This is a genomic window from Candidatus Thioglobus sp., from assembly GCA_028228555.1.
Taxonomy (GTDB): domain Bacteria; phylum Pseudomonadota; class Gammaproteobacteria; order PS1; family Pseudothioglobaceae; genus Thioglobus_A.
Map to the genome: position 1 here is coordinate 1 of JAOJBP010000002.1, position 57,047 is coordinate 57,047.

64 protein-coding genes and 3 tRNA genes (1 of these 67 running past the window's edge) are annotated in these 57,047 nt (G+C 36.1%); 42 read left to right on the plus strand and 25 right to left on the minus strand.

What is annotated here, in order from left to right:
* The 8 genes from N9Y32_01625 to N9Y32_01660 form a co-directional block, all read left to right on the plus strand.
* On the plus strand, nt 1-494 hold a 494-nt coding region (locus tag N9Y32_01625), incomplete at its 5' end, for a hypothetical protein (protein ID MDB2589710.1).
* A 70-nt stretch (nt 495-564) separates the two neighbouring features.
* Nucleotides 565-640 (plus strand) — tRNA-Asn (locus N9Y32_01630).
* 233 nt (nt 641-873) lie between these two features.
* Nucleotides 874-1,539 carry a DUF2796 domain-containing protein gene (locus N9Y32_01635; GenBank protein ID MDB2589711.1) on the plus strand — a complete coding sequence of 222 codons (666 nt, stop codon included), beginning with the start codon at nt 874-876 and terminating at the stop codon, nt 1,537-1,539.
* Nucleotides 1,536-2,198 carry an ATP-binding cassette domain-containing protein gene (locus tag N9Y32_01640; protein MDB2589712.1) on the plus strand — a complete coding sequence of 221 codons (663 nt, stop codon included), beginning with the start codon at nt 1,536-1,538 and terminating at the stop codon, nt 2,196-2,198. Before N9Y32_01635 ends, N9Y32_01640 begins: the two co-directional genes overlap by 4 nt.
* Nucleotides 2,191-3,438, plus strand: a complete 1,248-nt coding sequence (locus N9Y32_01645; GenBank protein ID MDB2589713.1) for an ABC transporter permease — start codon at nt 2,191-2,193, stop codon at nt 3,436-3,438. Before N9Y32_01640 ends, N9Y32_01645 begins: the two co-directional genes overlap by 8 nt.
* Nucleotides 3,439-3,446: 8 nt before the next feature.
* A complete protein-coding gene (locus N9Y32_01650) occupies nt 3,447-3,977 on the plus strand; it encodes a DUF3299 domain-containing protein (GenBank protein MDB2589714.1) in 531 nt (176 codons plus the stop codon).
* A complete protein-coding gene (locus N9Y32_01655) occupies nt 3,977-4,399 on the plus strand; it encodes a transcriptional repressor (GenBank protein ID MDB2589715.1) in 423 nt (140 codons plus the stop codon). Before N9Y32_01650 ends, N9Y32_01655 begins: the two co-directional genes overlap by 1 nt.
* A 76-nt stretch (nt 4,400-4,475) precedes the next feature.
* Nucleotides 4,476-5,552, plus strand: coding sequence for a PQQ-dependent sugar dehydrogenase (locus N9Y32_01660; protein ID MDB2589716.1), 1,077 nt, complete (start codon nt 4,476-4,478; stop codon nt 5,550-5,552).
* A gap of 82 nt (nt 5,553-5,634) precedes the next feature.
* On the opposite strand, the gene N9Y32_01665 is transcribed toward N9Y32_01660, so the two are convergent.
* Nucleotides 5,635-6,144 (minus strand): heme-binding protein, encoded by a 510-nt coding sequence (locus tag N9Y32_01665; protein ID MDB2589717.1) that lies wholly within the window; start codon nt 6,142-6,144, stop codon nt 5,635-5,637.
* 368 nt (nt 6,145-6,512) lie between these two features.
* Between N9Y32_01665 and N9Y32_01670 the strand changes: the two genes are divergently transcribed.
* A complete protein-coding gene (locus tag N9Y32_01670; protein ID MDB2589718.1) occupies nt 6,513-6,842 on the plus strand; it encodes a hypothetical protein in 330 nt (109 codons plus the stop codon).
* Nucleotides 6,820-7,605: an alpha-ketoglutarate-dependent dioxygenase AlkB gene (locus N9Y32_01675; GenBank protein ID MDB2589719.1), complete on the plus strand. Its 786-nt coding sequence runs from the start codon at nt 6,820-6,822 to the stop codon at nt 7,603-7,605. The genes N9Y32_01670 and N9Y32_01675 overlap by 23 nt, the downstream gene beginning before the upstream one ends.
* 231 nt (nt 7,606-7,836) lie before the next feature.
* Here N9Y32_01675 and N9Y32_01680 read toward each other — a convergent pair whose 3' ends face one another.
* The 9 genes from N9Y32_01680 to N9Y32_01720 all read right to left on the minus strand — a co-directional run bounded on the left by N9Y32_01680 (nt 7,837) and on the right by N9Y32_01720 (nt 11,292).
* Nucleotides 7,837-8,034: a hypothetical protein gene (locus N9Y32_01680; GenBank protein ID MDB2589720.1), complete on the minus strand. Its 198-nt coding sequence runs from the start codon at nt 8,032-8,034 to the stop codon at nt 7,837-7,839.
* Between the two features lie 18 nt (nt 8,035-8,052).
* Nucleotides 8,053-8,337, minus strand: a complete 285-nt coding sequence (locus tag N9Y32_01685; protein MDB2589721.1) for a hypothetical protein — start codon at nt 8,335-8,337, stop codon at nt 8,053-8,055.
* Nucleotides 8,334-8,624: a hypothetical protein gene (locus N9Y32_01690; protein ID MDB2589722.1), complete on the minus strand. Its 291-nt coding sequence runs from the start codon at nt 8,622-8,624 to the stop codon at nt 8,334-8,336. The genes N9Y32_01685 and N9Y32_01690 overlap by 4 nt, the downstream gene beginning before the upstream one ends.
* 11 nt (nt 8,625-8,635) lie before the next feature.
* Nucleotides 8,636-9,280 (minus strand): hypothetical protein, encoded by a 645-nt coding sequence (locus N9Y32_01695; GenBank protein ID MDB2589723.1) that lies wholly within the window; start codon nt 9,278-9,280, stop codon nt 8,636-8,638.
* A gap of 3 nt (nt 9,281-9,283) precedes the next feature.
* A complete protein-coding gene (locus tag N9Y32_01700; protein MDB2589724.1) occupies nt 9,284-9,568 on the minus strand; it encodes a hypothetical protein in 285 nt (94 codons plus the stop codon).
* A 90-nt stretch (nt 9,569-9,658) separates the two neighbouring features.
* Nucleotides 9,659-9,793, minus strand: a complete 135-nt coding sequence (locus N9Y32_01705) for a hypothetical protein (GenBank protein ID MDB2589725.1) — start codon at nt 9,791-9,793, stop codon at nt 9,659-9,661.
* A gap of 87 nt (nt 9,794-9,880) precedes the next feature.
* Nucleotides 9,881-10,195, minus strand: coding sequence for a sulfurtransferase TusA family protein (locus N9Y32_01710; GenBank protein MDB2589726.1), 315 nt, complete (start codon nt 10,193-10,195; stop codon nt 9,881-9,883).
* Nucleotides 10,195-10,788: a YeeE/YedE thiosulfate transporter family protein gene (locus tag N9Y32_01715; protein ID MDB2589727.1), complete on the minus strand. Its 594-nt coding sequence runs from the start codon at nt 10,786-10,788 to the stop codon at nt 10,195-10,197. The genes N9Y32_01710 and N9Y32_01715 overlap by 1 nt, the downstream gene beginning before the upstream one ends.
* 12 nt (nt 10,789-10,800) lie before the next feature.
* Nucleotides 10,801-11,292 carry a YeeE/YedE family protein gene (locus tag N9Y32_01720; GenBank protein MDB2589728.1) on the minus strand — a complete coding sequence of 164 codons (492 nt, stop codon included), beginning with the start codon at nt 11,290-11,292 and terminating at the stop codon, nt 10,801-10,803.
* A gap of 555 nt (nt 11,293-11,847) precedes the next feature.
* Between N9Y32_01720 and N9Y32_01725 the strand changes: the two genes are divergently transcribed.
* From N9Y32_01725 to N9Y32_01755, 7 genes are all read left to right on the plus strand, one after another.
* Nucleotides 11,848-12,786: a sulfurtransferase gene (locus N9Y32_01725; protein MDB2589729.1), complete on the plus strand. Its 939-nt coding sequence runs from the start codon at nt 11,848-11,850 to the stop codon at nt 12,784-12,786.
* Nucleotides 12,787-13,075: 289 nt separating this feature from the next.
* The gene (locus N9Y32_01730) at nt 13,076-13,453 is read left to right on the plus strand and encodes a hypothetical protein (protein MDB2589730.1); all 378 of its coding nucleotides are present in this window, start codon (nt 13,076-13,078) and stop codon (nt 13,451-13,453) included.
* 36 nt (nt 13,454-13,489) lie between these two features.
* A complete protein-coding gene (locus tag N9Y32_01735; GenBank protein MDB2589731.1) occupies nt 13,490-13,783 on the plus strand; it encodes a ribbon-helix-helix domain-containing protein in 294 nt (97 codons plus the stop codon).
* 92 nt (nt 13,784-13,875) lie between these two features.
* Nucleotides 13,876-14,064, plus strand: coding sequence for a hypothetical protein (locus N9Y32_01740; protein MDB2589732.1), 189 nt, complete (start codon nt 13,876-13,878; stop codon nt 14,062-14,064).
* 189 nt (nt 14,065-14,253) lie between these two features.
* Nucleotides 14,254-14,418, plus strand: a complete 165-nt coding sequence (locus N9Y32_01745; GenBank protein ID MDB2589733.1) for a hypothetical protein — start codon at nt 14,254-14,256, stop codon at nt 14,416-14,418.
* A gap of 79 nt (nt 14,419-14,497) precedes the next feature.
* On the plus strand, nt 14,498-16,687 hold the full coding sequence (locus N9Y32_01750) for a YgiQ family radical SAM protein (GenBank protein ID MDB2589734.1): 2,190 nt from the start codon (nt 14,498-14,500) through the stop codon (nt 16,685-16,687).
* Nucleotides 16,688-16,748: 61 nt separating this feature from the next.
* Complete coding sequence (locus tag N9Y32_01755; GenBank protein MDB2589735.1) at nt 16,749-18,011, plus strand: hypothetical protein; 1,263 nt, start codon at nt 16,749-16,751, stop codon at nt 18,009-18,011.
* A 110-nt stretch (nt 18,012-18,121) separates the two neighbouring features.
* On the opposite strand, the gene N9Y32_01760 is transcribed toward N9Y32_01755, so the two are convergent.
* Nucleotides 18,122-19,297, minus strand: coding sequence for a pyridoxal phosphate-dependent aminotransferase (locus N9Y32_01760; GenBank protein ID MDB2589736.1), 1,176 nt, complete (start codon nt 19,295-19,297; stop codon nt 18,122-18,124).
* 59 nt (nt 19,298-19,356) lie between these two features.
* Between N9Y32_01760 and uvrB the strand changes: the two genes are divergently transcribed.
* Both uvrB and queE read left to right on the plus strand, forming a co-directional pair.
* Nucleotides 19,357-21,351, plus strand: a complete 1,995-nt coding sequence (uvrB, locus tag N9Y32_01765; protein MDB2589737.1) for an excinuclease ABC subunit UvrB — start codon at nt 19,357-19,359, stop codon at nt 21,349-21,351.
* Complete coding sequence (gene queE, locus N9Y32_01770) at nt 21,348-21,986, plus strand: 7-carboxy-7-deazaguanine synthase QueE (GenBank protein ID MDB2589738.1); 639 nt, start codon at nt 21,348-21,350, stop codon at nt 21,984-21,986. Before uvrB ends, queE begins: the two co-directional genes overlap by 4 nt.
* A gap of 5 nt (nt 21,987-21,991) precedes the next feature.
* Here queE and N9Y32_01775 read toward each other — a convergent pair whose 3' ends face one another.
* From N9Y32_01775 to N9Y32_01790, 4 genes are all read right to left on the minus strand, one after another.
* The gene (locus N9Y32_01775; GenBank protein ID MDB2589739.1) at nt 21,992-22,483 is read right to left on the minus strand and encodes an Hsp20/alpha crystallin family protein; all 492 of its coding nucleotides are present in this window, start codon (nt 22,481-22,483) and stop codon (nt 21,992-21,994) included.
* 78 nt (nt 22,484-22,561) lie between these two features.
* On the minus strand, nt 22,562-24,085 hold the full coding sequence (locus tag N9Y32_01780) for a SulP family inorganic anion transporter (protein MDB2589740.1): 1,524 nt from the start codon (nt 24,083-24,085) through the stop codon (nt 22,562-22,564).
* Between the two features lie 39 nt (nt 24,086-24,124).
* Complete coding sequence (aroC, locus tag N9Y32_01785; protein MDB2589741.1) at nt 24,125-25,225, minus strand: chorismate synthase; 1,101 nt, start codon at nt 25,223-25,225, stop codon at nt 24,125-24,127.
* Nucleotides 25,226-25,393: 168 nt separating this feature from the next.
* Nucleotides 25,394-25,909: a peroxiredoxin gene (locus tag N9Y32_01790; protein MDB2589742.1), complete on the minus strand. Its 516-nt coding sequence runs from the start codon at nt 25,907-25,909 to the stop codon at nt 25,394-25,396.
* 137 nt (nt 25,910-26,046) lie between these two features.
* Here N9Y32_01790 and N9Y32_01795 point away from each other — a divergent pair, with 137 nt between their 5' ends.
* The gene (locus tag N9Y32_01795; protein MDB2589743.1) at nt 26,047-26,253 is read left to right on the plus strand and encodes a hypothetical protein; all 207 of its coding nucleotides are present in this window, start codon (nt 26,047-26,049) and stop codon (nt 26,251-26,253) included.
* Between the two features lie 168 nt (nt 26,254-26,421).
* Here the strand turns inward: N9Y32_01795 and N9Y32_01800 are convergent, their stop codons facing one another.
* Nucleotides 26,422-27,615 (minus strand): YbfB/YjiJ family MFS transporter, encoded by a 1,194-nt coding sequence (locus tag N9Y32_01800; GenBank protein ID MDB2589744.1) that lies wholly within the window; start codon nt 27,613-27,615, stop codon nt 26,422-26,424.
* A 109-nt stretch (nt 27,616-27,724) separates the two neighbouring features.
* Between N9Y32_01800 and N9Y32_01805 the strand changes: the two genes are divergently transcribed.
* Entirely contained in the window at nt 27,725-28,762 is a 1,038-nt protein-coding gene (locus tag N9Y32_01805; protein MDB2589745.1) for an aldo/keto reductase, read from the plus strand.
* A gap of 145 nt (nt 28,763-28,907) precedes the next feature.
* On the plus strand, nt 28,908-30,308 hold the full coding sequence (rimK, locus tag N9Y32_01810; protein ID MDB2589746.1) for a 30S ribosomal protein S6--L-glutamate ligase: 1,401 nt from the start codon (nt 28,908-28,910) through the stop codon (nt 30,306-30,308).
* A 192-nt stretch (nt 30,309-30,500) separates the two neighbouring features.
* Here rimK and N9Y32_01815 read toward each other — a convergent pair whose 3' ends face one another.
* From N9Y32_01815 to N9Y32_01825, 3 genes are all read right to left on the minus strand, one after another.
* The gene (locus tag N9Y32_01815) at nt 30,501-31,412 is read right to left on the minus strand and encodes a pentapeptide repeat-containing protein (GenBank protein MDB2589747.1); all 912 of its coding nucleotides are present in this window, start codon (nt 31,410-31,412) and stop codon (nt 30,501-30,503) included.
* A gap of 32 nt (nt 31,413-31,444) precedes the next feature.
* A tRNA-Arg gene (locus N9Y32_01820) sits at nt 31,445-31,521 on the minus strand.
* Nucleotides 31,522-31,555: 34 nt separating this feature from the next.
* On the minus strand, nt 31,556-32,170 hold the full coding sequence (locus N9Y32_01825) for a DsbA family protein (protein ID MDB2589748.1): 615 nt from the start codon (nt 32,168-32,170) through the stop codon (nt 31,556-31,558).
* A gap of 66 nt (nt 32,171-32,236) precedes the next feature.
* Here N9Y32_01825 and N9Y32_01830 point away from each other — a divergent pair, with 66 nt between their 5' ends.
* The 4 genes from N9Y32_01830 (at nt 32,237) to N9Y32_01845 (ending at nt 33,912) form a co-directional block, all read left to right on the plus strand.
* Nucleotides 32,237-32,740 (plus strand): glycine zipper 2TM domain-containing protein, encoded by a 504-nt coding sequence (locus N9Y32_01830; GenBank protein ID MDB2589749.1) that lies wholly within the window; start codon nt 32,237-32,239, stop codon nt 32,738-32,740.
* A gap of 4 nt (nt 32,741-32,744) precedes the next feature.
* Nucleotides 32,745-33,035: a hypothetical protein gene (locus N9Y32_01835; GenBank protein ID MDB2589750.1), complete on the plus strand. Its 291-nt coding sequence runs from the start codon at nt 32,745-32,747 to the stop codon at nt 33,033-33,035.
* A gap of 12 nt (nt 33,036-33,047) precedes the next feature.
* Nucleotides 33,048-33,743 carry an orotidine-5'-phosphate decarboxylase gene (gene pyrF / locus N9Y32_01840; protein ID MDB2589751.1) on the plus strand — a complete coding sequence of 232 codons (696 nt, stop codon included), beginning with the start codon at nt 33,048-33,050 and terminating at the stop codon, nt 33,741-33,743.
* Nucleotides 33,744-33,835: 92 nt separating this feature from the next.
* A tRNA-Val gene (locus N9Y32_01845) sits at nt 33,836-33,912 on the plus strand.
* Between the two features lie 50 nt (nt 33,913-33,962).
* On the opposite strand, the gene N9Y32_01850 is transcribed toward N9Y32_01845, so the two are convergent.
* Both N9Y32_01850 and N9Y32_01855 read right to left on the minus strand, forming a co-directional pair.
* Nucleotides 33,963-34,892 carry an NADP-dependent oxidoreductase gene (locus tag N9Y32_01850; protein ID MDB2589752.1) on the minus strand — a complete coding sequence of 310 codons (930 nt, stop codon included), beginning with the start codon at nt 34,890-34,892 and terminating at the stop codon, nt 33,963-33,965.
* Nucleotides 34,889-35,863 (minus strand): YhdH/YhfP family quinone oxidoreductase, encoded by a 975-nt coding sequence (locus tag N9Y32_01855; protein ID MDB2589753.1) that lies wholly within the window; start codon nt 35,861-35,863, stop codon nt 34,889-34,891. Before N9Y32_01855 ends, N9Y32_01850 begins: the two co-directional genes overlap by 4 nt.
* 121 nt (nt 35,864-35,984) lie before the next feature.
* On the opposite strand from N9Y32_01855, the gene N9Y32_01860 reads away from it, so the two are divergent.
* Nucleotides 35,985-36,317: a helix-turn-helix transcriptional regulator gene (locus tag N9Y32_01860; GenBank protein ID MDB2589754.1), complete on the plus strand. Its 333-nt coding sequence runs from the start codon at nt 35,985-35,987 to the stop codon at nt 36,315-36,317.
* A 34-nt stretch (nt 36,318-36,351) separates the two neighbouring features.
* Nucleotides 36,352-37,395: a hypothetical protein gene (locus tag N9Y32_01865; protein MDB2589755.1), complete on the plus strand. Its 1,044-nt coding sequence runs from the start codon at nt 36,352-36,354 to the stop codon at nt 37,393-37,395.
* On the opposite strand, the gene N9Y32_01870 is transcribed toward N9Y32_01865, so the two are convergent.
* Entirely contained in the window at nt 37,390-37,806 is a 417-nt protein-coding gene (locus N9Y32_01870; protein ID MDB2589756.1) for an NnrU family protein, read from the minus strand. The genes N9Y32_01865 and N9Y32_01870 overlap by 6 nt on opposite strands.
* Nucleotides 37,807-37,876: 70 nt before the next feature.
* On the opposite strand from N9Y32_01870, the gene ubiM reads away from it, so the two are divergent.
* Together ubiM and pdxH are read left to right on the plus strand one after the other, a co-directional pair.
* Complete coding sequence (ubiM, locus tag N9Y32_01875) at nt 37,877-39,097, plus strand: 5-demethoxyubiquinol-8 5-hydroxylase UbiM (GenBank protein MDB2589757.1); 1,221 nt, start codon at nt 37,877-37,879, stop codon at nt 39,095-39,097.
* Nucleotides 39,098-39,102: 5 nt separating this feature from the next.
* The gene (gene pdxH / locus N9Y32_01880; GenBank protein ID MDB2589758.1) at nt 39,103-39,735 is read left to right on the plus strand and encodes a pyridoxamine 5'-phosphate oxidase; all 633 of its coding nucleotides are present in this window, start codon (nt 39,103-39,105) and stop codon (nt 39,733-39,735) included.
* Here the strand turns inward: pdxH and aroE are convergent.
* From aroE to N9Y32_01895, 3 genes are all read right to left on the minus strand, one after another.
* Complete coding sequence (aroE, locus tag N9Y32_01885) at nt 39,724-40,527, minus strand: shikimate dehydrogenase (protein ID MDB2589759.1); 804 nt, start codon at nt 40,525-40,527, stop codon at nt 39,724-39,726. The two genes, pdxH and aroE, sit on opposite strands and share 12 nt — an antisense overlap.
* 5 nt (nt 40,528-40,532) lie before the next feature.
* The gene (locus tag N9Y32_01890) at nt 40,533-42,545 is read right to left on the minus strand and encodes an Rne/Rng family ribonuclease (GenBank protein ID MDB2589760.1); all 2,013 of its coding nucleotides are present in this window, start codon (nt 42,543-42,545) and stop codon (nt 40,533-40,535) included.
* Nucleotides 42,546-42,886: 341 nt separating this feature from the next.
* A complete protein-coding gene (locus N9Y32_01895) occupies nt 42,887-43,606 on the minus strand; it encodes a pteridine reductase (GenBank protein MDB2589761.1) in 720 nt (239 codons plus the stop codon).
* Nucleotides 43,607-43,622: 16 nt separating this feature from the next.
* Between N9Y32_01895 and N9Y32_01900 the strand changes: the two genes are divergently transcribed.
* The 12 genes from N9Y32_01900 to N9Y32_01955 all read left to right on the plus strand — a co-directional run.
* Entirely contained in the window at nt 43,623-44,717 is a 1,095-nt protein-coding gene (locus tag N9Y32_01900; protein MDB2589762.1) for an SAM-dependent methyltransferase, read from the plus strand.
* Between the two features lie 13 nt (nt 44,718-44,730).
* The gene (locus N9Y32_01905; protein MDB2589763.1) at nt 44,731-45,525 is read left to right on the plus strand and encodes an undecaprenyl-diphosphate phosphatase; all 795 of its coding nucleotides are present in this window, start codon (nt 44,731-44,733) and stop codon (nt 45,523-45,525) included.
* Nucleotides 45,513-48,026: an aminopeptidase N gene (pepN, locus tag N9Y32_01910; protein ID MDB2589764.1), complete on the plus strand. Its 2,514-nt coding sequence runs from the start codon at nt 45,513-45,515 to the stop codon at nt 48,024-48,026. The genes N9Y32_01905 and pepN overlap by 13 nt, the downstream gene beginning before the upstream one ends.
* On the plus strand, nt 48,026-48,496 hold the full coding sequence (locus N9Y32_01915) for a CinA family protein (protein MDB2589765.1): 471 nt from the start codon (nt 48,026-48,028) through the stop codon (nt 48,494-48,496). Before pepN ends, N9Y32_01915 begins: the two co-directional genes overlap by 1 nt.
* A complete protein-coding gene (gene dusA, locus N9Y32_01920) occupies nt 48,480-49,448 on the plus strand; it encodes a tRNA dihydrouridine(20/20a) synthase DusA (GenBank protein MDB2589766.1) in 969 nt (322 codons plus the stop codon). Before N9Y32_01915 ends, dusA begins: the two co-directional genes overlap by 17 nt.
* Entirely contained in the window at nt 49,435-50,652 is a 1,218-nt protein-coding gene (gene ftsA, locus N9Y32_01925; protein MDB2589767.1) for a cell division protein FtsA, read from the plus strand. Before dusA ends, ftsA begins: the two co-directional genes overlap by 14 nt.
* Nucleotides 50,653-50,659: 7 nt before the next feature.
* Nucleotides 50,660-51,571: a UDP-3-O-acyl-N-acetylglucosamine deacetylase gene (gene lpxC / locus N9Y32_01930; protein MDB2589768.1), complete on the plus strand. Its 912-nt coding sequence runs from the start codon at nt 50,660-50,662 to the stop codon at nt 51,569-51,571.
* A gap of 65 nt (nt 51,572-51,636) precedes the next feature.
* The gene (gene ilvB, locus N9Y32_01935) at nt 51,637-53,370 is read left to right on the plus strand and encodes a biosynthetic-type acetolactate synthase large subunit (GenBank protein MDB2589769.1); all 1,734 of its coding nucleotides are present in this window, start codon (nt 51,637-51,639) and stop codon (nt 53,368-53,370) included.
* A gap of 2 nt (nt 53,371-53,372) precedes the next feature.
* Nucleotides 53,373-53,849, plus strand: a complete 477-nt coding sequence (gene ilvN, locus N9Y32_01940) for an acetolactate synthase small subunit (GenBank protein MDB2589770.1) — start codon at nt 53,373-53,375, stop codon at nt 53,847-53,849.
* 49 nt (nt 53,850-53,898) lie between these two features.
* On the plus strand, nt 53,899-54,903 hold the full coding sequence (gene ilvC, locus N9Y32_01945; GenBank protein MDB2589771.1) for a ketol-acid reductoisomerase: 1,005 nt from the start codon (nt 53,899-53,901) through the stop codon (nt 54,901-54,903).
* A gap of 63 nt (nt 54,904-54,966) precedes the next feature.
* A complete protein-coding gene (gene pssA, locus N9Y32_01950) occupies nt 54,967-55,725 on the plus strand; it encodes a CDP-diacylglycerol--serine O-phosphatidyltransferase (GenBank protein MDB2589772.1) in 759 nt (252 codons plus the stop codon).
* Nucleotides 55,726-55,887: 162 nt separating this feature from the next.
* Nucleotides 55,888-57,047: the 5' portion of a 2-isopropylmalate synthase gene (locus N9Y32_01955; GenBank protein MDB2589773.1), read on the plus strand. The gene runs 373 nt beyond the window's last position; the window shows 1,160 of its 1,533 coding nt (coding positions 1-1,160); the start codon lies at nt 55,888-55,890; the stop codon falls past the right edge of the window.

The following is a 57,047-nucleotide window of genomic DNA, read 5'->3' on the forward strand; positions in this document are numbered from 1 at the left end:
TGCCGTGGGACAATAACAACACGTCTTCTAATAACGGATTTATGGGTGCTTGGAATCCAATGAATGCCGGTACTAGTTTTAATCCATTTAGTGGCGGTTCAAATTTTGGTCCTTTTGATTCTGGATCAGAGTTTAATCCATTTGATGGTGCTACTAACTTGGGCCCTTTTAACGGCGCTCAAAACTGGGGTCCGTTAAGCAACATGAATGACATGACCAACGATGCAGACTGGGGCTTCTATTATAAAAATAAAAATAAGACCTCAAACAAGGGCTATGCCCGTGCTGACAGCAAGTACACTACAGAAGTAGAAGCGCGTGGCGTTGGCTATGCTGAAGGTTACACTAAAGGCAATGCAGATGCTTATTACAAAGGCCAATTAGACGGCTATGGTAAAGCTCGTGGTAACGGTCGTTTTGAAGGTTATGGTCAAAAAGGTCACTTAGGCTATTTGCCCACTACTGGCAACGACTTTCCTGCACCACCTTATTAAAAATAAATACACAAAATAACAGCCTTTTAGATTGACTCATTTTAAAAAGCCGTTATAATTTCAGTTTTATTCCTCGATAGCTCAGCTGGTAGAGCAACGGACTGTTAATCCGTTTGTCGGTGGTTCGAGCCCACCTCGAGGAGCCAATTAAATAAAGGCCTACATTGATTGTAGGCCTTTTTTTTCGCCTGCTTAAAAATGACGGGCGTCCAATGGGCGTCCATATATTAATTATTAAATTCCACCACTTCTTTTTTATCGATTATTCATGCATAACTTATATAAATTAATTTATAAGTTTGAATGTTTTGAAAATTGTTTGATATTTTATTTTATAAATGGTATATTATTGCAATTATTATTACAATAGGTAACTACTATGAAAAAATCAATCTTAGCATCATTATTAATAGCAATAAGCGTATCAGTTGATGCAAATGAAACAAGACATGCGAGTGCTCATTTGCATGGATTAAATAATGTTGAAATGCTTCTTAGTCAAAATCAATTAAATGTGATGTATCAAATGCCAATAGTGCAGATTAATGCAGAACACGATCATGATGATCATGAAGAAGGGGGACTGATTTCTTTTATAGAAGAGTTATTTGGTCATGGTTACGATGATCATGATGACCATGAGGAAGAAGAGAATCATGATAACAAGAATGAGCATAAGCAATCACATAAAGATGAGCATGGACATGAAGATCATGATGAGAACAAGGTAGTAGAACCGGAGAACCTATCAGAAAAATTAGCTGAATTTAAAGACAACACTGAATTGTTTAAATTAGCATCTGCTGCAAAATGTTCTATTGTAGATTATGATTCTGAACTTCATCAGGTTTCAAGTGAATCTAAGCATAAAGATATTGAGCTGTCTTATCAGTTTAAGTGTAGCAATCCTGAGCAGCTTAATAGTGTTGAGTTTACTGCCTTTAAACATTTTCCAGGGCTGAATGCAATTGTTTTAGATGCACTTATTAATAACAAAGCGATTTCTAAAAAAATAGACTCTGATGATGGTAAAGTTACTTGGTGATTTTAAATACCAATAATCTTCAATACACTTATCAAAATGGGAAGGTTGTTAGCTTTCCCGATATTGAGATTAAAGCTGGCCAAAAGGTTCTAATTATTGGTTTTTCTGGATCTGGAAAAACAACCTTATTAAACTTAATTTCCGGTGCTTTAAAGATTCAATCTGGAGAGGTAAATTTACTTGGAAATAGCTATTCATCCATGTCTTCTACTGAGCTAGATAGGCTTAGGGCCGATCATATTGGTTATATTTTTCAAACGCTTAATTTAATTCCATTTTTATCTGTTGCTGAAAATATTGCTTTAGGGGTTAAATTTTCGAATAGCAGGAGTGCGCTTGTTAGCAACTTGACTGTGGAAATTGAAAGACTGCTTAAATCGCTTGGACTAGATAAAGAAGTGCTAGCTAGTCCTGTTGATAATCTTAGTATTGGTCAACAACAACGAGTTGCCGTTGCTAGGGCGCTACTTGGGAGTCCTAATTTGATTCTTGCAGATGAGCCAACTTCCGCGCTTGATCAAAACTCAACCAATAACTTCTTAAATGAGGTGATGCAAACATTCAATCCAAAGAGTCAAGCAATACTTATGGTTAGCCACGACTTATCACTTGCACCACACTTTGATACAGTGATTGATTTTAATAAAGCCAATGTTTAAGTTACTATTTAAATCAATTCGCTCAAGAATGTTGCCGGTGTCTTTAGTGACAATAACATTGATGGCGTCAATGGTGTTGTTGTTAAGTATCGAGCGTATACAGCAAGCCACAAAAGAAGGCTTTAATCAAAGTATATCAGGCGTTGATGCGATTATTGGTCCGCGATCAAGCTCTCTAGAAATTGTGCTTTATACGGTGTTTCATATTGGGAGGCCTACTAATAATATCACCATGAAAACTGTTGATGATATTAAGCAAAGAAAAGATATAGATTGGCTTGTGCCTATTGCCTTGGGAGATAGTCATAAAGGTTTTAGAGTTGTAGCCACTGAAAAAAATTATTTTCAACATATTAAGTATGCAGGAGATAAGCCGCTTTTAATGTCAAGTGGCTTGGCATTTAATAAGATTTCTGAGGCAGTAATTGGTGCAGATGTTGCAAAAAAATTAAATTATAAGATAGGCTCAAGTATACAAATTAGCCATGGATCTGGCGAATCTATCGGTATGAAGCATGATGATTTTTCATTTAAAGTTTCCGGCATATTGAATAAAACAGGCACTCCAATAGATCAAGCTATTTTTATAGATTTAAAAGGCTATGAATTGATCCATATCGGCTGGCAAAGTGGAAAAAAGCTCTTCAGTCTTGATAGGTTTGACATGTCTTCAGTGACGAATGATGAGTTAGCCGCAAAAACAGTAACTGCTGCTTTTGTGGGCTTAAAGTCAAAGTTAACATTATTTAAGTTTGCTAAAAATATACAAAAGTATTCAAATGAAGCTATCTCTGCAGTAATTCCAGGAATTGCACTATCTCAGTTGTGGTCAGTTATTGGTCTTGTTGATAAAGGGTTCGAGTTGTTAAGCTGGATAATTATTGCAATTAGTTTAATTGCTATGGTTACACTGATTATCTCCAGCATTGAAAATAGAAAGCGTGAAATGACTATATATAGAGCCAATGGCGCTAGTGCGTTCTTTTTATCTAAATTAGTAGTATTTGAAGCGTTGTTAATAGGTATAACTGCAATTATTAGTGCAATTGTATTTGTTACAATTGTTAGTTATCTCGCCACTGACCAAATAAATATAGCCTTGGGTATCACTCCTAAGTTTGAATGGGTTAGTTTAGAGGAAATAAAGGTATTTGGCATTATTTTATTAGCTGGTGTATTGAGCAGTCTTGTGCCAGCGATAATGGTCTTTAGGAAAAACATACATCACGGTCTGAGTTAAATAAAAAAATGGTTAATAAATTTATTATTATTGTATTGTTGCTTTTTTCATCTATTTCTTTTGGTAAAGAAGTTTCAGATGATTATCTAAGTCAATTGGTCGACAGCTGGACTTTATTGGCGCCGCCTGAAATATATGACTTTATGCCGGAAAAGCTAGATTATAAAACCATGAACAATCCTGAGTTTCAAAAAAAAATTGACAATGCTGGTAATCAAATTAACAACTTAATGGATGGAAAGGTTATTGAAATTGCTGGATTTATGGTACCGTTAAAAACTAAAGGGTCTAACGTGAGTCAGTTCTTACTAGTGCCAGAAGCTGGGCAATGTATTCATGTTCCACCGCCACCTTTAAATCAAACGCTATTAGTTGAGATGCCTGATAATCCTACAAGTGTTAGAGATATTTACATTCCTATCATTGTTACGGGAAAGGTTTCAGTTGGTTCTCAAAGCTTTGATATTGCAGACAGCGGCTATTCATTGACTGATGTAACTGTTGAAAATCTAACTTTTAAATATGAGGATGATCTTTAATGATTGATAAGAGTGAACTATTGAACAGGTGTTCAAAGGCAGGAAAAAGTGTCACACCTCAAAGAATGGCTATTATTAAGCAATTGTCAAAATCAAGTCATGGCATTTCAGCCTATGATTTGTTAGCGCAAGTAAATGCGGCTGGCCATGAATTTAATATTAGTACTATCTATAGAGTTCTTGATTTTTGGGGTGAAATGGGCGCTGTTCATAAGATCGAGTCTAATAACACATATCTAATTTGCAACGATTCACACGATAATCACTTGCATATTTTATTTCATTGTATCAAATGTCATGAGATTGAAGAATCATGTCAATTTTCAAAACAAATATCTATCCCTGATAATAAAAAGTTTATAGCTAAAAAAAACCAAGTAGTAGAATTACAGGGGTTGTGTAGTGGCTGTAAAATTGCTTAATTGACTGAGTTTTTTTAATTACGAAGCGTGCTTTGTATTGAGCTAACAAGCGTTAAAGATTTAATCGAGGTTTTGTATGAAAAAAATATCTTTTATTTTAATAATATTGGGTTTTGTTGCTACATCGGCACAGGCTAAAGATTATCAAATAAACAAAATAGCTAGCGGTTTAGGTGTAGTTTGGGGAATGGATTTTGTTTCAGAGAATGAGATCATATTTACACAACGCTCAGGTAAGGTTGGCTTGGTTAATCTTCAATCAAAAAAAGCTAGTTATTTAGAGGGTGCCGCTAAAGTACTTAATGAAGGCCAAGGCGGCATGCTTGATGTCTTGGCGAACAAAAACTGGCTATATTTTACTTATGCAAAAGAAGTGCCGGGCGGGAGTGCAACTGTCTTGGCGAGAGCAAAAAATAAAAATAACCAAATTACAGATTGGGAAGATATCTTGATTACTAAATCTGTTAATGAAAATACGCACCATTATGGCAGCCGAGTTGTGACAGATGGTAAGTATTTATATGTGTCAATTGGTGATAGAGGTGTAAGAGAAAATGCACAAGACTTAACTAATCATTTTGGAAAAATACTGAGATTAAATCTAGATGGCTCAGTGCCAAAAAACAATCCGTTTGTTGGAGATATAAAAGCATTGGATGAGATTTGGAGTTATGGCCATAGAAATCCACAAGGATTAGCCTGGGATAAGCAAACTCAGAGATTATGGGCAATTGAGCATGGTCCACGCGGCGGTGATGAGATTAATTTAATTAAAAAAGGCGCTAATTATGGTTGGCCTGTAATCTCATATGGTAAGGAGTATTGGGGTCCTTTTAGCGTTGGGGAGGGCACACATAAGGTAGGTATGGAGCAACCTATCAAATACTATGTACCCTCGATTGCACCTAGCGATCTTGTTGTTTATCGAGGAAATGAATTTAAATCTTGGGATGGTGATTTATTAACGGGCGCATTACGCGCCAAACATATCAATAAAATTAGCCTAGACCCATCTCTAAATACATCTAGCGAAGAACGCTTGTTAACATCGCTCAAACAAAGGATACGAGCAATATTGATAGACAAAACGGGACGCATTTATTTTTCTACCGATCAAGGTGATATTTTCATGATAAAAAAAGCTAAAAAATAAAAAACCCATCTTTTGGATAGGCTTTTATTTTAATTGTACATATCAAACTAGACTTTATCTTTAAATCAAATAGCAAAAAAATTTAATCGTCTATTGCAAATTCAATTCTTTCAGATAGCTTAGATAAAGCTGTTTGAGCACATGCCGCGTCTTTGTCACCACCTGGAGCTCCGCTTACGCCAATAGCGCCAATGTTATATCCACCAGCAGTAATTTTCAAACCACCTTCCATGACAATAAGTCCTTGAATGTGATTTAATTCTTGCTGTATGTCAGATCGTGCATTTTTAAAAGTACCACTATCTGTCCAAGCCATAACTGTCATGTTGGCTTTGCGTTGGGCAATTTCTAATGTAAATCGTGAGGCTAAGTCATCACGCAAAGCCGCACGCATTAAGCCAAATCGATCAACGACAACAGCACTAATATGAAAGCCATCATCTCTACAAGCGATAATTGTTTCATTAGCGATATCGCGCGCTAGATCCATGCCAATACTTTTGTCAACAACAACATCATTTGCATAAGGCGACAGTGGCAATAATGCAAATATTGAACTGGCTATTATTTTTTTCATGATGGTTTTTTTCATAAGATAACTCCTCTTTTAGTTAAGATTGTTTAATTTTTTCAACTAATGTTAAAAAAAGTTTTATATTATCAGAAAAATTTATATTTTTTTAGTATTAAAAGTATGGGTAATTACAATTGCATTATTTTTTATGTTGATAGGCCTAGCAGTGGAAGTAACTGTGGCAAAAGAATTGCTTAGTTTAAACCTGGCAGTTATGATATTTTATTTTATGAATCTGATATTAAGTATTATTATCAATAAAGAATTTTTGCCTTAGAATATTTACTAAAGAATCACTATTTTTATACTATGTCTTAAGCAGATCGTTAAAAGTTAGACTGTCGCAATCGTCGCTCTAAGAATAAAAAGATATCTATAATGATTCTATGAAGATTTACTTTACCTTACTCCTCTTATTCTTTTTATCATCGACTTCTTATTCTAGTGTTATTGAAAATTATCTTAACGCTCAACCTGAGAAAAGTATGGTTTGCTGGGAAGAAAACAAATGGGTTAAATATGAACTTAGAGGAGATAAATTAATTTTAGGTGGATTATTTGAACTACCCATATTGGAAAGCAAAGGGGGAATTTATGCTACCAAATACTTTGGTAGTGATTTAATAATAGATTTCAGAAAAACTAGAATTACAATGAAAAATACAATCTTTGCATTCGGTGGAGATTTGGTTCTTGATTGCAAAGAGTATCAATAAAAATCGAAGTGAAATAGTGGACTTATTTGATAATAACAAAGATTACTTTGCGCCATTTGAATTGCCAAATGAAGATGGTTACTCAATGATCTGGAATGAAAATTTAAATGGTTACGATATCAAAATTCCCAATGGAGTTATGTTTTATTCAGAGCATTTTTTTGATCAAAAAGAAAGCGATAAAAGTGTGGAGTATTTTTTAGAAAATACAAATAATATTGATAAAAGTGTAGATTGGAGAACGTTTACATCAGAGGATTTTTCTTCTATTAATTTTAAAAACATTAAATGGAAGCATGATAGTATTAATTTATACGGAAAAAAAATACCATTACCAAGATACACAGCTTGGTTCGGTGATCCGGGCAAGTCTTATACTTATTCAGGTATTAATTCTACTCCTAACGAGTGGAATAAAGGTTTACTGCATATCAAACAACAAATTGAAAAGGTTTCAGATATAAGATTTAATGGCGTTTTGTTAAATTGGTATAGAGATGGGAACGATTATATGAATTGGCATGCAGATAATGAAAAAGAACTAGGCATTAATCCTGTTATTGCTTCTGTAAATTTCGGAGCTACACGCGATTTTATTATTAGAAAAAATGATAAATCTTTAAAAATAAAAATTCCTTTGAAGCATGGCTCTTTATTGATCATGCGTGGCGAGATTCAACATTATTGGCAACATTCTGTTCCTATAAGAAAGAAAATTAAAAATATACGTTTTAACTTAACCTTTAGAAAAATTATAAGTTAAATTTTGTTTTCAATAAAAATATGAATAAACAAAGTTAAGACCTAATTGGTAATATCAATAGTGCAAAAAAAGGTGTTACCCTTTAATATCATGATAGGTTTGTACTAAGAAAGGTAAATAAAAGTATAGCAACCTAAAGACTAAAATTTAAGAGGTTCGACTAAAAAGAGATGACGGCAAATTGCGCAAATCACCCCCATAACTCTAATTTATTTTAGCAAGTGGCTCGCCCTATAAAATAATATTTTTTTCAGAATTGATAATGTGCTTTAACACCTTATCCCAATCTTGATCAGCCATTTTATCGATAGAAAAATTGGCTGTCATTGAGCTTTTATTCTGTGTTTCAGTGAACTTTAGCTCATTTCTTAGATTATTAGAACCTGAAAAATAACCTATATCTAGTACAAAGTATTTTAAGTTAGTCATATTATGTATTAAGTGGGGTTAAATGGTAAGTATGTGATCAGATTTATCTAGTTCTGCACGAAATTGATTCTGGTCTATCCTCTGTATGTTTTCATCAACAAGTATTGATAAGGGCTCAATTTCACACAACTCCAGTAACTCTGCATTTTCGATATTTTCATCATTTTCTTCAATGGGCCTATCGACAAAAATACAGCTAATATGGTGACCAAATATTGTTAATCCTGCTGCTACACGCATAGCTTCTGCATGGTCACTTATTGCGAATACGAGAATATTTTTTTTAGTGTTGGATGTTGTCATATTGAGACCACCTTATCATGGTTAGCAATCATTTCACTTAAGTTAGTTTGACTACCCATAGTCGCAGCTGAAGTTGTATTAGGGTGATACCGATCCCAAGAGTGGTGGCATGCTACAGAGTTTTCTACTATGGTTAAATTTTGTTTAATTTTTTCATTTTCTAAAACCTTTACACCCGCACCTGTAAAAAAGCAGCTGTATTGTTTTTTTTGCCTTGTACATGCATCGCTTAATGGTAGCAATAGATCGGCACCATGTTCTTGGCTAATAATAAATAATAAGTTCATTCTCTAACTCCTTAATCAATAATAATCTTAACATTTGTATAATCTGAAGCTATAAGGTCAGCAAAAACTGCAAGTGACGAAGAAACATCTTTTGTTTGAATGATAATTTTTTCATGTTTTGAGCAAGATTTGGGTTTATCAGTCAACTTCCATTTTTGGTTTTTCATGTTTTGAATCTGACTTTTAAGTGCTAAAAATTTTTCTCTCATTTTTCCTAAATAAACTCTAGAACGGAATAATTGCCTCTTAGACCCACTAGCCTTGCCTAACACCTCCACCAATTGTTTAATGTTATTATTTGGCCAAATCCATATTTTTTTTTGCCCAGAAAGAAAAAATAATGCAGCTAAAGCTCGGTTCTCTTTTTGATTTTTTCCATAAATCAATATTTCATCGGTATGAGCTATGTTGGATGTGGAAAAAGCCCAAAAAATATCTCTAAAACTAGCAAGTTGCCCTTGGGACTCGAAGTCATTAAAAGGGACGCATTTAGTTTTTTTAGTACTATAAAGTTCACATTCTTGTAGTTTGTCAGAGTTAATTGGAACCAGTTTTTCTAAGAAAGCTTTATTTGAATTATTTGTATAACTAATATGGGGGTTGGCTATTGATTCACCAAGATGTAGAAAAATACTTATCCCTATAATATAGAGCATTAATTAGCAGCCTCCGAATTGTCGTTCTGGTATTTGTGAGGATGAATTGTTATTAATTACAGGGGGGTTTTCCATGTAGTATCCCATTAAATCAATAATTGGAAGCTCACCATAATCTGCACCCATATTGATGTTTAGATCAAATTCTTCAATATTTTTTGGCGTATTCATTTGTTTCATTGCTTCTGGTGATAGCTTGGCAAATGGAAAAATAAGCAGTAATACAATTAACGTAATTGTTAATGCAGATGAGCAAAAAATTAAACCTATTTTAGTTTGGTATTTCATAAGACCTTTTGGTTAAGTAATACTGATGTACATTAAATAAAAAGCAGTCGCAAAAGCAATTAACTGAGCAGTAGTTTCATAATCCATAATCTAATTACCTTTAAAATGTTTCACAAGTGTTTCTATTGATAGTATTTCACCTGATTCTGGATGAATTGCATCTGGTGTAAAGAACGGTACACCATTTTTTGAAATTTTCAAAGATTCAGGGGTTTTAGCGAACATGAAGAAAAAAGTCACGACCGTCATTATTATGAGTAGTATGGATATCACTAAAAGCTGTTTATCTTTTGCTGTATTAAAAGTCATGAGTTATTTTTTTTGCATAAGAACTTTCCAGCTCTGATTAGAAAAAACTGTACCTAAATGTTTACTACTTAACTCTGACTGCATCGATGCTAAAGATTCCATTGAAGTAGGATTATCAATAACTATCTTGATAATTTCACCACTCTTGGCATCACTCATTGCGCCTTTGGTCATTAGCTGTGGTCTAGGGCATGAGAATCCAAGGCAATCAACGGTTTTTGTGACATTTATCACATCTCCGTTATCAAGAGTTATCGTTGGATCATTGTCACTTGTATTAGCCACTTTTTCAGTCGTTTTTTTAGTAAATAAACCCATTAATTATCTCCTGTTGTTTTTAAAGATTTCTTTGCTTGAATTTTTAAATATATGAAAAGTAAAACTCCAAACTGTATTAATCCAAAGAATATTGCCGGGATTCCAGTTTTTTCTTGAAGTGTTTCCGCATTAGCAAAACCTAATTGAAGTGTTTCTAGATTAGGCTCACCAGTCATTGCAATAGGAGCAGGTGGCCAATAATCAAATGACCATAATAATGAGAATAAAAACATGCCTATGAATGTAAATATCAATGCCCAGATAGCACCAACATTCCCTTCACCAGACTTAACCCAAGTTGATACGGTGCACGCACCTGCAAGAACCATGCCTATTCCAAATATAAATAAGCCGATAACTTGATTAAGTCCAACATCAAATTTCATGGTCTGGCCTACACCAAAGGTAATAAATGTTGTAAATCCTATAGTTAAAACCATCATAGCAAGCAATAAGGCTTCAGTATTTCGATAGGTTTTAAATAATATTGCATCTCTTAGAGCTGCTGTATTACAAAATCTAGAGCGTTGAACTAGCAATCCAACTATAGATCCAAATAAAAATGCGACTAAAATTTCACCAATTACTGACATATCAATCCTTTTTTAAAATCCTAAAACTTTTTTATAAATATGAGATCCAACCCAAGCGCCTAAAATAATTCCTGTCATTGACAAATACCCTCCAAGATTTAATTGTGGTGTTAATCCAAAGAATGTGGAGACGTTACAAACGAAAGCTAGGCGTATACCAATACCCATCATAAGTCCACCTATAGTGATCATTACCCATTCAGATAAACTACCAGGAAAGCGCCAAAAGAATTCATTGCTTAACTTTGCTCCAACAAATGCACCAAAAAGCATACCAAAGGAAATGTAAATTTTCCAATAACCAAAATCAGGTGGGAATACTATCTGCCAGAAGGGTATTTCATTAATTTGATCTCCTATAATTAGCTCAGCAGCCAAACCAGTCATCATCGTTTCACCACCACCAACTGTCCATGCACCTAAAATTAAAAAAAGAAAAATATCAAAAAAAGCAATAGCTACTAATGCAATTCTTGGGTCAAGTGATTTTTTAAAAAAGTCCATATTTGTTATTTATTTTTTATAGAAGTTGAGAGTACTATATTTGTTATTTGGAATTTATGGGTAGTATTATTGTACTAGTTTTTAAAAAAGGTAGTTTTAACCTATATAAAAATATAGCAAATGCTACTACCCTTGCCTATATTACTTAGAGAATAATGTTATCTGAATAACATTAACTTTACTCCCTTAAAAGTAGTTATTCAACCGGGTGGCAGTTTCCTTATTTTCTCCTCTAGAGTAAAGTAAGAGTCACCCAACTTTATTCTTTATTTCTTAAGCACACTAAAAAAATGTCGTTATTAAGGAGTATTTTTACGTCCAAAGTTAATTAGAAAATTATTAAAATACTTTTCTTTAATCTAAAGAATATGCCACATTTTTTGCTGAAATAATAATAAAATTTTTGTAGAAAAAGTATATAGGTATATTTATAGTTATAAAAATAAGATCGACTGGGTTAAATAAATGTATAGCAAATACTACTACCTTTTAACATATCACTTAGCGCATAATAAAATTTGAAATAATAATGAAAGGGGTTAGAGTATGAGAAACATGAAAATAAAAACGCTTGCTTTTGGTATTGCGTTTTCACTCGGAGGAGTGTCATTAGCAAATACACCGTTAGTGGATGTTGATTGGGTGAAGTCAAATTCGTGTAATAGTAATGTCAGAGTTATTGATATTCGTAATGGATTAGATGGTGCATCGAAAACGGACTATCTTAAGGGTCATATCCCTTGTGCGGTATATAGTAATTATCTTAAAGATGGCTGGCGTGCAAAGGTTAAAAATGTTGTTGGTCAGTTAGCACCAAGTCCAAAACTTGAAAAATTAATTGGTAAGCTTGGCGTTGATAACAATACACATGTTGTTATTTATCATCACGGCAAAAGTGCATTAGACCTTGCAAGTGCTACTAGGGTTTATTGGACATTTAAGGTTTTAGGCCATGATAATGTGTCAATTCTAAATGGTGGCTATCTTGCTTACATTAAAGAAAAAGATAGTAAGAAGAGGGTGAAGAATAAAGTTGAAAGAGGTAATTATGCAGTGAGGGCTAAAAATTTCAAAGCTTCGCTACGTACTAATATGATGGCCGACTCAAATGATGTTCTAGCAGCTGTTAATGATTCAAGCGTGGCATTAGTTGATCTGCGCCCTCATCATCAGTTTATTGGTATCAATAGACATGGAAAAGCAAAAAGAAATGGAACCATACCAACAGCTAAAAATCTTTCTGAAAGCTGGTTAACAATGAATGGTGGTGGCACTTTACGTAGTTCAGATGAGATTAAAAAGCTTTATAAAGTTGCCGGCGTGAAACTTGGCGGTGATCAAATTAATTTTTGTAACACTGGACATTGGGCTTCTTTAGGTTGGTTTGCTGATAGTGAAATTATGGGCAATAAGTCTTCAAGACTTTATGATGGCTCAATGGTTGAATGGTCATCAAACAGCTCTTTACCAATGGAGAAGAAAGTAGATTTTTAATAAAAATTTAGTTTTTCCAATGTTAAGAACAATATTGGCCTCTATAGTACTTATTTTTTTAGGTAGTGCTATAGGGGCCAATTCTGTTGTTGGCATAAAACAAATATCTTTGATTGAATATGATAAGCAATTATGCAGCTCAGAGCTGGTTATTCTTAGGGGTGATCTTACAAAGTTAAACAAAATAACAACACCTGAGTTATATAAAAAAGGTTTAAAAAGTCGAATAGACAGCTCCTTTAAAACGCTGAATTGGATTTGCAGGGGGTTTATTGATAATGACCATAATTTGTCTAGTTTATTTACAAAATTAGAGTCATTATTTATAGCTAACAAGTTTGAAGAGCTTCACTTTAAGCTTGATTTTTTGATAAAAAAATACCCATTAAATCTTGATCAATATTTGCCAGACAAGGTGTCAAAAGAAGATATCAAGGTTGGTGTAAAAATTTATCAGCATTATTGCCTTAGCTGTCATTTGAGCCATAATGATCAATTAAAGATGCCGGCATTATCATTAGAGGTAATGGCTAAAAGCCTTTCATCCGAAGAGTTTATTGCCCGTATGATTGCTGGAGTTAAGGGTAATGGTAAAATTGCGCTCAGGAATCCTTTGAATCATAAAGATATTTCTAGTATTTATAGTTACTTACTTTACAAAGAATAAATTACAATAACACTAAAATTTTTTAGGTATTTAAATATGTCCCTTTTATTTTCTGAGCACAAACTCCAGCACTTATTCAATGTTTGTTCGACTGAACAAGTGTTGGAGTTTGTCCCACTTAAGAGAAGCATTCGCCTTCATGGGCACAGTACAACCATTAGATTGGAAAAAGCTTACTGGACAGTTTTAGAGCAAATGGCAGAGGATGAAGAGCTTTCATTGGCAAAACTACTGGAGTTAATTAGTGACACCTGTCTTGTGGCAAATGATAAAAATCTTGCCTCTTGCTTGCGAGTGCTATGCTTAAAGTATATTAATATCTATTATTAGTACACTCGCTCATTCTTGTTCTTCAATCAGAAGCTACTTGATAATAAGTTTAGTTGAGAGTACAGTGGGTTAAGAAACAGGAGATTCTTATTATGACAAAAGAAGAGCTTAAATTATTAATTCAGTCGAACCCTTGTTATGCTGTACAAGCAATAGGAATGTATTACGAAGACAAAAGAAATTTTGATCCTAGTAGAAAATGGAAAGAGAGATTTTCTAAATATAATACTTGTAGATATATTGACTACGGCGATACGCATTGGGACTGCAATAAGAAATAATAGCGCTTTAATCCTAGATTAGTGACTTTTATTGCCCGTACTTATTCAGTCAATGATTAAAGTATAAAATAAGAATGATACTGTTTGGCTAATCTATTAAGAAAAGATATGATAAAAATTAATACTAAAAAGTTTCTATTGATATGTTTAATTACACCTTTGTTGTCATCGTGCTCAGAAGGAGGGCTTATGTGGCATGTAACAGCTGACAAAGAGCAGAAAGCTAAGTACTTTTCTAAAGGCATGCAAAAGCTAAATATGCAAAATGATATGAATGAAAAATTTAATGAAACACCCCTAACAAAAAGCTGCCAAGAGGGTTGGGATGGTAAATTTAGCTGTACTAGTTATTAAAAAATAAACAATAAAAAAGGCTTAAAAATGAGTTTTACGATTATTAAACCATATGCCTGTTGCTGTATAATTTAGCGTCATGTCGTTACCCCCTAAAGACCTTCACTCTTACCCAAAATTTTGGCCTCATAAAAAAGGGCTTGTTCCTGCACCATTGCTTCCTATGTCTCGAAAAGAGATGGATGACTTGGAATGGGATTGTTGCGATATTATTATCGTTACAGGTGATGCGTATGTAGATCACCCTAGTTTTGGTATGGCGATTATTGGTCGTTTGCTAGAATCTCAGGGGTTTAGAGTGGGGATTATCTCTCAACCTGATTGGCATTCTGCAGATGCTTTTCGCCAGCTAGGAAAGCCTAATTTATTTTTCGCTGTTGCATCGGGCAATATGGATTCTATGGTGAATCATTACACCGCTGAAAAAAGACCGCGTTCTGATGATGCCTACACTGCAGGTGCCATGGCAGGCAAACGCCCTGATCGTGCAACTACTGTCTATACTCAGCGTGCCAAAGAAGCTTACAAAGGTATTCCTGTTATTATTGGTGGTATAGAGGCTAGCTTAAGGCGTATTGCTCAATATGATCATTGGTCACAAACCATTCGCCGTTCTATTCTTCCTGATTCTAAAGCTGATTTACTACTTTTTGGTAATGCTGAACGCGCCGTGGTTGAGATAGCGCATCGAGTTGCAGCAGGCGAAGATATTAAGAAAATGACTGATATTCGTGGCACAGCATTTATGCGCCAAGGAATTCCTGAGGGTTGGACGGTACTAGATTCAAGTGAAATTGATGCTGATAAGAGTTTAGTTCACCCACAAACAGACCCTTATGCAGACACATCTGCCAAAGATAAGCAGGGTTGTGGCGATAAGAATAATCAGGCTATGCCTATTAAGATTGACCCTAATCAAGGAGCAGTGCAGGTTATCGATTTTGATCACCGCACTAAAGGACTAAAGAGGGAGAATACTGTTATCCGCCTACCTTCTTTTGAGCAGGTAGCAAAAGATCGTTATCTATATGCGCATACGTCACGTGTTTTTCATTTAGAAACCAATCCAGGTAATGCACGCGCTCTTGTGCAACGCCATGGTGAGCGTGATGTTTGGTTAAATCCGCCACCAATTCCTTTATCAATGGAAGAGTTTGATAGTGTGTTTGAATTGCCTTATACGCGCAAGCCGCATCCTTCTTATGGTGATTTAAAAATTCCTGCCTATGACATGATTCGTTTTTCGATTAATATTATGCGTGGTTGTTTTGGTGGATGTACTTTTTGCTCGATTACTGAGCATGAAGGGCGCATTATTCAAAGTCGTTCAGAGGATTCAGTGATTCGTGAAATCGAGACTATTCGTGATAATATTGATGATTTTAAAGGTAATATTTCAGATCTTGGTGGCCCAACAGCAAATATGTATCGCCTTCAATGTAAGGATACAAAAATAGAAGCTGCCTGTCGTCGACTTTCTTGCGTCTATCCTGGTATTTGTCCAAACCTGGGGACAGATCATAAGCCACTTACTAAATTGTATCGACGTGCGCGAAAACTAAAAGGTATTAAGCGAATATTTATTGCTTCAGGTTTGCGCTATGATCTTGCTGTTCGTGATCCTGAATATATCAAAGAATTAGTTACTCATCACGTAGGCGGGCGTTTAAAAATTGCACCTGAGCATACTGAAGACAATACTTTGTCAAAAATGATGAAGCCAGGTATTGGTTCTTATCACCAGTTTAAAAAGCTGTTTGATCGCTATTCCAAACAAGCAGGTAAAGAGCAATACCTTATTCCTTATTTTATTTCTTCACACCCTGGAACCAGTGATGAAGACATGTTGAATCTAGCGCTTTGGCTAAAGAGTAATGATTTTAAGCCAGATCAAGTGCAAGCTTTTATTCCTACGCCGATGGCGATAGCTTCAGCTATGTATCATACTGAATTAAACCCACTTAAGAAAATTACCCGAGGATCAGAAGTGGTAAAAACTCCGCGAAGTGGTCAGCAACGAAAATTACATAAAGCTTTTTTACGCTATCATGATTCTGAAAATTGGGATGTATTGCGACAGGCTCTTAAGCAAATGGGACGCAGTGATTTAATAGGTGATGGCGATGAGCATTTAGTGCCTTACTCTAGAGCTGGAAATTCACCAAGATTAAAGTTTTTACGAAAAAATAATAATGACTTTCATCATCGCATTTCTGTAAAAAATAAAAATCAAGGTTTTAATACTAAACTTTCTAATAAAAAAAAGTGAGTGATAGTAAATAAGCTATCATCTGTCCTCTTTAATTTTAACTAAAAAAATTATGCCCCACATGCCAAAACTAGATCTATTCTTACACGTTACTTCACCTCATTTAGAGCAACTTGCGCATAGTCTGGGAAAACAAATTGACCTTCAAGATAGACACCAGAAAAAGGGCCTTAGACTGCTTTTGTGTAATCTATATGTGCAAGGCAAAAATAAGGTAGTTGTTTCTCGTAGAATTCAGTCTTTAGGTGGTGTGAAATATAATCCATTGAACATAGAGTGTGGCGCTATAAATAACTCTTTGGATAAGTTAAAGATTGCAGGATATATCCTACAAGTGATAGGCAATCCTAACGAAGGTAAAATGACTACCATGGAAGCCACTGATAAGCTTATTCAGTGGTTTAAGGATACTGGATGGTCAGATAACTCAATTGATAAAACAGTTGGCTCTCATATATCACTTAGAGAGGCTAGAAAGCAGAATGGCCGAACCGTTTATATTGATTTTAAAGACACTAAGTATTCAAAATGGTTAGGTGAGAGAGTAAGACAATATGATCAGCTTTTAAATGGTTGTAAAATTGCATTATTGAACGATGATGGTAGTGAAAACAAAGTCTTTAAGAAGTTTACTATTCAAAGAGAATTTATTGAGCAACAATCAACTCATGAAAATATGGAGTTTGCCTTTGGTGGCAAGATAACCTCCCCATGGATGGAACTTTCATCAAAATTTAAAAAAAATATTACTATTAATGGCGAGTCTTCTATTGAGATAGATAGAGATGCGACCAACCTTAATGCTATGTATCAAGTGCTTACTGGTGCGCCTTATCCTCATAATGATGATCCATATCTTATAACATTAGATGATGTGGTTGTGCCTATGCATATAGTCAAGAGTTTTATAACCTTTATGCAAGGCAGTAAAACACCTAAAGGTGCTGCCCATTCAGTTTTAAACTTTTACAAGAGAAAAGCTTTAGAAGTTAAAAATCCTAAAGAAGAAGACGTTAAAAAACATGATGAGTATATTGAATTTAAAAGAAATACGAAGCCGACAGATATAGCTCAAGCTATTTTAGATAAACACTCTTTAGTAGTTAGTCGTTTCAACAAAGGCAACGTTTATGGTGATTTTATTAGTTGTTGGGGTTCAGATATAGCGTTTGAGGTGATTATGGAGCTTACCAAGAAAGAGATTCCTTGTTTGGTTACTGATGATTCTTTTATTGTGCCACTGCAATACAAAGATTTAGTGATTGAGATGAAAAACACTACAGCTTATATGGATAGAAGAGATGCAAAGGAAGCTTTAGGATAAGAGTCTTAAATGATTGACAGTATGCTTTAATTATAAATAACTAAAAGAGCTTTTACAAAAAAACCTCCATAGATGAATGTCTATGGAGGTTTTTTTTGCTTATTAAGTGGCTAAACGCTCGCTAACTTTTCTACCGCTTGTTTAATGTTATCCATGCTAGTAGCAAATGAAAATCTCACGTAACCTGAAGCACCAAAAGCAGAACCTGGCACAAGCGCAATATTAAGCTTTTCTAGGCAATAGGTAGAAAATTCTACATCATCCTTAAGTCCTAGGCGTTTGATCAAACCCTCAACTCTTGGGAAAGAATAAAAGGCGCCCTGGGATCTTGGGCATTCGACACCATCAATAGCATTTAATGCATTAACAATATACTCATGACGCTCTTCAAATGCATTAACCATTGTATTAATGATACTTTGATCACCATTTAGTGCCTCTAGGGCTGCCGCCTGCGCAATAGAAGAAGGATTAGAGGTTGATTGGCCTTGAATCTTTTTCATGGCCTTAATGATAGCCTCTGGACCGGCACCATAACCTATACGCCAGCCCGTCATGGCGTAACCTTTGGAGACACCGTTAAGAATAATGGTTTGAGCCTTTAATTTAGGCTCTGCCATGACGATATTGATAAAGTCATCATCTCCCCAACGAATATGCTCGTAGATGTCATCGGTCAAAATAAGTACTTTAGGATGGTTAATCAGTACATCTGCCAAGGCTTGTAATTCGTCTTTTGAATAAACCGCACCAGTAGGGTTAGAAGGGCTGTTAATAATAAAAAGTTTGGTTTTATCAGTAATGCTTTGTTCTAACTGCTTGGGGGTGATTTTAAAATCTTGCTCTAAGCCAGTTTCCACCACAATTGGTGTGGCATCAGCCAAGATTACCATATCAGGGTAGCTCACCCAATATGGTGAAGGAATAATAACTTCGTCGCCTTTATCGAGTATCGCTTGACACAAATTATAAAAAACCTGTTTTCCACCTGAAGAGGCCATCACTTCAGAATTTGTATAGTTTAAATTATTCTGACGTTTAAATTTATCAATAATAGCTTGCTTTAAAGCAGGTGTACCGTCAACTGCGGTATATCGAGTCTGTCCATTATGAATAGCTTCAATAGCGGCTTGCTGGATATTAATAGGCGTATCGAAATCTGGTTCACCTGATCCCATTGGTACAATTTGAACACCTTGGGACTTTAATTCACTGGCTTTTGCAGTGACCGCAAGGGTGGCTGAAGGCTTAACTTTTTGAACTCTTTTAGAAAGGAACTCTGACATAATTTTTTATTAAAAATAGATTAAAATTGAGAGTTTATGTTAATGAAAAAATGCAAGTAGTGGGCAAGAAATTTCAACTAGAATCTAAATTTTCTCCAAGTGGAGACCAGCCCAGTGCCATCAAGGCGTTGGTTGATGGTGTAAATGCGGGTGAAAAATTTCAGACCTTACTAGGAGTTACAGGCTCAGGTAAGACTTTTACCTTAGCAAACGTCATCAAACAGACCCAGCGCCCCAGTCTTATTATGGCGCCAAACAAGACTTTGGCTGCTCAACTGTACGCAGAAATGAAAGAATTTTTCCCAAATAATGCGGTGGAATATTTTGTTTCGTATTATGATTATTATCAGCCTGAAGCTTATGTACCTGCCTCTGATACATTTATTGAAAAAGACTCATCAATCAATGAGCAAATTGAGCAGATGCGTCTATCTGCTACCAAATCTCTTTTAGAGCGTGATGATGTAATCATTATTGCTAGTGTTTCAGCTATTTATGGTTTAGGCGACCCTGAAAGTTACATGTCGATGTTGCTACATTTAAGTGTCGGTGAGATTTCTAATCAAAGAGAAATATTATCTCGACTTACGCAAATGCAATACACACGTAATGATGTGACCTTACTTAGGGGAAGTTTTAGAGTTAAAGGTGAAGTGATTGACATCTTCCCAGCGGACTCTGAAGAGCGAGCATTACGTATTGAAATGTTTGACGAAGAAATTGAAAGGCTGTATTGGTTTGATCCCTTAACAGGTGAAAGGCTTAAATCATTACAACGTATTACTGTTTATCCTCAAACGCATTATGTAACGCCAAAATCTAAGATCTTAAATATGCTAGATGATATTAAGGTTGAGCTTAAGGATCGTCGTGGAGAGTTGCTATCTTTAAATAAGCTTGTGGAAGAGCAGCGCCTTACTCAGCGTGTGCATATGGATATTGAAATGATGCGCGAGTTAGGATATTGTAATGGCATTGAAAACTATTCACGTTATTTATCTTCTCGTAAGCCGAGCGATCCACCACCTACTTTGCTAGATTATTTGCCTGAAAACTCCTTAGTAATTTTGGATGAGTCACATGTTACTGTTAGCCAAATTGGCGGCATGTATAAAGGTGATAGAGCGCGTAAAACAACTTTAGTAGAGTTTGGGTTTCGCCTACCCTCTGCGCTGGATAATCGCCCATTAAAGTATAACGAATTTGAAGAGAGAATTCATCAGTGTATTTTAGTATCGGCTACCCCTGCACAATATGAGCTTGATGTTTCTACGACAATTGCAGAGCAGTTGGTTCGCCCGACTGGGCTATTAGATCCTGAAATTGAAGTGAGGCCAGTTGGCACTCAAGTGGATGATTTACTTAGCCAAATTAACAAGCGTGTTAAAGTGGGTGATCGAGTTTTAGTGACGACATTGACCAAAAAGATGTCTGAGCAGCTTAGTGAATATTTAAATGAGCATGGGGTTAAAGTTCGATATCTGCACTCTGATATTGATACGGTTGAGCGAGTAGAAATTATTCGAGATTTACGTCTTGGTGTATTTGATGTTTTAGTAGGTATTAATTTACTCAGAGAGGGGTTAGATATACCTGAGGTGTCTTTAGTGGCGATACTAGATGCAGATAAAGAAGGGTTTTTACGCTCTGAAAGATCGTTGATTCAAACCATGGGTAGAGCGGCTAGAAACGTTAATGGTAAGGCAATCTTATATGCTGATCGAATCACCAAGTCGATGAAAAAAGCCATGGATGAGACAAATAGAAGGCGTGAAAAACAGCAACAACATAATAAGGATAATAATATCACTCCTAGAGGCATTTTAAAGCCAATTATTAACATTTTAGAGACTGACCTAACCAGCATAGAATTGGATGAGGATACAGGTGAACAAATATTAGTTCAATTGTCACCCGTGCAACTTGCTAAAGAAATAAAGTCATTGGAAAAACAAATGTATAAACTGGCAAGTGACTTAGAGTTTGAGCGTGCTGCGGATGTTCGTAATCAAATAAAAAACTTAAAAGATTCTCAATTTAAAACAGCCTTATGAATACCGATTTAAACATTACTGAAATTTTCTATTCACTACAAGGTGAGGCTAGAGAAGTAGGCCTGCCTAGTATCTTTATTCGCCTAACAGGTTGCCCACTTCGCTGTACTTATTGCGATACTGAATATGCCTTTAAGGGTAATAATATAATTAGTATCGATGCAATCATGGCTGAAGTTGGCCAATACAATACTCAATATGTCTGTGTGACCGGCGGAGAACCGTTGGCACAAATTAATTGCCATGTTTTATTAGATACGTTGATTAAAAATAACTATAAAGTTTCATTAGAAACCAGTGGTAGTATTGACATCGAAGAGATCAATCCAGGCGTTTCTATTGTGATGGATATTAAGACACCTTGCTCAAATGAAGTGAATAAAAACTTATACAGTAATGTTGCAAAACTTAAAGAAAAAGATCAGCTGAAATTTGTCATTGGATCGCGCCATGATTTTGATTGGAGTGTTGATATTCTAAGTCAATACCCAACTCATGCTGGCGTTCTATTCTCTCCTGTGTTTGATCAAATAACACCAACTCAATTAGCTGATTGGATTCTTGAAGCTCAACTTAATGTGCGAATGCAAGTACAAATGCACAAAATACTTTGGGGTGATGAAAAAGGAAAATAAACGACTTACTGAATAGTAATTTTGTTTACCAAGGGTTTAGCTTTTTCTAGTTTTGGAATAGAGACAGCTAAGATTCCATTTTTAAATTCAGCGTTAATATTATCTGTATCTGCATCATTTGGCAATGAATAAGATTGCGAGAATTTACTCGATGAAGTGCGAGAACTATTAGCTGTTTTCTTAGATATTTGCACACGTCCACTGATATAAATCATGTTATTTCTAGTGGTGATATCTAAATTTTCTTTAGCCAATCCTTTCACTTTTATCTCAATCATGTAATGATTAGATTGATCATCAAAATATCGCTTAGTTTGCGTACTAATAGCATTTTGATTATGAACAGCACGCATTTTGTTATTAAATTGCTGAAACTGTTTATTAAAGTTTGACCAAGAGTTATTATGAAGGCCATGACTAGACGAATAGTTATGAAATGGCTGGTGAGCCATGACGCTACTTGATATAAGCAATGCTATTAGTAAAGTGTTTTTCATATCTATATTTCCTTAAATAATAAATAAATTCATAGTGGATTAATATAAATTAAAAAAATGCATTAGTCAATAGTTTGATTAAGCTAGCTTATCATCGGCTACATGATATTTTGGATCTTCTAGGATGTTAACTTCAACCAGGTTTCTGGCCGTTTTTAATAGTAATCGACATTCAGAACTCAGATGCTGAAGATGAAGCGTTTTTCCGATTTTTTTATAGCGAACTGCAAGCTTATCAATTGCTTGAATGGCCGAATGATCCATCACTTTTGAATTGTTAAAATCTATATAAACATCGTTTGCATCTTCAGCTGGAGTAAACAATGCTTGAAAACTATCTATAGAGCCAAAAAACAAAGATCCGTTAAGCTTATAACTTGTAGCGCCATCTTCATTTGTTGATTTATCAGCATGAATCTTGCTTGAGGATTCCCAAGCGAAAGTCAATGCTGACATAATAACACCAACAATAACAGCTAACGCTAGGTTATCGGTAAGTACAGTAATAATAGCAACTGACATGCCGGTAATAATATCCGGCATTGGCACTTTTCCGAATAGACGGAAAGTACACCATTCAAAGGTACCAATCACTACCATGAACATCACGCCAATCAGAACTGCAATTGGAATCATCTCAATATATTCAGATAAAAATAGAATAAACATAAGCAGCACAAGTGCAGCTACAATGCCTGAAAGTCTGCCTCGTCCACCAGATTTAATATTGATTAAACTTTGCCCAACCATGGCACAACCACCCATGCCACCAAATAAGCCTGTTACTGAATTAGCAACACCTTGAGCGATAGATTCTTTATTGGGCTGCCCAACAGTTCCAGTTAAATCGTCAATTAAGTTAAGCGTTAGTAAGCTTTCAATCAGTCCAACAAGAGCCATGACAATTGCATATGGAAAGACAATTTCAATCATTTCCCAGCTTAAACCACCAACATCTGGAATATGGAAAATAGGTAGACCACCTTTAATTGAAGCGATATCACCAACTGTTCTTGTGTCTAAGCCCATCCAAATAGCTGCAACACTTCCAATAATAATGGCTGCTAATGTAGAAGGCACGATTTTAGTAAATCTAGGCAAGAAATGAATAATCGCCATGGTGCCAGCAATAATGACAAGCATGATAACGAGTGGCGTGCCCGTAATCCAGTCGTCTCCAATTTTAAATTGTTTGATTTGTGCAATAAAAATAACCATAGCCAAGCCATTAACAAAGCCTAGGAAAACTGGATGAGGAACAAGGCGAATAAATTTACCCATTTTCAAGACGCCAAACGCGATTTGAATTAAGCCAGTCATAATAACGGCTGCGAATAAATACTCAACACCATGCTGTGCAACAAGTGTCCCAATAACAACAGCGATTGCACCAGTTGCACCAGAAATCATGCCAGGTCGTCCGCCAATAATAGAGGTAACTAGACCAATAGTAAAGGCAGCATACAAGCCAACTAGTGGACCGACCCCTGCTAATAGTGCAAAAGCGACCGCTTCAGGGACTAGAGCTAGGGCAACTGTTAAGCCTGATAAAAAATCATTCTTGGCATTAATAGGGGCGTATTTATTAATCAATGAAAACAACATGTTTTTCCTTGTAAGTAAATTGAAAGTTAATGGTGGTTATAAACTAGAGCTCGGCACAACAGGTGTTAAAGATTTAACATCAGAATTTTGTGCACGATGACGCATCACATGATCCATGATTGTTATTGCCAGCATAGCTTCAGCAATAGGGGTTGCACGAATTCCAACACAAGGATCATGGCGACCCTTGGTGATAACCTCAATTGGGTTACCTTCTTTATCGATACTTTCAATAGGCAAGCGTAAGCTTGAAGTTGGCTTAAGTGCGATAGATACTAGTAAATCTTGTCCCGAGCTAATACCACCAAGCACACCACCTGCATGGTTAGATTTAAATCCATCAATACTAATAGCATCACGATGCTCAGTGCCTTTTTGAGTAATGGATGCAAACCCTGCACCAATTTCAACAGCTTTAACTGCATTAATACTCATCATGCCATGGGCGACATCTGCTTCTAATCGATCAAAGATTGGCTCACCTAGTCCAACTGGCATATTTGTAGCTACTATGTTGATGCGAGCACCAATGGAATCACCAGATTTTCTTAATGCGTCCATGTAATTTTCTAGCTCTGTAATTTTGCTAGCATCAGGGCAAAAGAATGGATTATTATGTACTTCAGACCAATCAAGAGTTTCAGCTTCAATAGGACCAAGTTGCTTTAAGTAACCTTTAATCTCAATACCTAATGTTTCTTTTAGATATTTTTTAGCGATACCGCCACAGGCAACTCGCATTGCAGTTTCTCGAGCAGATGAGCGTCCGCCACCACGATAATCTCTAAAGCCATATTTTTGATCATAAGTGTAATCTGCATGACCTGGGCGAAAGGTATTGGCAATATTGCCATAATCTTTTGAGCGTTGATCGGTGCTTTGAATAATTAGTGCGATCGGCATGCCCGTAGTTTTACCTTCGAAAGTGCCTGATAATATTTTGACTAAGTCCTCCTCTCGGCGCTGTGTAGTGTGGCGAGAAGTACCAGGCTTTCTTAAATCAAGATCCCCTTGAAGATCAGCTTCACATAAGTTCATACTTGGTGGGCAACCATCAACAATGCCTACCAATGCCTCACCATGAGATTCACCCGCAGTGGTTATTGTAAATAATTTTCCAAAAGAGTTGCCTGACATGTAGATAACCTACGTTTTTAAAATAAATTTGATTATACCTAGCTAGAGGCTTATTTCATTTGTTTGTTATACAACTATGTTAGTAAAATTTTATAAAGCTTAATGCATAAATATCTACAAGATGTATAGATGAAGCTAGAATTGAGCGAGATAAGTTAATACCTTTCTTTAATTTTTTGATTGAAGGGCCATTAAATCTTTTAAAACTTCTTGTGCATGTTTTTTAGGGTTAACACCAGTATATTTTTTAACAATTATGCCAGCTGGATTAATAATAAAAGTATTTCTAATAGCAACTTTCCAAGTTAAAAAACTTCCTAAAGAATCGTAATTTTTAGATACTTCTCCATTAATATCTGATAACAATGAGAAAGGTAAAGTATATTTTTTAGAAAACTTTTTATGTGACTCTACGCTATCAATACTAATGCCATATATTACTGCGTTCTTAGCAATAATATGATCAGTTGCATCTCTAAAGCTGCAAGCCTCTGTTGTGCATCCAGGCGTATCATCCATAGGATAAAAATAAATAATAACCCAGTTGTTGAGATGCTGTTTAAGTGATTTAAGTTCGCCATTTTGATCTGGAAGTGAAAAATTTGGAGCATAGTCTCCAATTGATAATGCAGAGCTTGAAGAGCTTAATATAAACAACAACAAAGTAATAATTTTATTTTTCATGTTTTCTTATAAGGAATATTTATATAAATAATACGCTATTTTTGTAAATTCTTAAATCCATTGTACAATAAATTATCTTTTGTACAATAAATTTGTTATATAATCAAGTTGAAGTTTTTATAAAAAGGAGAGATGTTATGGAAATAGGTAAAGAGAATCTACTAGAAGAGTTGCAGTCAATTAAACATTGTCTTGATATGACAAATACTAATATTGAACATCCGCATACTCGTGAGCATATTATTTCTGTATTGGAAAAGCGTATTACAGATCTTGAGCAGGAAGTTGATAGAACCATTTCTGCAAAGGAATTGGGCGCAGATATGAATATGGATGTTGCTTAATCTAACAAGTATGTTCTAATGAAAGCTTTACTTTTTGGTGAAGCTTTTTTTGTTCAAAAGTTGTTTAACTTAAAAAAATACAATTTTTAAAACCCATAGCGACTCTAAAGAGATTATCAGAGCTTTTTCTTTAAGTTTAGAGTTTATTATTTAATTCTTTTTGAATTGTTAATTTCTTATTGTGTGCTTAATATTGAATATTTTGGTTGCCAATAGCATAAGCACCCCGCTAAATACTATTAGGGCTGTAACGTATAGCGCTTGATTATAGTTGCCTGATTGCTCCGTCAAGGTTACTGCGTATAGCGGCGCACTAACTTGTCCTATACCGTAAGCAGTAGTAAGTGCACCCATTAGCATGACTGGATTTTTGCCAGCAATTTTGCCACCTAAATGCATAAATAACGCTACTAATCCTACAAATGTTCCACCATATAAAATGCCCGATAATAAATTAAGATAAAGGTTGTTACTAAGAGTAGGAATCAAAATTCCGATAATTTGAATACTCATGGCAATAATAATAATATTTACGTTGCCATATTTGTGCGCCAAACGCATCCATATTATCGAAGAGGGGATTCCAGCCAAACCGACTAATAACCAAGTAAATCCAGCAAAAGATTCCAGCCCTGGCAAGGACTGAATAATAGTAGGTAAAAAGGTACCTTGGACTACCATGCCAACGCCTGCAGTAAAATAAGCCATAATTAGAATGATTACAAAACTAGAAAATAAATTTTTGTCTAGAGAGTGGTTGGCGTTATTGGTTTTTATTTTTTGATCAGTCGATAAAATATACCAAGAATAGGGTGCAACCATTGCAGCACTAAAAGCCAAAGCCAGCCAAGAAACTTGCCAAGTATCAATGGCTAAAACCAATCTAGCAATAATATCTGACACCGCTAATGCAATAGCAATGCCAGAAAAATAAACCCCCATCGCTTTGGTTTTATCTTCTAAATTAAGCTTTACCATAACAATCGCCGCACCAACTACTAATGTCATGGCAGCGCCAAAGCCCGCAATGATTCTACTTATTATTAGCAATATATCTTGAGTGGCAACACCCATCATGATGGTGGAAACAACACATAAGACCAGTCCCAGCCTAAAGTATTTGATCTTAGTATTGATGTCTTTGATAAAAACCGCAAATAAGGCGCCCAATAAATAACCAACGTAATTAGTGGAGGCCAAAACGCCAGAAAAAGTAAGCGACAGAGTTTTGTCATCTAGCATAGATGGGAGTAATGATGTGTAAGCAAATCGAGCTACACCTACACCAATAAACAGCCCTATAATGCCTGCTAACAAAATATTGAAGCTTTTATTTTTATCGAGTAAATTGATGTTGGGCACAGAAGTGTCTGGATATTGAAATTCAAATGTAAGTATACATTCAACCGTATAGTTTGAATCTCGCTTATCATGTTAATATATTGCACTTTATAAACATATTCAAATAATGATCAAATATACCCAGCTTGGAAGTAGCGATTTAATGGTGTCTAACATTTGCATGGGCACCATGACTTTCGGCGAGCAAAACTCACAACAAGAAGCACATCAACAACTTGACTACGCAATGGGTCAAGGGATAAACTTTATTGATACAGCTGAAATGTACCCAGTTCCCCCGCGAGCTGATACCGCTTATTCCACTGAAACCATTGTTGGTAATTGGGTTAAAAATAAGCCTCGTGATAAAATTATTTTAGCTACTAAAGCTGCTGGAAGTTCGCGAGGAATGCCTTGGGTTCGTGATGGTGAACATGCATTTAATAGTACAAACTTAAACAATGCCATAGAAGGATCTTTAAAACGCCTACAGACAGATTATATTGATCTGTATCAGCTGCATTGGCCAGAACGCAACACACCTATGTTTGGTCAATATTTATTTGATCCAATGCATGAGAGAGAATTTACAGATTTTGTTGAGACGTTAGAAGCATTATCTGGACTAGTCAAAGAAGGTAAGATTAGACATATTGGCTTGTCTAATGAATGGCCTTGGGGTTTAATGCAGTTTTTAAACGCCTCTGAACGAGAAGGTTTACCACGCGTGGTTAGTATGCAAAATGCTTATAACCTTATTAACCGCACTTATGACTCATCACTCAGAGAAATGGGCTATCGTGAAAACGTCCCATTATTGGCTTATTCGCCAATGGCATTTGGCCATCTTAGTGCTAAATATATTAGTGATTCTAAGGCGCAAGGGCGTGTTAATATTTTTGATGGTTTTGCACAGCGTTATGAAAAGCCCAGTGTTAGTCCAGCAATTAAAGCTTATGCTGCTTTAGCCCAAGAATTAAATATTACATCGGCAACACTCGCCATGGCATTTACCTATTCACGCTGGTTCTGTGCCAGTACCATTATTGGTGCTACCAATATGGATCAGCTTAAAGAAAATATTAACGCTGTCAATTTTGAATGGAATGAAGAGATTGAACAAGCCATTGAAGCCATTCATTTAAAGTTTTTCAATCCTGCACCTTAGTGATGCAATAAAATTCTTTACTCTAATAGCGGCACTTTATTTCATATTTTTTAAAGATTAAAATACTTTAAAAAATATTATTTATATTAAAGAAATATATACTAGAATATGAATTTTTTAAAGTAGACGTTTAACGGGTGCCATGATGACAGAAATAAATTCAAAATTAATTATTGGAAGTGAAGAATGGTGCGCCTTTCCTGAGCTTGGTATTCCTGCGATTAAGGCCAGGATCGACTCAGGTGCTAAAACATCATCGATACATGCTTTTAATATTCAACCATTTAGAAGGGATAAAAAATCTTGGGTTAGCTTTGAAATTCATCCAATTAAAAACAATCGTCGTGCAGTGATTAGATGTGAGAGGATTGTTATTGATAAAAGAGTTGTTAAAAGTTCTACTGGTATATCTGAAACACGTTTTGTGGTTAGTGCACCAATAAGAATTGGTGAAAATACATGGGATATAGAGCTTACATTGGCAAATCGAGATTCAATGGGATTTAGAATGTTATTGGGCCGAGAAGCAATGGCTAGTCGTATTATTGTTGACCCTTCACTAGCTTGTACACTTGGTGAAGTGACTGATGAAATGATTAAATCCTATTATGGGCAAAAAGAATCTGAAAAAACGGGTTTAAAAATTGGATTATTAGCTAGTAATGAAAAATTATATAGCAACCAAAGATTGTTAGAAGCTGGCAATGAACGTGGACACGAAATGATCTTTTTAAACATTAAGCAAAGCTATATGAAACTTGATGCGCTTGAACCAGAAGTGCATTATCGAGGTGGAAAATTACTAAATGATCTTGATGCTGTTATTACTAGAATTAGACCAAGTCTAACCTACTATGGTACAGCGTTAGCTCGTCAATTTGAAAGTATGGCTATATATACAACAAACTCATCTTCTGCTATTTCTCAATCTAGAGATAAGTTGTTTTCATTGCAGCTTATGCTTAAAGGAGGCATTAGTATTCCAACAACTGGATTTGCAAATTCACCTATAGATACAAATGACCTTATTGAGATGGTAGATGGCGCCCCATTAATTGTAAAACTTTTAGAGGGATCACAAGGAAGGGGTGTAGTTTTGGCAGAAACTAAGAAAGCTGCAGAAAGCGTTATTAATGCCTTTAAATCTTTAAAAGCTAACTTATTGGTACAGCAATTTATAAAAGAAGCTAATGGTAAAGATTTAAGGTGTTTTGTTATTGATGGTAAGGTTGTGGCTTCCATTGAAAGAACAGCTGCACCTGGTGAGTTTCGAGCAAACATACACCAAGGTGGAACGGCGTCTATCGTCAAAATAACTCGCGAAGAAAGGGTTTTAGCAATTAAGGCAGCTAAAATATTAGGCTTACAAGTTGCTGGCGTTGACATTATTAGATCTAAGTCAGGCCCTCTGTTACTTGAAGTTAACTCATCTCCAGGTCTTGAGGGTATAGAGTCAGCAACTGGAAAGGATATCGCAGGTATGATTATTTCTTCAATTGAAAAAAAATTAAAATGGAAGAGAGATTTGGCTGATACTAAAAATTAGGAAGATTTACCAGGGGCTAGGTATTTTTTTCAATTATTCTATTAGCTCATAGGTTTGGTTACACAAATAATTTTTCCTCTAAATTTAGTTTTTAAGTAAAAGTGTAGAAATTCAAGTAAGTATTAATACTGATATTCGTAATCAAATTTGGTGATAAAACTCTCAAGCTTTGCCTATCTCTTAGACATAAAATTAAAATATAAGAAAGATAACTCCAACTATAAAAACTAAATACAGGAATGCATTTAAAGGCGAGGGTTTTGTTAAAAATGAAAGTATATTCCTAGTTAATATTTTTCGAATAAGAATATAAAAAGCATAAGCTACTAATGTAACTACTGCAATTACTACAAACAACCGGGTTGACTTCTCAAGCTTATCTAAACCAAAGCTATGATATGCTTTGCCAAAGTTTTCTTCACCGGAGTACGCTTCGCGAACGTATGCTCCACTGAGATCTGCTCCACTAAAACTTGCTTCAACTAAGTTTACTTTTCCACTAAAGCTTACTTTACTAAAGTCTTCAGATTTAAGTGTAACACCTGCAAGATATGCTTGACTTAGGTTTGCTTCATTAAGGGTTGCTCCACTAAGATTTGCCCAAATAAAGTTTGCCTTATTAAGATCTGTTTCACTAAGGTCTGCCCCAACAAGGTATGCACTACCAAGATATGCCTCACTAAGATTAGCGCCACTGAGAATGGCTTTATAAAGGGCTGTTCGACTTAGATTTGCTCCATTAAGGTTGACCCTACTAAGGTTGGCACGAAGAAGGTTGGCCTCACTCAGATCTACCTCGCCAAGGTCTGCTTCAATAAAGTTGGCTCCAATAAGATTTGCTCCCTTCAGTTCTGCTCGACTTAGGTTTGCTCCTTTGAAGTTTGCTTTATAAAGGTATGCTTCAGTAAAATTTGCTTCGCGAAGATTTGCTCCACTAAGATCTACCCCATAAAGACTGGCCTCACGAAGATCAGCTCCACGTAGATTACAATTTTGACAAGAATTTGATTCCTTTAATTTCAAAATATTGTCATCTACTTCTCCGGCAGAAGAGATACCTACAAAGCCAATAGATAAAAATAAGATTAGGAATAGTTTTTTCATAATAGAGCTAACTTTAGAAATGCCGAAGTAATTGGTGCCCTCGAGTGGATTCGAACCACTGGCCTGTCGCTTAGGAGGCGACTGCTCTATCCAGCTGAGCTACGAAGGCAAGATGAGTATTATCTACGCTGCGTGATAATTATTCAAGTAAATATTTGATTTAGAATAGTCTCTGGATTGCTGTAATCAATTTGAATGACTTGATGAATGCCATTTTTTACTAGTACCAAAGAAGGGAAGCCATTTGCGCCAAGAGATTTTGATAGGACGATGTCTTGATCTAGTTGAAGTTGAGTGGCATTAGAATTTAAATCTCGGATAAATTGCTGCCTATCTAGTCCGATTGATGTAGCGAGTTTAATAAGTGTTAAAGGCTCAGAAGGATTTTGCGCTTGTAAATAGTAAGCTTTTTGAATGGTGTTAATAATGATTTTTTCAAACTTTTCAGCTTGATTTTTTGCGGCAATAACAGCTCTACAAGCTGGATAAGTGGAGCGTATGGGCGAGCATTTTTCCCAAAAATCATAATTAAATTGCGTACCAGGAATGGTTTTTTCGATTTTTTGCCAATTTTTTTGAATGTAATGACGCATTTCATCAGGCATAATTTCATGACTATCTGGTGCCAAACCCCCTAAAACATATTGAATGGATATCTGGTCTTTGAGCCGCAACTGCAATTGTTGCCAGGTTTTTTCAAAACCCCAGCACCAAGAGCACATTGGATCGTGAATATAATAAAGTGATGTCGAATTCATGCGATAAATTTCATTAAAAAAGCGTAGAATATATACTACCGTAATTAATTTAAATGGAGTCTTGAAATGAACAAACAACTATTACTTTCTTTGCCATTATTATTGAGCGCACAACTATCATTGGCCGGTAGTTATACAGATAGTGCAACTGTAACTTCTGTAGACAAAATATACAAAACTCATACGATTAGAGAGCCTTACCAAGATTGTTATATTAAGGAATCTTACCAGGGTGATGACGATGGTTCTGCAACGAACGAAATTGTGGGCGGGATATTTGGTGGATTAATTGGCAATCAGTTCGGGGGCGGCAGTGGCCAAGATGCAATGACGGTTGCTGGTGCTTTATTGGGCGCATCAATTGCCCATGATGATGAAATTGCAAAGGCAAAAACAGGTCGTGTGGTAAGTCGTGAAGTTTGTGAAACTAGATATCGTACGGAGTCTCAAGAACGCTTAAGTCATTACCGTGTTGAATACGAATATGATGATCGTACCTTTACGTATACAACTAAAAACAAACCTTACGGTAGCAGTATCAAGGTTAATGTTGAGGTTTCCCCACAGTAACACAGTGAAATCAGACAAAACTTTTGAGCAGATTTATCAACTTGCACAACAAGGTGAGGCGCAATATCAATATTCATTGGGATTGGCCTATGATTTAGGTCTGGGTGTCGATAAGGATTTATCTAAGGCATTTGAGTGGTACCAAAAATCTGCCAACCAAGAATATGCAAAAGCACAGTATAATTTAGGCATTTTTTATGCCTTAGCGAAGTCGGTCGATAAGGATATTGAGCAATCAAAACTCTGGATTAGAAAAGCCAATGAAAATGGCTATTCTGGTGGCAGTATTTTTTAAATAGGAATCACCATGAAAGACATTAAACTTGAAGATAGACTTATTTTTGCATTAGATGTTCCGGAGGTTAATCAAGCCAAAGATTTGGTTAATCAACTAGATGACAGTGTTAATTTTTATAAAATTGGCATGGAGATGTTAATGACAGGCCAGTATTTTCAATTGATGGATTGGTTGATCGCTAAAGATAAAAAAGTATTTGTTGATCTTAAGTTTTTTGATGTGCCAGAAACGGTCGGTAGAACGATCGCACGTTTAAGCCAAACGGGCGCTACTTTTGCTACCATTCATGGCAATCAAGGATTAATGGAAAAAGCAGCTGAAAATAAAGGCGATCTTAAAGTTTTAGCGGTAACAGCGCTTACCAGTCTTGATCGCGGAGATTTAGATGACTTAGGCTTTGATTGTGATGTGCAAGATTTGGTTATTTCTCGTGCTAAACGTGCGTTTGAAGCGGGCTGTGATGGTGTGGTTTCATCAGGTCTTGAAGTACCTTTTTTGCGTGAATATGTAGATAACAAGCTGATTGCTGTAACACCAGGTATTCGTCCGGTTGCTAATGATGATGACCAAAAGCGTGTGGTTGATGTAGCAACAGCTTTCAAATCAGGCTCTGACTATATTGTTGTCGGTCGCCCGATTAAAAATGCAGATGATCCATATGCTGCAGCGAGCAATATTCAGGAAACGATTAAAACTTGTTTTTAGTAATTTAAACACCTCTTTGTGAAGTGCTTTCTGCTTTTTAAGGGGTATAATTTCCAATTCGTTATCGACATCTGTTGATAGCAATTCTTTATAGTCGCGTAACTCAGTTGGTTAGAGTGCCAGCATGACATGCTGGAAGTCGTCAGTTCAAATCTGACCGTGACTACCATATTAAAATATTTTTTATTAAATTTAAATATCTAATAATTCTGCACCAGATTAGCTTACTTTAATAATTATTTTTCCCCTTGTTCGTCCTGTCTGACTCTGCAAATGCGCATCGGCAATTTGCTCTAATGGAAAGTGATGTTCAACAAATGGCAGGAGTTGATCTTTTTCAACTAACTTATTTAATTCCCGTAATATGCGACTACTAGACTCTATAAAAACAAATACAGCTTTAGCGTTGTATTGTTTTGCTAGCTCTTCGCTTGGTTGATCGACAATAGAAACCAGCATCCCACCTGCTTTTATCAGTGCCCAAGAGTTGCTTTGCACTTCTCCACCAATTGTATCGATAACTAAATCAACAGGCTCTATCTGTTCGAGTAATACTCCTTTAGTATAATCAACGGCTTGGTCGGCACCAAATTGAGTGAGTAACTCTTGATTAGCGGTTGAAGCAGTGGCAATAACAGTTGCACCTTTTGCTTTCGCTATTTGTATAGCTAAATGTCCAACGCCACCGACGCCTGCATGAATTAATACACGTTGTCCTGCTTGCAGCTGACCCACATCGACTAAACATTGCCAAGCCGTGATCCCCGCCAAGGGTAAAGCTGCTGCCTGTTCAAAACTTAATTTAGACGATTTAAAGGCAACTTCATCGGCTTTTACTGCAATATAATCGGCATATGCACCATCACGATTAATATCAGGACGACTAAAAACTTCATCACCAACTTTAAAATCGGTGACTTCAGATCCTACTTCACTCACAACACCAGACACATCGAAACCTAATGTTATGGGCATTTGATATGGAATAAAATCTTTTAAATATCCTTCTCTTATTTTCCAATCAACTGGATTAATTGAAGATGATTTAACTTTAATTAAAATATCGTCTGTATTAATCTTAGGCGTATCAATCTGATTCAGTTGTAGCGTTTCTATACCACCATACTGGTTAATTCTAATTGCTCTCATAATTTGACTAAATATCTTCCAACTGCTTTTGCTGCTAATATTTCTTTATAAGCTTGTTGAATTTCATTGAGGGATATTTCATTAACTAATTTTTCTAAGATGTTAATTTTAAAGTCGCTGGCAATTTTCTCCCAGGCTTGGGTTTTCTTAGCTAATGAAGCCTCAACTGAATCGATTCCAATTAGCCTTACACCTCTTAAAATAAAAGGAAAGACATTAGTATTAAATACAGGTGAAGCAGTCAATCCACAACAGGTGGCGACGCCGTCATACTTAATTTGCTTTAAAGCTTCAGCCAGTATGTTTCCACCAACCGTGTCTATCACGCCTGAAAATCTTTCCCTGCCCATTGGCCTTTTGTTTTCAACATCAAAATCCTGTCTTAATATTATTTCTTTAGCGCCAATGGTTTTTAAGTAATCTACTTGATCTTCTTTACCAGAAAGGGCTACAACATCAAATCCAAGTTTGGATAAAATTGCAACAGATATACTGCCAACACCGCCAGTAGCTCCTGTTACCAGTATTTCACCGCTTGTAATTCCATTATTTAATAGTTCATTAACACTTAAGGCTGCCGTCAGCCCAGCTGTTCCATAAATCATCAGCTCTCTTAAAGAAATATTATCTGGCTTTTTGATTACCCAGGTATCTGGGGCTTTTACATATTCACTGTGACCACCATTCGTATTCATACCAAGATCATAACCGGTGATTAAAACTTCATCGCCAATATTGAACAAATCTGATTTAGATTCTGAAACAACACCACTAACATCAATTCCAGTTACATGTGGGAAAACCTTTGTTACACCTGGATTGCCAGTGGAGCTTAGGGCATCTTTGTAATTTAACGAGGAGTATGAGGTTTTAATTAAGACTTCATGCTCTGCTAAAACTGGCATTTCAATCTCTTTAATACTCGCTGTAAATTTTTTCTCTTCAATTTTTTCCACTACAAAAGCTTTCATTACTTTTACTCTTTTATTAAAATATTTGATCATTGTAACTTAAACTGTATATCATTGTAAGAACCTACTTTTTTGTAAGGTACTAACCTTTTAGATACTATTGATACTTAAAGATAAAAAAATGAACAATAAAGCAAATACAAAGCTAGAAAAATGTCCAGTTGAAACGTCAATTGATATTTTGGCAGGAAAATGGAAAATTTTAATATTGTGGTATTTATTATCAGAAACAAGAAGATTTGGTGAATTGCAAAAATTAATGCCAAGAATTACGCAAAAAATGTTAATTCAAAAGCTGAGAGAGTTGGAGAGAGATGCGATAGTACATAGAGAGGTTTACCCAGTTGTTCCTCCAAAAGTTGAATATTCTCTTACAATTTATGGGCAAAGTTTAAAGCCATTACTAAAATCACTTTATTTATGGGGCGAGATACATAAAAACAAAGCATCTTAAATATTTATCGACTATTAATCATTCAATTTAATTTATGAAATTATTATCTTTATTTTTCTTGCTGTTTAGTGGCATCTTGTTTGCCGAATCTGATCTTTATGACCGAGCTAAGGCATACTATTATGGCAACGGTGTTGAGCAAAATTATAACAAAGCTTTTAAGGCTTTTTCACATGCAGATAAAGCGGGTGATTTAGCAGCAAAAACTGCTTTAGGTCTTATGTATATTGAAGGCAAAGGTACTGATCAAAATGACAAAAAAGGCATTGATTTAATAAAGAAATCGGCCATTCAGAATCATGCTAAAGCCCAGTATTATTTAGGCAGTATGTACTATCTAGGAATTGGTGTTAAGCGTGATTTAATAATTGCTCATCAATGGATTAAAAAATCAGCCAAACAAGGCTATTCAGATGCACAATACAATTTATCTCAGATGTATGAAAAGGGCAATGGTGTTAAGAAAAATTTACTTTTAGCTAATAAATGGCGGCTAGAAGCGGCACAATCTGGCAATAGTGATGAGCAGCATCGTCTTGGCGCGGCTTATGCCCATGATAAGGATTATGAGCAAGCTTATAAGTGGCTAAAAAAATCAGCTAATCAAGGTCATGCACTTGCTCAATATCAATTGGCAGTGTTCTATCAAAATGGCTACTATATTTTAAAAGATAATGAAGAGGCGCTAAATTGGTATCAAAAATCTTTTGCCAATGGTAATAAAGCTCCAGCTTACGCTCTTGCAAATTATTACGATTCAGGTAAATACATTAACCTTGATTATAGCAAGTCACACAAGCTTTATCAGCAATCAATCGAACAAGGAAATTTACAAGCTTATTTAGATATTGCTAGACACTATGAATTAGGCCAAGGTGTTGAGGTTGATTTAACTAAAGCTTATAGCTTTGTCATTGCAGCAGCGAGAAAAGGTAATCAGGCTGCTTGGCGAAAAGTGGCCGACTTATACTTGCAAGGTAGAGGTGTTGATTTATCAGTTGAAAAAGCTAAATATTGGCTTAAAAAACTATCAAATTCTGGAGATTTGCAGGCTACCAAAAAACTAAAAGAGTTATAAAAATGGAATAAATCGGCCAGTTTTTTCTTTATATGTTTGATAGTTGTCAAAACGCCTTGTGAGTAATTTTTCTTCAAGCCTAGATTTTAAAATTAAATTCACCAATAAAATCAACATTACACCTTGCGAAATGAAGTGAGAGTTTGTAAGCATTAGCGCTAGGCATAATAACAAAACACTAGTGTACATAGGATGTCTAATAAATCGATAAATACCACTTGTTCGAAGTTGATGTAACTTCTTTAAAGTGGGTGCTATGTTCAAATTATCTACCTTCATATTAAATACAGCAGTCATTCCAATTACCATAGATGTAATGAGTAAGCTTATTACCGTTATATCAACGAATTCATACCGAAAGTTAAGGATTAAATAAATAATACAGCTAAATTGAATAACAACATAAATCATAAGAAGTTGTGAGAGTTGTGAGAGTTATAATAGGAATATTATCTCAAATATTGTGGAACTAAATATGCAAATAACATACGATATTGTAATTATTGGTGCCGGCCCTGCTGGATTAGGCTTTGCGGCCTCTATGCTCGATACAAATGTAAATGTATTGATATTGGAAAGATCTGATTTGGAAGATATTTCATCGCCAAAAGTTGATGGTAGAGAAGTCGCATTGACACACCTTTCATTAAAAATATTAAAGAAACTGGGTGTTTGGGATTTGGTAGATAAAACAAAAGTTTCTCCATTGAGGGAGGCTAAAGTGTTTGATGGCGACTCACCTTCTTTATTAAATTTTAAAAGTGATAAGGCTAACATTGAAGCATTAGGGTATTTGGTGCCTAATCACAAAATAAGGCAAGCCTTGTATAACAGGGTTAAAGATGCCAAAAATATCACCATACAAACCAATACAGTGGCTGATGATGTTATTCAGCTTGAAAATAGTGCGCAAATTGTTTTAGTAGATGGTAAATGTATCGAGACAAAACTAGTGATTGCAGCGGATAGCCGTTTTTCTAGCATTCGTCGCAAAGTAGGTATTCCTACTTTAATGAAGGATTTCTCTAAAGTCATGATTATCACCAAAATGATGCATGAAAAATCTCATGAAAATATCGCACTAGAATGTTTTGATTATGGAAGAACACTGGCCTTATTGCCGATGATTGGCGATGCTTCATCAGTGGTATTAACTGTTAAAACTGATGAGTCTAAAAAGATACTAGAAATGAACGAGGCTGAATTTAACGAAATGATTACTTCGTCTTTTAAAGCAAGTCTAGGTGAGATGACTCAATCGGGGGAAAGACACTCTTATCCATTAGTGGCAACGCATGCGCAAACTTTTATCGCTCAACGCTTTGCACTGATTGGTGATGCCGCTGTGGGCATGCATCCTGTAACTGCTCATGGATATAATTTAGGCTTAAGAGGTCAGGATATATTAGCTACTTTGATTAAAGAAGCTTTAGAACATGGGCAAGATATTGGCTCTAGTTCGTTGTTAAAATTGTATGAAAAAAAACACATTAACTTAACTCGATTAATGTTTTTTGGCACTAATGGTATTGTTGCGTTATTTACTAATGATGCGCCTGTGATTAAGCAAGTTAGAAGGGCGGTGTTAAAGTTCGCTGAGAATTTTCCACCCATTAAATACCTCATCTCTAATCAGTTGACCGAAGCAAAGAGCAGTAAATTTACACCTTTTGAAAAAATTCTTAAAAAACTGCCTTTCTAATGACAATAGATTTAAACGCTCTAAGACGTGAATTTACTAGTAATGGTATATCACGCGAACAAATGAATGCAAGTCCTTTTGTTCAATTTGAACATTGGATGAAACAGGCGACCGAAGCAGATTTAACCCTTCCTAATGCAATGAGTATTGCCACAAGTTGTGCAGATGAGGTTAGTATTAGGACGGTTTTGTTAAAATCATTTGATGAACAAGGGTTTGTGTTTTTTACCAATTACAATTCTAAAAAATCTCAGCAAATTAAACAAAATCCAAATGCAGCTTTATTATTCCCCTGGTTAGATTTAGAAAGGCAGGTAAAGATCTCAGGTCGTGTAGAAAAAATCTCAACATTAGATTCTATTAAATACTTTTCATCACGCCCGAAAGACTCCCAGTTGGGGGCTTGGGCATCAAACCAATCTGGTTCATTATCATCAAGACAAGTTTTATTGACTCAATTTGAAGCCATGAAAAGCAAGTTTAAGAAAGGCGATATTCCCTTACCTGATTTTTGGGGTGGATATAGAGTTGTTCCTCACAGTATTGAATTTTGGCAAGGTAGAGAAAACCGATTACATGACCGGTTTGTTTATCTTAAGCAAGGCGAAGATTGGGTGGTTGAGAGACTAGCCCCTTAGGTTTTTAATTACTGGGTGTGTATCGGGTTTTATCTGGGTCCAAAACTCAAAACTACTGGCCGCTTGCTCTACTAACATTCCCAGTCCATCAGAAATGATTAAGGCATTGTTGTCCTTAGCCCAATCCATAAAAGGAGTTTGCTTGCCATACATTAAGTCATAGCAAATTGCATTGTCAGCACATCCTGAGTCAATCTCAGGCATATTTCCATCTAATGAAGCACTTGTTGCGTTAATAATCAGATCAATAGGCTCTGATTTAATCTTATCTAATCCAAAACCACTAACAGGGCCATACTTTGAAAATTCATTTGCCAATTTTTCTGCCTTACTAGCCGTTCTATTGGCAATCATAATCTGACTTGGTTGCTGCCCAAGTAAAGGCAGAATAATACCTTGAGTGGCGCCACCAGCTCCTAGAATAAGAATTTTTTTACCTTTAAGTGACAAGCCAAGATTTTGGGTTAAATCATTAACCAGGCCTAAGCCATCAGTATTTTCACCAATTAACTTATTTTCTTGAATCTTGATTGTATTAACGGCACCAGCCATTTTTGCATTTAAGGTAAGTTCAGTAACCAAGTTAAATGCATCTACTTTAAAAGGCACAGTAATATTAAAACCGTTAGCGCCTTTTTCTATAAATTGTCGGACTGAATAATTAAAACCATCAAGAGGCGCCAAAATTTTAGCATAGTTAACCTTTAATCCAGTTTGCTGGGCAAACTGGATATGGATAGCAGGAGACAGGCTATGTTTAATAGGATTGCCAAACACCGCTAATTCATACATCGATATTATTCCGGTTGTTTTGACTCTACCTGCTTAGTTTGAGGTTGCTGTTCTTTCGAAGAATTTACCTCTGAAGTTTTAGCAGGAGAACTTGGCTTTTTAATTGGTTGATCAGGTTTATTTACTGGCCCATTATTCGGATTTTTTTTTGGCGCATTACCTTGCTGCTTATTACCTTGCTGCTTATTACCTTGCTGCTTATTACCTTGTTGCTTAGGCTTACCTTGCTGCTTATTGCCTTGTTGTTTAGGCTTATTCTGTTGTTGATTTTGATTGTTGGATTTGTTTCTATTGCGATTTCTATTGCGATTTCTATTATTTGAATTAGTTTTGCGCTGATTATTGGTTTTTTTCTTTTTCCCAAATAAGGCTGCCTTGATCTTAGCAAATAGAGATAGTTTAGGCTTAATAGTTTCAGGTACACGAGTTTTTGGTCGATTCATGTTTACTGCTGGAATTTCAGACTCATCTGCCAATCCATTTTCTGCTAGTACATGCTGTGGTTTTGAGATCCCTTGATAGCTCTTATGTTGCGATTTCTTGTCACCTTTTTGTTTAGTAATGCTAAAGTTAGGGAATTGCATGTAAGGGTTGGGCAGTAGCGTAATCTTAACACCATGTTTTATTTCTAATCTTGTGACATCTTGGCGTTTTTCATTCAGGATATAAGTAATAACTTCAACACTTGATTGAATAGTGATTCTTGATGTTTGAGTACTAGCATTACAGCCATCTTCTAACTGTCTAAGGATCGAAAGAGCTAAGGTTGGAATTGTTGGCGTTGTACCACGACCATTACAGGCTGGACAAGATTTTTCAACAGATTCTGTTACAGAGCTCATTAAGCGCTGTCTGGACATTTCAAGCAAGCCAAATTTAGAAATATTACCAATTTGAATGCGTGCTCGATCTGATTGAGTGGCAACTTCCATTGCTTTTTCAATAGCTTGACGATGCTCTTCAGTAGTCATGTCGATAAAGTCAATGACGACTAACCCACCAATATCCCTAAGTTGCAACTGAAGGGCGATCTCTTTGGCTGCTTCTAAGTTAGTGTTGTAGGCAGTTTCTTCAATGTCAGAGCCTTTGGTTGCTCGAGCAGAGTTAATATCAACGGCAGTTAGAGCTTCAGTTGGATCAAAAACAATAGTCGCACCAGAGCGCAAAGCTACCTCACGATTAAAAACACTTTTAACTTGACTCTCTACACCCATATGGTTAAACAAAGAGTGTTCCGTCACATCAAAGAACTTGATACGATCTAAATACTGAGGAAGTACAAAGCTTACAAATTCTTTAGCATTTTGAAAGGCTTCTAATTCATCAATAATAACACTGTCAGTGTCTGCACGTAAGTGGTCACGTAGGGTACGAATGATAATATCACTTTCTTGATAAATTAAGAAAGGTGCTGGGCGTTTTTTTGCCACCGTATTAATAGACATCCAAAGATCAGACAGGTAGTCAACTTCCCACTGAAGTTCTTCTAAGCTCTTGCCACTGCCTGCAGTACGGATTATTAGGCCAGAATTTTTAGGCATTATAATTTTACCAATAATATCTTTTAGAGATTGTCTGTCAGATGAAGTGATCTGACGAGATATTCCATGGCTTTTAGGGTTGTTTGGCGTTAGAATCATATAAGCGCCAGCTAAGTTGATATAGGTGCTTAATGCAGCGCCTTTATTGCCGCGCTCTTCTTTTTCAACCTGAACAATAATCTCTTGACCTTCTTTTAGAACGTCTGAGATGGTTAGTTTGGCACCTTTTGGTGTAACACCATTTTGCAGGGATTCTGCAACTTCCTTGAAAGGCAGGAAGCCTTGTTTTTCATTGCCATAATCGACAAATGCAGCTTCTAATGATTGCTCTACTCGTGATATTTTTCCACGATAGATATTGCCTTTAGTCTTTTTATTAAGACTGGTCTCAATGTTAAGTCCAGTAAGTTTTTTGTTCTTGACAACACCTACTCTGATTTCTTCCTTGTGAGTAGCGTTGATTAAAATGTGATTCATGGTTAAGTCCTTTTAATGGTGGACTTAAGTGCGCACATAGGCAATCAATACTAATGTATTGATTTGATATTAAAGTGTGATTTGTGTTCATCATAATGATCAAAAAAACCTTTCTTTATAAGGGTTAAACCCTTTTCAGGTCTTTCTACTCTGTCGCAGAAAGCCGTGAAATATTCTCTTATGTGGCAACAATAAGCCCAAAATATTCTTTAACTTCTGTGGTTTTTTTCTTAGCACGGAAGTATTTTGTAAATTCTTTTAGCTGATAAAAAATATCAAGCTTCTTTATTATAACACAAATATCGCTCTTAAAGAATTGTAAGATTTTTTATTCAAAAATATTATTGGTTTAGATTTCGTCCACCATCGACAGCAATAATTTGACCGGTGATGTAGTTAGACTGAGTTAAAAATAATACAGTATCAGCGATATCATTTGCAGATCCTTGTTTTTTTAGAGCGATTTTATTTAGCATAGATTGCTTTTGAGACTGGTTGAGCTCCGCTTCATTTTCTGGCCATATGATAGAGCCAGGTGAAACTCCATTGACTCGAATATTAGGCGCTAATTCTTTGGCTAATGTTTTTGTCATCATGGCAATACCCGCTTTAGAAATATTATAAATGGTATGATTTCTGAGTGGTCTTTCTCCATGAATATCAATAATATTAACGATAGAGCCATTATTCTGAGCTAGTTTTCTACTAAAAGTGCTTGATAAAAAAAGCGGCCCCATTAAATTGGTATTCATAACTTTTTGATAATCAGACATTTTTAAATCATCTATTGGCGTTGGATAAAAAACTGATGCATTATTGATTAAAACATCTAATGACTCAACTGATTGACATAACTGTTCAATATCATCAATGTTAGAGAGTTCAGCCTGACTTGTTTTAGCTGATTCTGGTCGAATTGAATTAAGCTCATCGGCTAAATTTTGCGCACCCAGAGAAGAGGAATTGTAATGAATAATAATATTGAAACTTGCCTTATGTAATGTGCGACAAATTTGTTGACCAATACGGTGTGCACCGCCTGTGATTAATGCTGTTTTCATATAAAATATCGATGTAATGAAGCTTATCGAAGTAATTAAAAATACTATTATACAAAAACAAGCACCCATAGGTTTCGATAAATTTATGGAATTGGCATTGTATTATCCTCAATTAGGCTATTACCGTTCTGGATCGGAAAAATTTGGCGAAAAAGGAGATTTTGTCACTGCACCTGAAACATCAGACTTATTTGGTTTTTGTTTGGCAAGGCAATGTACTCAAGTTCTTAATGGTGACAATGATATTTTAGAGTTTGGTGCGGGTAGTGGTGTGCTTGCTGCTCAAATATTGTTTGAATTAGGTCGATTAGAGTGCCTACCAAGGTTTTATTATATTCTTGAATTGAGTAGTGAGCTAAAACACCGACAGCACCAGACTATTGCTAAAGCGTTGCCAGAATTGCTAGAACGAGTTATATGGCTAGATAAACTACCAGAAGGTTTTAATGGAGTGGTGATTGCTAATGAAGTATTAGATGCCATGCCTGCTAAGCGCTTTATGCAAAAAGAGGGTGAATTTCATGAACTTTGTGTTGACATTGAAAATGATCAGCTTAATTGGAAGCTGGATGATGCTGTTTTTCAAAAATCAACTATCAAGATGCCCAATGGAACAGATGAGGGTTATACGACTGAGGTAAATCTAAGAGCGATGGCTTGGATTGATTCGCTATATGAGGCACTCGATGAAGCTGTAGTCTTAATTGTTGATTATGGCATGCATCGAGATGAGTATTTTCATCCTCAAAGGCTTGATGGTACTCTTCGCTGCTATTATCAACATAAAGCCAGTGACAATCCTTTTGTGAATATTGGGGAGCAGGATATCACCACTTCGGTTAATTTTTCAGATATGGCTGATCAAGCAAATATCTCAGGTTTTAAAGTAGCTGGATATGCCACGCAAGCGTTATTTTTAATCGCACTGGGTATTGATGAGTATCTGCTTGAAGAACAAGATGAGAGTAAACGTATCAGTCTAGCTCAGCAGGTTAAGCAATTAGTTCTACCTAGTGCCATGGGTGAAAGTTTTAAAATTTTGGCTTTGAGTAAGTCGATACAAGTAAAATTAATTGGATTTAAAGAACAAGACTTAAGTCATAAGTTGTAAACTTGTTATTATTATGGATTTCATTCAAACAATAGTATTATCTCTCGTTCAGGGACTAAGTGAATTTTTGCCAATCTCTTCTTCTGCGCACTTAATTCTTGTACCTAAGTTAACTGATTGGCCAGATCAAGGACTGGCATTTGATGTGGTCGTTCATTTAGGTACGTTAAGTGCTATTGTCTTTTATTATCGAGCTATTATTCGCATCCTTATTCAAGATTTTTTTTATTCAGTGATTAAAATTCAGACCATGGGTCAATCAAAACTAGCTTGGGGTGTTTTACTTGGAACTATTCCAGTTGGCTTAGCAGGCTTAATATTTAAAGATTTTATTGAGCTTAATTTACGCTCGACCGAGGTTATTGCTTATTCAACGCTTGCGTTTGGTTTGTTATTAGGTTTCTCGAGTTGGATTAATACCCAAAATAAAAACCCTAGATCTGAATTAAATTGGCAGGATATTGGATTTATTGGCATCATGCAGGCTTTAGCATTGATTCCAGGCACGTCTAGATCAGGTATTACCATTACAGCAGGTTTACTGATTGGACTTTCTCGAAATATGTCAACTCAGTTTGCTTTTTTATTATCCGTTCCTGTTATTACCCTGTCAGCCTTATTAATGTTACTGGAGCTATCTCAACAGCCACAAATGGTTGATTGGCCTATGTTAGCCATTGGGTTTCTAGTAGCAGGGTTAAGTGCGTATTTTACAGTGGTGTTTTTTATTAAATTATTAGACACTATTGGTTTAATGCCCTTTGTTGTTTATCGAATTATTTTAGGAGTGTTATTATTAGCAATCTAACCCCACAGCCAATTTATAGAAAAGACTATAAGCCAAGTAACTATTTGATTCACACTACAGATCTTAGTTTTGATCTGCGTGAGCATGAAACCTTAGTGAACTCAAAGATTCATTTTTACAAAAATCCTAATGGCCAAATAGCCAAAAATAGTCTTTTTTTAAATGGCGAGGATCTTGAGTTAATCTCAATTACGATTAAAGGTGTTACGCCTAAGTATGAGTTAACACCAGAAGGGCTGCAGCTTCAAGATTTAAATGATGAATTTGTTCTAGAAATATGTAATCGAATTCACCCTGAAAGTAATACCAGTTTAAATGGGCTTTATCAGTCTAGCAAAAACTACTGTACTCAATGTGAAGCGCATGGCTTTAGACAAATAACTTTTTACCTAGATAGGCCTGATGTACTAAGTGTTTTTACAACGCACATTAAGGCGCAGAGCGATCGTTACCCTGTGCTACTTAGTAATGGTAATTTATTAAAAACATCTTCGGGTCAAGCAACTTGGCATGATCCAACTCCCAAGCCATGCTATCTTTTTGCCTTGGTGGCTGGAGACTTTGCTGTTTTAGAAGATAATTACACAACATTGTCTGGTCGAGTAGTGGCACTTAAAATTTATGTTAAAGAGCATAATATTGGCAAAACTAAATTTGCCATGGATTCACTTAAGCGCTCATTTGCCTGGGATGAGTCACGCTTTAATCTAGAGTACGACTTAGATATTTATATGATTGTTGCAGTTGATGATTTCAACATGGGCGCAATGGAGAATAAAGGTTTAAATATTTTTAATTCAACCTATGTTTTGGCAGAACCTAAGACGGCTACTGATAAAGATTTTATCAATGTTGAAGCGGTTATTGGACATGAGTACTTTCATAATTGGACTGGCAACAGGGTAACGTGTAAGGATTGGTTTCAGTTGAGTCTTAAGGAGGGGTTGACTGTTTTTAGAGATCAAGAGTTCACCTCTGACCTTCATTCACGCTCAATTAAACGTATTGAAGATGTTAATGCTTTACGTACTTTCCAGTTTGCTGAAGATGCAGGCCCTATGAGTCACCCTGTAAGGCCTGAAAGCTATATCGAAATGAATAATTTTTATACCTTGACAGTCTATGAAAAGGGCTCAGAAGTTATCCGCATGATTCATAGTTTTTTAGGTGAAGTAGGTTTTCAAAAAGGTATGAAGCTTTATTTTGAACGCCATGATGGTGATGCGGTAACAATTGATGATTTTGTAGCTAGTATGAGCGATGCTAATCAATTTGATTTTTCCCAATTTATGACTTGGTACTCTCAACCTGGAACACCTAGTATTAGCATTAAAACAAATTATGATGAGCAAAATGAACGCTTTCATGTTGAAGTTGAGCAAAATAATGAGTGCAACTATTTTCTTCCACTGAGCTACGCTTTGCTGGATAACCAGGGTAATGAGTTAAAAGAAGGCATGTTAACCATTAAAAACCAAAAAGAAGTTTTTGTTTTTGAAGGTATGAAATCACGTCCAACACCTTCTTGGTTGAGAGGATTTTCTGCACCAATTAATTTATTAACAGACGTAACATTTGAACAAAAAATATTTTTAGTTGGACATGATAGTGATGCTTACGTGGTTTGGGATAGTGCACAACAAATCTGGTTATCGTTAATCTTAATGCCCAATAAAGTTCATGAGAAGTTGTTCTTTAATGCAATAGAAAATCTCGCCCAAACTAGGCAAGATAAATCATTAGTTAGTGAGATCTTAACGCTACCTTCAGAACGATTTTTACATCAAAAAGTAGCCGTGATTGATGTGTTTGATATTTACCAAAAGCGCGAAGAAATGGCGAACAAGGTGTTAAATAGATTTAAACCTTTATTGTTAGAGCTTTATCATTCATCAAATAATAATAAAACTTACCAGTTAACACCTGAAGCAGTGGGAGAGAGATCTTTGAAGAACACATGCTTGTATTATCTGAGTAAAGATAAAGAGTCTGATTTGGCAAGCATCCAATTTAAGCAAGCAAACTGCATGACCGATCAAATTGCAGCTTTTAGTATATTAGTGTCTAGCGACAATATTTATAAAAAACAAGCGATATTGGATTTCTATCAAATGTTTAAGCAAGATGCTCAAGTGATGGATAAGTTTTTTGCGGTTCAGTCGGCCTCAATTACAAGCGACATAGAAAGTATTAAGTTGTTAATGGAGCATGAATTATTTTCTTTTAATACGCCAAATCGATTACGAAGTGTCGTGGGTAGTTTTGCGCAAAATTATGTTAATTTTCATCATCAAGCTGGCTATGAGTTTTTTACGGACATTATTTTAAAGTTAAATAAATCAAATCCACAAATAGGCGCTCGCCTGGTTTCAGTTTATAACCATTGGAAGCGCTTTACACCAGAATTAAAAAAACTACAAAAACAGCAGTTGGAGAAGATCATTCAAAGTGATGATTTATCAAATGATATTTTTGAAATCGTTCAGGCGGCACTAAAGTAATGTCCAAGCTAAACCGACTCATTGATCTGTTAATAGAGAAGAAGCTAACCATAGCGGTAGCTGAGTCTTGCACAGGCGGTGCGCTAAGCTCCTTGTTAACAAGCCAAAGCGGCTCATCTGTTTATTTTGACAGAGGATTTGTTACCTACAGTAATCAATCAAAGACAGATATGCTAGGCGTGCTTGAAAGTAATCTAGAAGCCTTTGGAGCAGTGAGTGAACAGACTGCTAAGCAGATGGTTAGTGGGGTTGTTAAGCAGTCAAAGGTAGATATTTCAGTTGCTATTACAGGTATTGCAGGCCCACATGGTGGTAGTCAAGAAAAACCAGTTGGCATGGTTTGCTTTGGTTTTTACATTTTAGGTAAATATTTTACAACTACGCAAAATTTTACGGGAGATAGACATCAAGTAGTTGATGCTAGTATCGACTTTGCATTAACAACATTAGTACATGAAATTTCAAACTAAATTTTCAGTCGCCCCAATGATGGATTGGACAGATCGACATTGTCGATATTTCCATCGTTTGATGTCCAAAAATGCACAGCTATGGACTGAAATGGTCACCGCTAAAGCTATTATCCATGGGGATAAAAATCGCCTACTTGATTATGATGCACAAGAGCATTCATTAGTCTTGCAACTGGGGGGTAGTGATCCTAAAGAGATGGCAACTGCTGCTAAGGTGGGCCAAGACTGGGGTTATGATGAAATTAATATTAACGTTGGCTGCCCTTCAGACAGAGTTCAATCAGGCAGTTTTGGTGCCTGTTTAATGCAAACACCAGACATTGTTGCCCAATGCATAGAAGCAATGGGTGATGCTGTTGATACACCACTTAGTGTTAAGTCACGGATTGGTGTGGATGATATGCAGAATTATGAAGAGCTAACAAACTTTATTGAAATTGTTAACAATGCAGGTTGCGATAACTTTGTTCTTCACGCGAGAAAAGCTTGGCTTCAAGGACTTAGTCCCAAAGAAAATAGAACTGTTCCCCCGCTAAATTATGATTGGGTATATCGAGTTAAAAAAGACTTTCCAAAATTAACTATTGGTATTAATGGTGGAATTACATCTTTAAATGAAGTTAATGAGCATTTGAATCAAGTTGATAACGCTATGCTAGGAAGAGCGGCTTATCATCAGCCTTATCTTTTGGCTAACGTTGATCAAGAAATCCATCAAAGCTCTCGATCAGTTATTTCCCGAGAGCAAGTGCTCTTAGAGTTTGTAGCGTATATGGAAAAACAGCAGGCTAATTCTGTGCCTATTAGATCTATGACTAGGCATATTTTGGGTTTGTATCATGCACAACCAAATGCTAAAAAATTTAAACGTTTACTGAGTGGAAAAATCGTTGAAATAGATCATTTATATCAATGGTTAGATCAAGGAGAGACATATGTCGGATCGTGATTTCTTTGCCAGTATTGACGTAGGTTCCAGCAAAATAGTAGCATTAATAGCGGATATCGAAGATAATAAATTTCATGTACTAGGTCATGCAATCGGACCCTCTTTAGGTGTTAAAAATGGAATTATTGTTGATGTTGATAGTGCCTCACAAGCAATTAAACAGGTGGTTGATAAAGTCAACAAAAAATGTAATCGAAAACCTAAGTTTGTTAACATTAATGTGTCTGATTCAAATCTAAGAACTAATAATCAAAATAGACCTATTAGCTTTAATGGCAATACAAAAGTTATTACTAAAAAAGATGTAGAGCAAGCTATTCAAAACTCTTCAGCAGGTATTATGTCTGCCAATAAAAAAGAGCTTGATCCTATTGTTAATAATTTTACAATTAATGATGAAGTAGAAATGCTACCAATTGGCATGGAGGCTGTTTTTCTTGGTGCTCAAGTGCATCTTACCTCGGTGTCTAATCAGGCGATTAATAATATTAGCCAGAGTCTTATTTCAAGTGATTTAGGCGTTGATAAAATCATCCTAGATTCTATTGCTAGTAGCTCAATTTGTATTACTCAAGAAGACAAAGATAGAGGTGTTTGTTTGTTGGATATAGGCGCAGGTGTGAGCAATATTTCAGTTTTCGCCAAAGGTGGTATTGTGTTTAGCCAAGTATTTAATGCAGGTGGTAATTCTGTTACTAATAATATTGCTCAATCATACAATACAACATTTGATGAAGCTGAGCGCTTAAAAATATCATTCGGAATGATTCAGCTTGATCCAATCACTAAGGATCAGCTGATTAAGTTTGAACAAATTGGGTCTGTCGAAGCGCGTTACTTATCGCTGCATGAGTTGATTTCGGTGATTGAGAAATCTTATAAAGAAATCTGTACATTGGTTAAAAGAAGCTTGAAGAGTGAAAAGCTAGATAGGACTATCAAAGAAGGGTTTGTGGTTATTGGTGGTGCGAGCAAGATAAAGTATTGTGAGAGTTTTTTGATAAAGGAGTTTCGTTCACGTAGCAAAATTGCTACCATCAACAGAGATTTAGTTAGCGGTAATGAAAATATTTTAACCAATACTGACTATTTTTCTGCACTCGGCTTACTAACCTGTAACATACCAGACTCTTATTTACAAGAGTCAGATCAAGTGCAAAAAGGCGGCTTGTTTGGTACAATGAAAGATATATTTAGTCTATAAAAAACAAATGATCAAACAAAGAACTATTAAAAAAGCAGTTAAGGCTCGAGGTATCGGTATTCATAGCGGCAGCGTTGTAAACATGACGCTTATTCCAGCGAAAATTGATCATGGTGTAGTATTTAGACGCATGGATGTGGGCGGAAAATTAGTACGTGCACATAATGCATTTGTGAATGAAGTTGTATTATCAACAGGTTTAGAAAATCAAGGCGTAAAGGTTTCCACTGTTGAGCATCTGATGAGTGCTTTTTCGGCGTTAGGAATTGACAATGTATTGGTGGAGCTTGACTCGTTTGAAGTGCCTATTATGGATGGCTCATCCGCACCTTTTGTGTTTTTGGTTCAATCTGCTGGTATTGAAGAGCAAGACGAACATAAGCATTTTTTTGTTATTCATGAGACAATCCGTGTGGAAAATGGAGATTCGTGGGCCCAAGTGTCTAAGCATGATGGTTTTAAAGTTTCATTAGAAATTGACTTTGATCATAAAAAAGTAAAAGAAAGTGGTCAACAACTGAGTATTGATTTCTCACAGCAGTCCTATTTAAAAGAAATTTCACGGGCAAGAACTTTTGGCTATATGAAAGACGTAGAAATGATGAAAAGACAAAATCTAGCCTTAGGAGCAAGTATGGATAATGCGATTGCACTGAGTGATGATGATGTTCTGAACGAAGATGGTATGCGTTATCAAAATGAATTTGTAAAGCATAAAATTTTAGATATTGTTGGTGATCTGTACTTACTTGGCTCTAATTTAATTGGACATTATGAAGGTTATAAGACTGGACACTTGCTAAATGACCAATTATTATCAGCTATTCTAGAGAGGCCAGACACGTGGTCAATTGAGACTTTCGAGGAAGAAAATTCACCAATTCAATTTTACTCAGAAGATTGGCAAAACTCCTTGTAATAGTAGGCATATCCTTATGTTTCATTTGGTATAATTACTGAGTTTTTTATACCTAGATTAGAATAATGAAATTAAATGGTGCGCAAATACTTGTAAATAGCCTTAAAAGTGAAGGTGTAAGTCATATTTTTGGCTATCCAGGTGGTGCTGTCTTGCATATTTATGATGCATTGGATGCTTGTGAGGATATTAAGCATATTTTGGTTCGCCATGAGCAAGGTGCTACACATGGTGCTGACGGCTATGCCCGTGCAAGCGGAAAATGTGGTGTTACACTAGTAACCAGCGGTCCTGGTATTACTAATGCAGTCACAGGCATAGCTACTGCCTATATGGATTCAATTCCAATGGTTATTATTTCTGGCCAAGTGCCTTCAGCTTTAATCGGTAACGATGCCTTCCAGGAAGTTGATGCAGTAGGTATTACTCGCTCATGTGTTAAACATAATTTCTTGATTAAAGATATTAATCAAGTTGCTAGCACAGTTAAAAAAGCATTTCACATTGCCACGACTGGTAGACCAGGCCCTGTATTAATCGATATTCCAAAAGATATTACTATTGAGACTATTGAAGAGCAGTCTTACCCAGAGACGGTTGAAATGCGCTCTTATCAAACAGCTGGTCGTGCAGCTGCTGCTCAAATTATTGCAGCAGCTGATCTCATTGCTCAAGCAAAAAGCCCAATTGTTTATGCAGGTGGTGGTTGCGTCATTGGTAATGCTGACAAAGAGCTTAGAGAATTTACACGCAATTTAGGCTTTCCAATTACTCAAACATTAATGGGTTTAGGTGCCTTTCCAGCATCAGATAAACAATCATTAGGCATGCTAGGTATGCATGGTACTTATGAGGCAAATATGGCTATGCATGGCTCTGACTGTGTTATCGCTGTTGGCTCAAGATTTGATGATCGAGTGACTGCTAATATTGATAAATTTTGTCCAACTGCTAAAATTATTCATATTGATATTGATCCAACCTCAATCTCTAAGAACGTGGCTGTGGATGCACCTATTGTTGGTGATGTTAAATCTGTATTAATAGATCTTATTGCAGCCATGAAAGATAGGTCAATTCAAAATATTGATTCATGGTGGAAACAAATTGATGAATGGCGTAGTGTTGATTCAATGGCTTACACAAATAAAGAGGGCGTTATTAAACCTCAGCGAGTTGTTGAAGCTTTGTATGAAGTTACTAAAGGCCAAGCTATTGTGACATCAGACGTAGGGCAGCATCAAATGTGGGCAGCGCAATATTACCCATTTGATGAGCCACGTCGTTGGATTAACTCAGGTGGTTTAGGCACTATGGGTTTTGGACTTCCAGCTGCTATGGGCGCTAAGCTTGCTTGCCCTGATTTAGATGTAGCCTGCGTAACGGGTGAAGGAAGCATTCAAATGATGACTCAAGAATTGTCAACTATGTTGCAATATGCAACACCTGTTAAAATTATTAATTTAAATAATGGTTATTTAGGAATGGTTAGGCAATGGCAAGAGTTTTTCTATGAAAAACGCTATTCTATGTCTTATATGGAAGCTTTACCAGATTTTGTTAAGTTGGCAGAGAGCTATGGTCATTCAGGTATTAAAGTTGAGAAAGAGTCTGATCTTATACCTGCTTTGGTTGAAGCGTTTAATCAAAAAGACAGAACAGTCTTCTTAGACATTATTACTGATCCTTCGGAAAATGTATTCCCAATGATTCCATCAGGTGCAGGACATAATGAAATGCTGCTAGCAGGTAGAGATGAAATGTCTTCTACTAATGATGCGGGATTAAACTTGGTATAAGTATGAGACATATAATTTCAATACAATTAGAAAACGAAGCGGGCGCTCTTTCAAGGGTAGCAGGCTTATTTTCTGCACGTGGTTTTAATATTGAATCACTAACTGTGGCTGCGACAAATGATTCAACACTTTCAAGAATGACTATTGTTAGTGTGGGAGATGATGGAATTATTGAGCAAATTGTCAAACAGCTTGATAAATTAATTGATGTAGTTAAGGTAGTAGATTTAACAGCTACTGAACACATTGAGCGCGAATTATTGTTGGCTAAGATTAGTATTGCGAGTGACACTCAAGCAGATGTTGAAGCTAAGCTTGATCAGTTTAATGCCAAGATTATTGATGCAGCTGAAGAAGCTTACATTGTTGAGTTGGCAGGAAAAAGTCAAAAAATTAAGGATTTTCTAAATGCGTTTAATGCAGAGCAAATCATAGAGGTTTCTAGAACAGGCGTTACAGGCGTTTGTCAGAAAATATAAAATTAAATAAATGGGCGTTAGTTAACGCTCTAAATACAGAGGAAAAGAAATGAATAGATATTACGATAAAGATGCAGACTTAAACATTATCAAATCAATGAAGGTTGCAATTGTGGGTTATGGTTCGCAAGGACATGCGCATGCAAACAATTTAAAAGATTCTGGTGTTGAAGTGGTTGTTGCTTTAAGAGCTGGCTCAGCTTCAGCTTCAAAAGCTAGCGCATCAGGCTTAAATGTTAAGTCTGTTGAAGATGCAACAGCATGGGCAGACTTAGTAATGATCTTAGCACCTGATGAATTCCAAGGCTCTATTTATGCAGAAAATATTGAGCCTAATTTAAAGCAAGGTGCAACAGTTGCCTTTGCTCATGGTTTTAATATCCATTTTGGTCAAATTTCACCACGTTCAGATTTAGACGTGATTATGATAGCACCAAAAGCTCCAGGGCATACAGTTCGTTCAGAATTTGTTAAAGGCGGTGGTATTCCTGATCTAATTGCCATTTCTCAAGATGCATCTGGTAATGCGAAAGCAACAGCGCTTTCTTATGCATCTGCTATTGGTGGCGGACGCACTGGAATCTTGGAAACTTCATTTAGAGAGGAAACAGAGACAGACTTATTTGGTGAGCAAGTGGTCTTATGTGGTGGTACAACTTCATTAGTACAAGCAGGTTTTGAAACGCTAGTAGAAGCAGGCTATGAGCCAGAAATGGCATACTTTGAGTGCCTACATGAATTAAAGCTAATTGTTGATCTGATGTATGAGGGTGGTATTGCTAACATGCGTTATTCAATTTCAAATACTGCTGAATATGGTGATGTAACTCGTGGTCCACGCATTATTACTAGTGAAACTAAAGCGGAAATGAAGAAAATCTTAACAGAAATTCAAGATGGGACATTCGCTAAAGAATTTGTAGCAAATGTAGGTGAACTTCCAGCTCGTCGCGATGTTCAACGTGAACATCAGATTGAGCAAGTGGGTGAATCGCTTCGCTCGATGATGCCATGGATTAACAAGAATAAAATTGTTGATCAAGCCAAGAACTAGATATACTTAATAAGCGCCCAACTTAGTTGGGCGTTTTTATTTCTAAGGCGTTATAATTAACTTATGAAGACAAATAAAGTAAAAAGAGGCGTCTACCTTCTGCCAAACATTCTAACTACTTTTGGCTTGTTCTCAGGATTCTTTGCAATTATCCTGGCAACTAAGGGTCAGTATGCAGAAGCGGCAATTGCCATTTTTGTTGCTATGTTGTGGGATGGTCTAGATGGTCGGGTAGCTCGACTAACCAATACCCAAAGTGAATTTGGTGAGCAGTATGACTCTATGGCTGATATGGTGTCGTTTGGAGTGGCTCCTGCCTTGCTCATGTATTTTTATTTGTTTGAAGGCTTAGGCAAGATTGGTTGGATTGGTGCTTTTGTTTATGTTGCTGCTGGTTCACTACGTCTAGCGCGCTTTAATACACAAATTGGCGTGCAAGACAAACGCTATTTTCAAGGATTACCTTCTCCAGCTGCTGCTGCACTTGTTGCTGGCCTTGTATGGACTAAGGAGATGATGGGGCCTAGTGCTTATGATGAGCAATATTTGGTTACTGGTGCGTGGATTATTTTAGTTTCTGCTGGTATCTTAATGGTGAGTAATGTTCGTTATTACAGTTTTAAAGAAATCAACTTTAAAGGTAGATCTTCTTTTAAATTACTGTTAATAGCAACTCTCATTATGATTGTTGTTTTGTTATGGCCTAGCGCTATTTTGTTTATCTTTTTCTTTGTATATGCGCTATCTGGATTGGTGTTTACCACCATTGAAGTTAGAAACAAACGCGCTTTAAAAAAACAAGCTAAGAAAAGTTTAAAATAATTTATAATTAGACTTATGGAATATTTAACTCATTTTTATTTTCAAGACTACTTCGTAGACTTACAACGATTACTGCCGTAGGGCAGATATTAACTCGTTCGGCTTTTAAAGCTAACTACCAAACAATTGAATTAGAAAAAAACACATATAAAGGAGACTTAAATGTCCGATAAATTAATTATTTTTGACACAACATTACGCGATGGAGAGCAATCACCAGGCGCTTCAATGACCAAAGACGAAAAGGTTCGTATTGCCAAAGTTTTGGAAAAAATGCGTGTTGATGTTATTGAAGCTGGCTTTGCTATTGCATCACCTGGTGATTTTGAAGCGGTTCAAGCTGTTGCTAATGTAGTAAAAGATTCCACTATTTGCTCTTTAGCCAGGGCTCTAGATAAAGATATTGATCGAGCAGGAGAGGCGCTAAAGGGTGCAAATTCAGCACGAATCCATACTTTTATTGCGACCAGCGATATTCATATGAAGATGAAACTTCAAATGACACCAGATCAAGTGGTTGAGCAAGCAGTAAGAGCAGTTAAAAGAGCTAAAAAATATACAGATGATGTTGAATTTTCACCTGAAGATGCAGGTCGTTCGAACGAAGATTTCTTATGCCGCGTGATTGAACAAGCTATTAATGCAGGGGCGACAACAATTAATATTCCAGATACAGTAGGTTATAACATACCTCATCAATTTGGTGCCACTATCAAGTCTCTTATTGAACGAATTCCTAATTCAGACAAGGCAGTGTTTTCAGCACATTGTCATAATGATTTAGGCTTGGCTGTGGCTAATTCTCTTTCTGCCGTTTTAAATGGTGCTAGACAGGTTGAGTGTACTATTAATGGCTTGGGAGAGCGCGCTGGTAACACGGCTTTAGAAGAGATAGTAATGGCTGTTCGCACTCGTCAAGATGAGTTTAATTGTGATACTAATATTGATGCAACCCATATTTTGTCTGCATCTCGCTTAGTTTCTTCTGTGACTGGATTTATTGTGCAACCTAATAAAGCTATTGTTGGTGCTAATGCATTTGCACATGAAGCAGGTATTCACCAGGACGGTGTTTTAAAGCATCGTGAAACCTATGAAATTATGCGTGCAGAAGATGTAGGTTGGAATGCTAATAAGCTAGTTATGGGTAAGCATTCTGGGCGTAACGCTTTTAAGGCAAGATTGGTTGAATTAGGTGTTGAGTTTGGCTCTGAAGAGAGCCTAAATGACGCTTTTAGACGTTTTAAAGAGTTAGCCGATAAGAAGCATGAGGTTTTTGATGAAGACCTACAAGCGCTAGTATCAGAGACTCAAGTAGTTCA

Bases quoted from the DNA above. Each gene is read 5' to 3' on its own strand.
- N9Y32_01655 (MDB2589715.1), top strand. From the start codon at position 3,977: ATGATTGATAAGAGTGAACTATTGAACAGGTGTTCAAAGGCAGGAAAA.
- lpxC (MDB2589768.1), top strand. From the start codon at position 50,660: ATGATCAAACAAAGAACTATTAAAAAAGCAGTTAAGGCTCGAGGTATC.
- N9Y32_01915 (MDB2589765.1), top strand. From the start codon at position 48,026: ATGTCCAAGCTAAACCGACTCATTGATCTGTTAATAGAGAAGAAGCTA.
- N9Y32_01735 (MDB2589731.1), top strand. From the start codon at position 13,490: ATGTCCCTTTTATTTTCTGAGCACAAACTCCAGCACTTATTCAATGTT.
- N9Y32_01695 (MDB2589723.1), bottom strand. From the start codon at position 9,280: ATGCTCTATATTATAGGGATAAGTATTTTTCTACATCTTGGTGAATCA.
- dusA (MDB2589766.1), top strand. From the start codon at position 48,480: ATGAAATTTCAAACTAAATTTTCAGTCGCCCCAATGATGGATTGGACA.
- N9Y32_01645 (MDB2589713.1), top strand. From the start codon at position 2,191: ATGTTTAAGTTACTATTTAAATCAATTCGCTCAAGAATGTTGCCGGTG.
- N9Y32_01795 (MDB2589743.1), top strand. From the start codon at position 26,047: ATGGAAATAGGTAAAGAGAATCTACTAGAAGAGTTGCAGTCAATTAAA.
- N9Y32_01890 (MDB2589760.1), bottom strand. From the start codon at position 42,545: ATGAATCACATTTTAATCAACGCTACTCACAAGGAAGAAATCAGAGTA.
- N9Y32_01850 (MDB2589752.1), bottom strand. From the start codon at position 34,892: ATGAGAGCAATTAGAATTAACCAGTATGGTGGTATAGAAACGCTACAA.
- N9Y32_01710 (MDB2589726.1), bottom strand. From the start codon at position 10,195: ATGGGTTTATTTACTAAAAAAACGACTGAAAAAGTGGCTAATACAAGT.
- N9Y32_01750 (MDB2589734.1), top strand. From the start codon at position 14,498: ATGTCGTTACCCCCTAAAGACCTTCACTCTTACCCAAAATTTTGGCCT.
- N9Y32_01865 (MDB2589755.1), top strand. From the start codon at position 36,352: ATGAAATTATTATCTTTATTTTTCTTGCTGTTTAGTGGCATCTTGTTT.
- ilvB (MDB2589769.1), top strand. From the start codon at position 51,637: ATGAAATTAAATGGTGCGCAAATACTTGTAAATAGCCTTAAAAGTGAA.
- N9Y32_01740 (MDB2589732.1), top strand. From the start codon at position 13,876: ATGACAAAAGAAGAGCTTAAATTATTAATTCAGTCGAACCCTTGTTAT.
- N9Y32_01895 (MDB2589761.1), bottom strand. From the start codon at position 43,606: ATGAAAACAGCATTAATCACAGGCGGTGCACACCGTATTGGTCAACAA.
- ilvC (MDB2589771.1), top strand. From the start codon at position 53,899: ATGAATAGATATTACGATAAAGATGCAGACTTAAACATTATCAAATCA.
- N9Y32_01790 (MDB2589742.1), bottom strand. From the start codon at position 25,909: ATGAAAAATAAAATTATTACTTTGTTGTTGTTTATATTAAGCTCTTCA.
- N9Y32_01700 (MDB2589724.1), bottom strand. From the start codon at position 9,568: ATGAAATACCAAACTAAAATAGGTTTAATTTTTTGCTCATCTGCATTA.
- pyrF (MDB2589751.1), top strand. From the start codon at position 33,048: ATGAAAGACATTAAACTTGAAGATAGACTTATTTTTGCATTAGATGTT.
- N9Y32_01685 (MDB2589721.1), bottom strand. From the start codon at position 8,337: ATGACAACATCCAACACTAAAAAAAATATTCTCGTATTCGCAATAAGT.
- pssA (MDB2589772.1), top strand. From the start codon at position 54,967: ATGAAGACAAATAAAGTAAAAAGAGGCGTCTACCTTCTGCCAAACATT.
- N9Y32_01860 (MDB2589754.1), top strand. From the start codon at position 35,985: ATGAACAATAAAGCAAATACAAAGCTAGAAAAATGTCCAGTTGAAACG.
- N9Y32_01650 (MDB2589714.1), top strand. From the start codon at position 3,447: ATGGTTAATAAATTTATTATTATTGTATTGTTGCTTTTTTCATCTATT.
- N9Y32_01775 (MDB2589739.1), bottom strand. From the start codon at position 22,483: ATGAAAAACACTTTACTAATAGCATTGCTTATATCAAGTAGCGTCATG.
- ftsA (MDB2589767.1), top strand. From the start codon at position 49,435: ATGTCGGATCGTGATTTCTTTGCCAGTATTGACGTAGGTTCCAGCAAA.
- N9Y32_01745 (MDB2589733.1), top strand. From the start codon at position 14,254: ATGTGGCATGTAACAGCTGACAAAGAGCAGAAAGCTAAGTACTTTTCT.
- N9Y32_01670 (MDB2589718.1), top strand. From the start codon at position 6,513: ATGAAGATTTACTTTACCTTACTCCTCTTATTCTTTTTATCATCGACT.
- N9Y32_01715 (MDB2589727.1), bottom strand. From the start codon at position 10,788: ATGTCAGTAATTGGTGAAATTTTAGTCGCATTTTTATTTGGATCTATA.
- N9Y32_01680 (MDB2589720.1), bottom strand. From the start codon at position 8,034: ATGACTAACTTAAAATACTTTGTACTAGATATAGGTTATTTTTCAGGT.
- N9Y32_01855 (MDB2589753.1), bottom strand. From the start codon at position 35,863: ATGAAAGCTTTTGTAGTGGAAAAAATTGAAGAGAAAAAATTTACAGCG.
- N9Y32_01665 (MDB2589717.1), bottom strand. From the start codon at position 6,144: ATGAAAAAAACCATCATGAAAAAAATAATAGCCAGTTCAATATTTGCA.
- N9Y32_01825 (MDB2589748.1), bottom strand. From the start codon at position 32,170: ATGAATTCGACATCACTTTATTATATTCACGATCCAATGTGCTCTTGG.
- aroE (MDB2589759.1), bottom strand. From the start codon at position 40,527: ATGTATGAATTAGCGGTGTTTGGCAATCCTATTAAACATAGCCTGTCT.
- N9Y32_01755 (MDB2589735.1), top strand. From the start codon at position 16,749: ATGCCAAAACTAGATCTATTCTTACACGTTACTTCACCTCATTTAGAG.
- N9Y32_01815 (MDB2589747.1), bottom strand. From the start codon at position 31,412: ATGAAAAAACTATTCCTAATCTTATTTTTATCTATTGGCTTTGTAGGT.
- aroC (MDB2589741.1), bottom strand. From the start codon at position 25,225: ATGTCAGGCAACTCTTTTGGAAAATTATTTACAATAACCACTGCGGGT.
- N9Y32_01830 (MDB2589749.1), top strand. From the start codon at position 32,237: ATGAACAAACAACTATTACTTTCTTTGCCATTATTATTGAGCGCACAA.
- N9Y32_01705 (MDB2589725.1), bottom strand. From the start codon at position 9,793: ATGTTCGCTAAAACCCCTGAATCTTTGAAAATTTCAAAAAATGGTGTA.
- N9Y32_01760 (MDB2589736.1), bottom strand. From the start codon at position 19,297: ATGTCAGAGTTCCTTTCTAAAAGAGTTCAAAAAGTTAAGCCTTCAGCC.
- N9Y32_01720 (MDB2589728.1), bottom strand. From the start codon at position 11,292: ATGGACTTTTTTAAAAAATCACTTGACCCAAGAATTGCATTAGTAGCT.
- queE (MDB2589738.1), top strand. From the start codon at position 21,348: ATGAATACCGATTTAAACATTACTGAAATTTTCTATTCACTACAAGGT.
- N9Y32_01900 (MDB2589762.1), top strand. From the start codon at position 43,623: ATGAAGCTTATCGAAGTAATTAAAAATACTATTATACAAAAACAAGCA.
- N9Y32_01660 (MDB2589716.1), top strand. From the start codon at position 4,476: ATGAAAAAAATATCTTTTATTTTAATAATATTGGGTTTTGTTGCTACA.
- N9Y32_01725 (MDB2589729.1), top strand. From the start codon at position 11,848: ATGAAAATAAAAACGCTTGCTTTTGGTATTGCGTTTTCACTCGGAGGA.
- rimK (MDB2589746.1), top strand. From the start codon at position 28,908: ATGACAGAAATAAATTCAAAATTAATTATTGGAAGTGAAGAATGGTGC.
- N9Y32_01690 (MDB2589722.1), bottom strand. From the start codon at position 8,624: ATGAACTTATTATTTATTATTAGCCAAGAACATGGTGCCGATCTATTG.
- N9Y32_01635 (MDB2589711.1), top strand. From the start codon at position 874: ATGAAAAAATCAATCTTAGCATCATTATTAATAGCAATAAGCGTATCA.
- N9Y32_01870 (MDB2589756.1), bottom strand. From the start codon at position 37,806: ATGATTTATGTTGTTATTCAATTTAGCTGTATTATTTATTTAATCCTT.
- ilvN (MDB2589770.1), top strand. From the start codon at position 53,373: ATGAGACATATAATTTCAATACAATTAGAAAACGAAGCGGGCGCTCTT.
- N9Y32_01905 (MDB2589763.1), top strand. From the start codon at position 44,731: ATGGATTTCATTCAAACAATAGTATTATCTCTCGTTCAGGGACTAAGT.